Here is a 57671-nt window from a genome sequence, read left to right as displayed (position 1 = left end):
AGGTGCCGGTACGACGAGCTCCGGGCTGCGGAACGACCTCAACGGCGCGCGGCAGGCAGGGGCCTACGGGGGCGCGGCGCCGAAGGCCGCCGCGTGACTGAAGGGCCGCGTGTCGTTGGGGGCGAAGACTGGGCGGTTCCCGTGCCGGCCGGGTACAGGCTGGGACGCTGGGAAGTGGTCTCCCCTCTCGCGTCCGGCAATTGGGGCAGCGTCTATGCCGCACGCCGGGCCGCCGACGAGGATCCCGGCGGCGGGACGGCCGGTTCACCACCGGACGAGGTGGCCCTGAAATTCGTGATGACGAACGCCTTCGGGCCGCGCCGCTCCCGCGAGTGGCGGGAACTGGCCGAGCGTGAAGTCCAGTTCAGTCGGACCGCTGCCCACGACCGGCTCATCCAGGTCCTGGAGACCTTGGTGGTGAACGACGAGGAGCGGCCGGACCTGGACGGCGCCGTCGTCCTCGTCATGGAACGCGCCTCCGGCAGCCTGCAGGATCGGTTCGACACGGCAACCGACGGCGAGCCGCTCGCGGACGCCGACCGGGTCATCACCCAGATCTGCGAAGGGCTCGCCCACCTCCACGCGGAAGGCTGGGTCCACGGCGACCTCAAGCCCGCCAACGTGCTGATCATGCCGGACGGCTCGGTCCGGCTGGCCGACTTCGGACTGGTCTCGCGGGTGGACGGCACCCACGGTTACGCGCCGCCCCTCGGATCGCCGGACTACCTGCCGCCGGAACGCTGGCGGGCGGAGATCAGTGAGCGCGGGGTCCCGGTACGTCCCACGGCCGACATCTGGGCCCTGGGCGTCACCGTGCACCAGATCCTCACCGGAGGATCCCTCCCGTTTCCCGGCGCCACCGCTGGAGCGCGGGCGGCAGCGGTCCAGGAGTACGCGTGCGGCAGAGCCCCGCTGCGCCTGCATCCCGCTCTCGACGCCACCGGACGGGACTTCGTCACTCGTTGCCTTGCCCGTGACCACGCGAGCCGCGCCCCGGCCACCGCCGACCGCATGCTGGCTCTGGCCCGCCAATCCGCCCTCACGCTCACCCGGCGTCGGCGCACCGCGCCCGGGCGTCCGGGCATCTCCGCGGTGACGGGCGCCGCTGTCCTGGCCGTCGCCGCAACCACCGGGGGCTGGTGGTGGTTGACGGAACGGGCCACAGATGACGGAGCCAAGGCAGGACGCACGGCGCGGATCATCGTGTACAACGTCGAGACCCCGTGCCGGAATCAGACCGAGCGGCTGCGCGGCTGCAGCATGGGCCTGGCCTTGAACCCGTACAAGAAGTACAAGTCGGGCAATGTCTCCGAGCGTCGGATCTGGCACGGGGACGTGCTGGAAGCAGACTGCGTGGTATTCGAGGGGGACCGGGTGGCTGACGAGACCGGCGTCGGCACCACGCGCTGGTACCGGGTGAAGGTCCCCGAAGAGCCGTCCGGGCACGCCTGGTTCCCGGCCGTCCGCACCCGGCAAGAGCCCACCGCGCTGCCCACCTGCGAAAGCGTCGGCAGGCCGGGTGGCTAGAGCCGGGTGCCTGCGGCCCGCGCTGCCGGGGATTCCTTCGGATCCGCCGGGTGTCCGGTCCTTCCCGACCTGGTCTCTGACAACGCCGGGATCGCGTTCCCGTCGCCGGTGACCGAGCACCGCACGGAGCAGGCGCAGCAAGTACCTCGGCGTTGCGGGCCGAGTCCACTGTGGGCGCTCCCGGGGTGTCGCCTGCCTCAGGCCTGGAGGATCGCCGCTGGGGACGGATTACCCGGTGGCCTGCATCTCCTGTGCGGTGTCGGGGCGAAAGAGTATGGAGGACAGGGACCGCAGAGGAGTGAGCGTGACCGACATGGGCATGGGCCGGGGCGCAGTGCCGCCGAGAAGGGTGATGTCGACTGCACAGGCCGGTGATCAGCGATGACGAGATGGACGCCCCGGCCCGACGGCGGACGGCCCTCGGGGAAGCCCTGCTCCCACATCTGGACGGCGGACCCGCCCCCGCTGAGTGAGACGTGCGCGTCCTGCGCGGCGCGCGGACGCGTACCGGCCGACCTGCTGCTGTGCCTGACCTGCGGCCACGTGGGCTGCAGCGACAGCTCTCGCGGTGCTCACGCCACGGCCCACTTCGTCTCCAGCGCACACCCGGTGGCACGCGCCCTGGCACGCGAACGGGAATGGGCCTGGTGCTACGAGGACGAGGTGTATCTGGACCCGCTGGAAGAGCCCGGGCCGCGTTCCGCCCCGCGGACGCCCGAGTCGGTCTGGGACTATCCGCGGCCGCCCGTCATGCGGAAGGACGAACGTGACGTGCGGGTGGAGTGCGCAGGCCAGGCGGTGGCCGAGACCCGCAGGGCCGTCCGGGTACTGGAGACCAGCCATCCCCCCGTGTTCTACATCCCTCCGCAGGACGTCCGTACGGAGCTTCTGTTCCCGGCGGTCGCGGGCCGGACCCGGTGCGAATGGAAGGGGTCGGCTCGGTACTGGGACGTCATCGTGGGGGACGACGTACGCGCTCGCGCCGCCTGGAGCTATCCCCGTCCCGAGCCCGGCTACGCACCCCTGGCCGATTTCTTCGCCTTCTACCCGAGCCGCATGGACCGCTGCACGGTCGACGGAGAGGAGGTCACGGCTCAGGAGGGCGACTTCTACGGCGGCTGGATCACCGCGGAGGTGCGGGGTCCGTTCAAGGGTGCCCCGGGCACCCAGCTGTGGTGAGGCGGCGACGGTCAGAGCCGTCGCTGCGACGCCTTGCCGTCACGTGGTGCGAGGACACCCCCGCGGATGTCCTCGCCCCCCGATTCCGCCGCCCGCGCCTGCTCGTCAGCGGGTGCGCAGGGCGGTGTACTCCGAGGCCGGTTCGTCCGCCATGCGTGTCACGGAGAACGGCTCGGCGACCGGCTTCCTACCCGCGACTGGCGAGGACCTACAACACACACACCGTCCACCCCCACGGTCGGTGTCCCCACTTCTTCAGGACGAGCCCGGCGACCCAAGTACGTACACTCAAAGAGGCGTCACCACGACACCTCGCGGACGTCGGCCCGGCTCTGCGGCTGGACCGTGGCGGTGATCTCCGACCGGTGGCGGCTCGCCGAGAACGTCACCGTGAGCGTCTGCGCCTCTGTCCGGCTCGTACTCACCGTGAACCCCTGGTTCGGCACCGCCGAGATCAGGCACACCGCGTCGTCGCCGAACCGCACGGTGGCCTTGCCGCCCTCGGACGGCACCGTGTAGACGCCGGCGCCGCCTTCCTGGCACCCCGAGGCGTCCGCGCCGTTGGGCGCCTCCGGGGTACTGGTGCGGGCGGTGGGTGCCGGCGGTGGCGTCGGGCTGGGAACGGTCGCCGGCTCGCTGCTCCGGGGCGGCGGGCTCGGCCTGCCGCTGCTCGCCGACGGACTCGGGGAGGGCTTCGCGGTGGTGGGGCCCGGCCGCGGGGACTTCAGGGGCTCACTCGGCGCGGACTGCGCGACCGGCGCGGTCGGCCGGGTCGACCCCACCACGAAATGAATCGTGAGGATGACAGCGGTGACACTGGCGGCCGTGCAGGCCAGCCATATGATCAGGTAGCGCAGGAGGCGGGACACGGCACCATACTGACGGACCGGCTAACGTGCCTGCTCATGGCCTCTGTACTTGTCGTCGAGGACGACCCCGTCATCCGGGCCGCGCTGATCGAGGTCCTGACCGGTCACGGCTACGCGGTCAGGACCACCCACCAGGGTTTCGAGGCGCTGCGCGAGATCACCCAGAGCCCGCCGGACATCGTGGTGCTTGACCTGGGGCTGCCCGATCTCGACGGCCTCGACGTGCTGCGCATGATCCGGGGCATATCCCGCGTGCCGGTCCTGGTCGCCACCGCCCGTGACGACGAGAGCGAGATCATTCGGCTGCTCAACGCGGGGGCCGACGACTACCTGGTCAAGCCGTTCTCCGGCGGCCAGCTCGCCGCCCGGCTCGCCGCCGTGCTGCGCCGGTCCGTGCCCGCCGACGTACAGGCGGCCCGGCGGCCCGTTCTGCAGGTGGCAGACCTGCGCATCGACCCGGCCGCGCGCACCGCCCACCTGGCCGGCCGCGAACTGCCCCTGACCCGCCGCGAGTTCGATCTGCTCGCCTACCTCGCCGCCCACGCCGACCAGGTCGTCACCCGGCAGCGCATACTCGCCGAGGTGTGGCAGCAGCCGTACGTCGAGGATCAGACGGTCGACGTCCACCTCTCCGCGCTCCGCCGCAAGATGGGCGAGAAGGCGCGAAAACCCCGTTATCTGCGCACGGTTCGTGGCCTGGGTATCAAGTTGGTCAGCTCGCCATGAGACGTGCCCTCGCCGGAATCGCCCTGGCCGTCACCTCCATGGTGGCTCTGTCCTTCCTCATCCCCCTCGCCCTCCTCGTGCGCGAACAGGCACGGGACCGGGCCACCACGGCCGCCCAGCAGCGGGCGTCCGCCCTGTCTCCGGTACTCGCCCTCACCACCCGGCGCGCCGACGTGCAGCAGGCCGTCGCCGAGCTCGGCTCCTCCGACCAGCTCGTCGTGCGTCTGCCCGACGGCGGCTTCGTCGGCACCCCGCGCGCGCCCCGGGACGCGCTAGACCGGGCCGTGCGCGGGCGCGAGACGCTGGCCGTGGACACCGCCGGCGGCTGGGTCTACCTCCAGCCCGTCGTCCTGCAGGGCGACCGGGTCGCGGTCGTGGAAGCCTTCGTGCCGTCCGCGGATCTCACCCGGGGCGTGGCCGCGTCCTGGGGCGTCATGGCGCTGCTCGCGCTGGGTCTGGTCGGCGGTTCGGTACTCGTGGCCGACCGGCTCGGCGCACGCGTCGTCCGGTCGTCGCGCAGTCTCAAGCGCGCCTCACTGGCTCTCGGCTCCGGCGACCTCGACGTGCGTGTCGAACCCGACGGCCCGCCCGAACTGCAGGAGGCCGGGGCGGCGTTCAACACCATGGCCGACCGCGTCCTCGACCTGCTCGCCGTGGAACGCGAGCTGGTCGCCGACCTCTCGCACCGGCTGCGCACCCCGTTGACCGCCCTCTACCTGGAGGCCGACCGGATGGGGTCGACGCCCAGCGCCCGGCGGGTCGCGGAGGCGGCCGGCCAGCTGGAGAGCGAACTGGACTCGATCATCGCCGCGGCCCGTACACCGCTGGCGTCGGCACGGCCGGCCCGTGCGGCGGCCGGCCGGGCGAAGTCGTGCGACGTGGCCGAAGTGGTCGCCATGCGCCTGGACTTCTGGTCGGTCCTCGCCGCCAAGCAAGGACGGCCCTACGAGCGCTCCCTCACGCCCCGATTGGTGCCCGTCGCCTTCCCCGAGGACGACCTCGCGGCCGTCGTCGATGCCCTGATCGGCAACGTCTTCCGGCACACCCCGGAGGGCACCGCCTTCGCCGTGCGCGTGGAGCGGGCGGATCGGCACGTGTTCCTCACGGTCGACGACGCGGGACCGGGGGTGGCGGACCCCGGCGCAGCGCTCACGCGGGGTGTGAGCGTCGGCGGTTCGACGGGGCTGGGACTGGACATCGTGGCCCGGGCGTCCCGCGCGGCGGACGGCGAACTGACGATCACCCGGGCGCCCTTGGGCGGCGCCCGGGTGCGGGTGTCGTTCGTACTGGCTGACGCGGGCGGGGCCGGCGGCGGAGGGCGGTGACCGGGGTCAGCGACCGGCGCCGAAGTTCTGCGTCCACCAGGGGCCGCCGTCGCCGAAGTGGACGCCCACGCCCAGCTCCTTGAAGGAGCAGTTGAGTATGTTCGCGCGGTGTCCGGGGCTGTTCATCCAGGACTTCATCACCGAGGCTGCGTCCGCCTGGCCCTGGGCTATGTTCTCGCCCAGGGTCGACCACTGGTATCCCGCGGCTTCGACCCGGGTCCTCATCGTCGAGCCGTCGGGGCCGGTGTGGGACATCACGCCGCTGCTCGCCATGACGTCGCTGTAGTCGTCGGCGGCCCGGGTGAGCCGGTCGTTCGCCGTGACCGGCGAACACCCCGCCGTGGCACGCTCCTTGTTGACCAGCGCGAGCACCTGGGCCTCGGGCCCGCCACCGGACTCGGAGCCCGACCCGGAGTCCGATCCGCTGCCGCCCTGCCGCACACCGCCGGAACCGCTCGCCGCCCCGCCGCCGCTGCTCTTCGCCGCCGTCCCCGCGGGCGCCTTCGACGCGGGGACAGTGGTCTTCCGCGCACGGGTAGGGCTCGCCGACGGCTTCCGCTTCTCCTTCGGCTTCGCGATCGGTGAGCTGCTCGCCGTGGCGCTCGGGCTCGCCGAGGCAGAGGTGAGCGGTGCCGCACTGCCGGCGGCGTCCCCGGCGCCCGGCGTCCTGTCCGTGCTGTTCGCGACCACCCGGTCCGACGCGTCGCCGTCCTCGCCGCTGACGACGGCCACGGTGATCCCGACGCCCGCGATCGCAGCGACGGCTCCCATGGCCAGCGCGGGACCGCGCGTCTTCGGCCCACTGCGGGGGCGGGCGTGGAAGCGGGACGGGCGAGCGGCTCGGCGGGAACCCATGCAGGACACCTCGGTCTGTCGGTCGGCTGACTCGGCCCCGTGTCCGGTGGCCGCGATCGCGGCCACCGGACCTGTGGGGGGTGTTCGAGAGCCTAGGACCCGGCCGAGGCGGAGACCTCTGTTCGAAGGTCATCTTCAAGAACCCTTAAGAGAGCGGCCAAAGTCCCTTGAGGAACGGATGGAACGGTCTCGGCCTGCCTTCTCCGTAACGGAGCTGTCGCATCTCCCGCCTGGCCGGCGCCAGGATGCGGCCGACTTGCACCGGCCCAGATCGGAAGCCGCGGACCGCAGATGCATCCGAACGCCCGCATGACGGCTTCCTCGGCGCTTGCGTTCGTCGACTCCGGCCGCTCCCCAGACGAGTGAGTCCGATGTTCTCAGTGGTCGTAGGCGATCAGGGATCTTCGGTCTTGGCGTCGGTGGTCCAGGTGTGCCGGACGCCGGCTGCGAGGGCGAGGAGTCGTTGTCCGGTGCGGGCGAAGACTCCGGCAGGTGTTCTGCCACCGTCCTGTTCGAGGCTGAGCCGGCGCTTGAAGGTGTCGATGACGGCCTCGATCCACTGCCGGACACGGGCGATCTCGCCGTGGCGGGCCGGTTCGTCCTTGCGGTCCGGCCGCACCAGGTGAACACCGAGACGCTCGGCGAGGAACGCCTCCAACTCCTCGCCGGCGAGGCCTTTGTCGGTTGTCGGTCAGGATCACCTGCCCGGCGTGGACGAGGCGATGGTCGCGTTCCAGCAGGGCGGTCATCACTTCCCGCTTACCGAGTTTCGGGTTCGCCAGCCACCGGGTGACGGGCATGCCCTCCGCTGTGGTGACCAGGTAGAGCCGCAAGCCCCAGGACAAGCCGGAGTGGCGGCGGCAGTAGCCGTATCCGCAGCGCCCGGCGAGGTCGGAGCGTTCGACGGTCCCGCGGGAGGCCGCGCAGGGCAGCGGGGTGGAGTCGATCAGGCGCGACCTGCCGACCGAGTTCGGGCCCTGGCAGAGCGAATACGGCCGCTTCCGGAACTGGGCGGCACCACAGCGTTTTCCAGGACCGGCAGAGTCAGACCGGGGAACCGGCACCAGGCCACAGAGCCGGCCCCGCCCACCGTGACCTCGTTCCACAGCGGGCCGGGCCGGTGCGCTCACGGCGGACCGATCGCGGCACGCACCCTTCTCGGCTGCGCCGCCCGTCGGGCACGCGTGGTCCGGGTCGCCAGGGGCGAGTCCGCACGGCACCACGCGACTGGGCCGCCTGGCGGGCCAGGCGGCAGAGCCGTCCGGCAGCCGCGTCACCGGACCGCCAGCGCGGGATCAGTGGCGGTTGCCGTGTTCCTGTGCCAGGTAACCCCGCATGAGAAGTTGGTTGGCCATCACGCCGCCTACCGTGTGCTCCGTGAACGTCCAGTGGCGGATGTCGAACACGCTCTCCGCCCAAGGCCACTGCTCCCACGCCGGATGGATACGGGGAGCCAGCGCCGCCTTGGCGTGTTGCGCGCCCCAGGTCGACTGGTGCAGCGGTCCTGCCGCAGAGAGGCCCTTCGGGATGCGCTGTCCGGTGAAGTAGGCCTGGAGGTGGAACGACACCACCTGGCGGGATCCCAGACCGCCGGTGAAGCCGGCGTTGTGCGGATTGCGGCCGAGGCCGAACTGCGCCATCTGCGCCAGGGCGCGGACGTACTTGCCGTCGCCCGTCACTCGGTGGGCCAGCACCAAGGGGTACGGCTCGCCCAGACGATCTTCCCAGTCCCTGGGGGTGGCAATGAGCATGACCGGTGAGTTGTCGACGGTTGCCGCGGCTTGGTCACCGTGAGCCGCGATCGTCTCGATCGCCCGCGCCTGGAGGTCCTCGTCGACCATGGAGACCGGCAGGGTTGCGTAGACGCCCAGGCCCCACGGGCCGGAGTACGAGAAGCGGTCCAGCCGCAGGTCGCCGTCCGGGTGGATGCGCGCCAGGGACTCCTTGAACAGATCATGCCAACGCGACTCGCCCGTCAGACGGTACATCCACGCGGCGGCCAGGTTCTGCGTCTCGTCCCGCGGGAAGTGGCTGGTGTGGAAGATGTCGGGGACCTGCGCGTTGGCGACCGCCCACTCCATCGCCCGTGTCGCGCTGGCACGGTACGTCGCGCTCAGCCGCGGATCGTACCGGCGCAGCACCAGGGAGAGCTGTGCGGCGGCAGCCGCGTAGGCGTACGAGACCTGCGGCGTCGAAGGCGTCACCGCGGTCGGCATCCCGTGGGCGAAGCCCGGCTCGTCCGGGTGCTCGATCGACTCGACGCTGCTCGGAATGCCCCCGTCGGCGTACTGGATGCGGCGAAACAACTCCATGCACCACAGCGCTTCGTTGACGAGGTCCGGGATGTGGTTGCCGGACTCGGGAAGGTTGAGCCGCAACCGCTCGAAGTAGCGGGGGTTGCTCTCGTACAGGTCCAGCATCGCGTGGACCCCCCGGGTGTGGTTCTGCCCCCCGATGTTGCGGTCGTAGTCGCCCGCGTCGTGCCAGCCGCCCCAGGCGTCGGGGTTGTGTGTGTCCAGCAGGATGGACGCCTGGATCCGCTTGAACGGATTGCCCTCGCCCGACTTGGCCGGGAACCGGACTGGGTCGAAGAAGACCGCCGGGTCGGTGGAGTGCACCTTGAAGCCGTCGTCCGGGTGCAGCGCGCGGGCGACGCGGAAGTCGGTGTGGGGCGGGCCCAGCTTGATGCCCGAGCGCTGGTTCAGGTAGCCGTGCGCAGAGACCTTGGCGGCTTCCTCCCAGACCCGCCGGTCGATGCGGAACGGGAAGGAGCAGCCGAGGCCGGGCACCCAGACGCGGTAGGCACCAGGCCTGTCGAACGAGGAGAAGTCCAGAGCGTACGTGGTCACCGGCATCGCCGCGCTGTCGGAATCCTTGGCGGGATAGATCGGGGTGATCTTGCCCGGCACCGCGTCCTGCCGTACCCGCACCCTGCCGCTGAACACTGTCGCGCCGCTGCGCGCCTCCACCAGATGGAACCGCCGCAGCGACGACAGCGCGGCGTCGCCGCCGGTGCCCAGCCACATCGCCATCATGGCGATCTTGTCCTTCTCCTCCGGGTGGTATCCCACCTGGTTGACGTGGAGGGCCTCGGTGCGCAGGCGCCGGTCGTCGAAGGTGAACCGCAGCTCGGGCCCGAGGGGCGAGCCCGCAGCCAGCCGAAGGCGGTAGGTGGCGCCCGGCTTCAGTGCCCGCGGCAGCTTCAGGTAGATCTCGTGCCGCGCCGTGCTCACGTTCTCGACGAGACCGTTGTCCGTCATGGCCCATTCGGCCATCTGCGGCTTGCTCTTGCGGAACACCTCCAGGGGCTCGGTCGCGCTGCCGTAACCAGTGTCGTCCTCGGAATCGAGTGCGTAGCTCGCCTTCGCATCGGCCCGCGCGAGGTCCAACTCCTGGCCCATCAGCCGACGGTGGGGCCACAGGTACAGGTTGTTGTCCGGACCCGCCAGGTTGCCCAGGCTCTTGCCGTCGCGGAACAGCTCCCGCCCTCGCGCCCAGCTGTGTTCACCGTTCGGGCCGTACGGCACCAGCCGGCTGCGCTCCACCCTGTCGCCGGGTTGTGCCACGTACTTCTCGACGGGGAAAGCCACGATGAACTGCGCGTCCACCACGATGGCCAGAGTGTCGGGCGCCGCCGCGTAGATGTGCCGGAGCTTGGGCTCGGCCGTCGCCGGCCCACCGTCGGCCTGACGCACCAGGTCATGCTGAATGCCCTGGTAGGGCTCGAAGTTGAGCGGCAGATCGGTCCGCGGCCGGTGCCCGGCGGCGACCGCGGCTGCCTGGGACGCCGTCCCGGCGGCCCCGTTCGCCAGAGGGGACGACACGCCGACCGCGGCGGTGGCAACCCCCAGTGCCGTGAGAAACGTACGGCGCGATGCGCTGCCGCGCGGAGGCGTCGGCTCGTTCATGGTCAATCTCCTGTCTTCACTGACGTCGGAGTCGACGTGTCCCGGCCGGGCACCCTGGCCAGGACGCCGAGTCGGCGGTCGACCCCTCCGGATCGCCGTTCATCACTCCTGGGCGACGGCGCTCGGCCCACCGGACGGGCATCCGGTTCGGCTGCACGGTCTGGCGCGAGGCGACCGCATCCACCAGCTCCGGACCTGCGTGCCGCCTCACCGCAGAACGTCTGCTCGGCGCAAGGGCGTTGGGCATGGCTGCTGAATTCGAGGCCCCATCGTCACGGCGATTGAACGCAAAATCAAGGGTCTCGTCACACATCGGTTCCGAAACCGGAGCCGACGCTTCGGTGCGGCCCTCCGCGAGGCCGCCCTCAAGGCCGCCCTCAAGGGCTTCCTCTCGGGCGAAGCTCCTGGGCGCACCGGCCCGCGGCCGGAACCAGGGAGGTCTTCCCCGGGGCGCCGGGGCGCCGGGGCTCCAGGGGGCCCGCATCCGGGGCGAGCGGAGGGGTTGTGCCAGGTCACGGCGGGGGCACACGGGGTGGACGGAGGATGCGGTGCGGTAGATTCTGTACCCATGGTTACTCTCCGGACGGTGGCCGAGCACGCGGGCGTCTCAGCGGCTGTGGTGTCAGCCGCCATCTCAGGCAGCAGTACCGTTCGCATGAGCGAAGCCACTCGGCAGCGGGTTCTCGAGGCCATCCGTGAGCTCGGCTATGTGCCCAATCACGCCGCCAGGTCGCTGAAGACCTCCCGCACCGGCATCGTGGCCACCATCACGCCGAAGATCTCGAACCCGGTCTTCGACGAGGCGCTGCGCGGGGTGCAGGACGCTGCGGACGCCCATGAGGGCGTCGTGCTCATATCCGACTCCGACCGCATTTCCCCCGGAAGTAATCTGATGAGCCGCCTCGTGGGAACGGGTATGGCGGATGGTTTCCTCGTCCGGTTCATGGCGGTCGACAACGAGAACATCGCGGCGTTCACCGCGCGAGGGGTGCCTTGCGTGATCCTGAACGGCCCGTCCGACGGCACCCACGTCTGTGTGTGGGTCGACGACCGTCAAGGGATCTTTTTCGCGACAGATCACCTCCTGGAGCTGGGGCACCGGAGGATCGGGCTCATCGGCGGCCCACCGGTGCCCTTCACCGCGGACGCCCGCGGGAACGGCTTCCGCGCGGCCTTCAGGAGCCGAGGGCTGACGCCTCCCGGCCGGGAGTGGATCCTGCCCGGGTACGAGCCCCACGACGTGAAGACGCGCCTGTCCTCCCTCATGCGCCGGGGAGACCCTCCCACGGCCGTCGTGATCGACAACATCGTGCTTGCGCGAGGGCTCGTGGCGGCGGTCGCCGACCTCGGCCTGCGGGTGCCTGGCGATCTCTCCGTGATCGCCTATCACGACATCCCGCAGGCCGACTTCTACCGGCCGGCACTGTCGACGGTGAAGATGCCCCTCTACGAAGCGGGCGTCCGCGGCTACGAGACGCTGAAACGGATGATCGACGGCGGACAGGGCCGCAGCGCGACCGTCCGCAAGCCCGCTCCGACGATCATCGACCGGGGATCCACCGCTCCACCCGGACCGACGTAACGGGCCGGACCGGCCGGACCACGCACCGGCGGCGGTGCGGCGCGGCCCGGCGCATCAGCGGTCGCACGCTGGAGTGCTCGGCGTGCCCGGCCTGTGCAGAACGTCCTGTCCCCTGGTGCGGCGATACGCGGTCGGCGTCGATCCTGTCCCCGAGCGGAAGGCACGGTAGAAGCTGGAGCGGGTCTGGAAGCCGCTGGCGTGCGCGATCCGGTCGATCCCCCAGGACGTGCCGGCCAGAAGCGTCCGCGCATGGGCGACCCGCAGTTCGGTGACGTAGTGCCAGACGGACATGCCGAAGGCGTCCTTGAAAACCTGTGCCGCGTACGTCGGGTGGGTGTCCGCCCGTTCGGCGATCTCCGCCACGCTGAGCGGTTCTGTGTAGCTCCGGGCGACGACCGTCAGCATTCGCTCCGCAGCGGGTGAGTAGACCGTTCGCGGACGCACATCCATGCAACCGGTGGCGGAGAGGCGGGCGAGGCGGGCGAGCATTTCGAGCAGGCAGACCTGGTGACGAGCACGCGGGCCGCCACTCAGCTCACCGACCCAGCGGGACATCAGCAGACGGTCGTGCGCGGCCTCTCGCGGTGACCCGTGGAGTACGCCCCCGGCCAGAAGCGCACTCACCGCGGACTGTGTCGCCGGCTGACCGGTCAGCGCGCCCAGCGGCACGGTGGCCCAGATCAGTTCCACCGGCCCCTCGGTGTGCATCAGGTGGGGACAGCCGCCCCAGAAGACGGTGAGTCGATCGGCGCGCAGCTCGATGGTGCGCGCGCCGATCTCGTACCAGGCGGTGCCGGCCAGCAGGAGATTGAACTCGACTTCCGGGTGCAGGTGGCCCCGGGACATGGCAGCAGACGTCTGACGGTACGCGTCCAGCCCGATGGTGTGGACATCGGTCACCTCTCCAGCCATCGGCCACCTCCTCCGCCATCGGTCACTCCTCGGCAGCACCTTGAGGTTATGCGACAGCCTGGCCGGTTGAGGAAGATGCTCCGGGTCCACCCGCCCCGGCACAGTGGAGGCCGCAACCCCCCACCGACCCCCATCTCTCCCGGGAGACAGCATGGCTGTGCGCAGATCCAGTGCCCTCGATGACTTCCTCTTCGACCTGAACGGATACCTGGTCCTCGAGAACGCCGTGAACGAGGAGCTGCTGAGCAGGCTCAACGCCGAGTTCGACGCGTTCCCACAGCACATCGACCGAGGTGAGTGGTACCGCGGCGCGCAGCGCCGCGACTACACCCCCGAGACCGGATTCGAACTGCACCAGGCCGTCGCCGCGGGCCGGCCGTTCGAGGAACTGGTCGACCACCCCAGCTGGTTCGGCCTCGTCAGCCACTATGCCGGCGAGGAGGACAGCTACGTGGCAGGTGTCTGCATCGACGAGTCGATCGCCTCCATCCGTACCGCCGGAGGACACCATCCCGTCCACTCCGGCGGCTACCGGGGTGCGGTCCGTGGTCAGTACCGCCACACCCACGGCGTCTTCCGCTGCGGACAGGTCAACATCATCCTCGCGCTTACCGATATCGGACCGGGCGACGGGGCGACCATGGTCGTGCCCGGTTCGCACAAGTCGAACCTGCCGCACCCGCTGGCCGGCGGCTGTGACGGTGACCGGATCGACACGCTGCCCGGCGCGGTGGAGGTCCATCTGCGCCGCGGCGACGCGCTGTTGTTCGTCGACGGACTCATGCACGGCGGCTCCTCCCGCGTCAATCCCGGTGAACGCCGGGTGCTCATCTACCGGTACGGACCGATCTGGGCCGCCAGCCGCTTCGGTTACGCCTACGACCAGGCATGGCTGGACACGCTGACGCCGCTGCGAAGAGGTGTGCTGCAGCCGGTGCCGCCGGTACGCACGGGCGACCCGATCAGGAGCGAGACGGGCTCGACCCAGCGGGAGCTCCTGGAGAGCGGGACGTAACAGGCCTCCTGAGTCCACCGAAGCGGACCTGTCCGGCCCGCCGCCAGGCGCCCTCGTCCCTACAGCGCGCCGAAGGTCTTCATGCCGAGACGGCCGGCCTTCGCCGGGGTACGGGTGCAGGGAGAGCCCGAACCGACCTGATAGTCGTCCGGGTTCCGGCTGTCGGCGTTCCTGAAGCGGGGGTCGCCGACGGTCGCCCGGGCGTCGATCTGCCGGGGCGGACGGTTCGACCAGCAGTTGGTGTCGAAGCGGACCCCGGAGCGGCTCCCGATCTGGAGCAGGCCGTGCGACGGGGCCGCGAGGACATTGTTGACGAGGCTGAGGTTGTCGACCGTGCGCTCGTCGGGCGTTCCGCCGACGACGACGAGCGCTTCGGAGACCTTGGCGAGGCGTGGAGGCCGGGCGAAGGTGTTGTGCGCGACCGTGACATCGCGCATGCCGCACGCCTCGGCGGCGTTCTCGCGGGTGTCGCACTCATAGGGGTAGTAGCTCAGGGCGGCGGCGGAGCCGCTCACCACGTTGTGCGTGATCGACACGTTCTTCAGGGGCACGAAACTCCGATAGCTCTCCTGGGCGAGCTGGATACCCGCGGCGGGCCGGCTGTTGCGCTCGAAGGTCTTCTTGCCGGTGCTGGTGATGAAGTTGCGGTCGATGCTGACCTGCGACGCGTTGTCGACGTAGACGTTCACGCTCCAGTTGTCACGGACGGTGTTGCGCGAGACGGTGCAGTCGGTCGACAGCAGGCAGTCGATGCCCTCGCCGAAGTTCTCGTAGACCTCGTTGCCGGTGATCGTCACGCCATCGGTGTGGTGGGCCACGATCGCGGGGCTCCAGTCGGCTTCCTGGGGCCGGTGTGCGGGGCTGTGCCGTGTGCTGGTTCCGGTGACCTCGTTGCCGTCGAGCAGGATCTGTCGGTTGCGTCGCTTCGCGGTGCCCAGCGAGTTGATTCCCGCGTTCTTGACGTCGGAGACCTTGGTATTGCTGATCCGCACATGGCTGGACGCGTAGACGGTGATGCCCGCACCGCTGCGGTTGTTCCGGCAGGTGAGGTTGCGGACCACGACGTACTCGGCGTGGTTGACCGCGAGGCAGTTGAGGCCCTGGAAGCTCTTGAGCGGCACGGCGGGCGCCTTGCTCATGTCGATCCCGGAACCGGGACCAGCGCCTTCGACGATCAGCGGGCGGCCGTGCGTTCCGGACAGGTTGACCGCGGGTTCCTTCGTCGGCGTGTGCATACCGTGCACCCGGATGAGACGCCCGGCGGGCCCGCGCCGACCGGCGGCCTCCAGGGCCGCGTCGAGGGTGGCGAACTCGTTGCCGCCCTGTGCGCCGGCCCGTACGACCAGCACCTCGACGGGCGCGGCGTCGCCTTGCCAGGCGGGGGCCGGCACGCGGGCGGAGGCCGCGCCGATCTCGTCGCCGGTCTTCTCCTGAGGGACGCGGCTTGTCGCTGGAGAACTGGGCTCGCTGCTGCCGGGCGCCGCCGGCTTGTCCGGCGGCGCCGGACTCCTCTCGGCCTTCGGCGCGCCGCTGTTGCCGGATGCCGTCTGTGTGGGGGCCGGCCCCTGCGCGCCGTCCCCGTTGCCGGCGCCGCAGCCGGCCAGAAGCGTCAGCACGCTCAACGACACGGCGGTCCTGGCCAGGAGACGGGCGCGAGCCCGCTGATGGGATGGGCGTACGGGGGGCGGCTTCATCGTGACAAACACGTGCTCTCCTGCGTGAGGGAAGGTCGTTGGGGACGTGCGTGGGCTCGGCGATCCAGGCCGGTCGAGGGCGAGGCGCCTCCGGTACCCGGCCGCAGCTCAGGTGTGTCCGAGGAGGGCGGCGGGCTGCCCTGCCGCCGGCATCGTGGGAGTCGACGCGCGGGGGGCCCTGTCAGGGATGCCGTCGCCTGTATGGGACCAACACAGTTGTGGTCCGGGCGAGTTGGCGCGACGACCGTAACAGATGGCGAAGCCCCGGCTCCACGCCGCGCGCGGCGGCCCAGGGTGCCCGGAGGCTTCACGGGCGCGGCTCCTCCGGTGCTTCCGCACTCGCCCTCGAACTCACGCTGAACGAAGCGTTGATTTTTCGATTAATCACTGCCAGCCTTGGGGCGCGGCCGGTTCGAAGCCGAGCCCTGTACCTCGATGATGGAGTGGCATGATGCGCCCTGTTGACGGCGTCCGAGATCGTCCCCCGCGAATCCTGCTGGTCTCGTCCTGGCAGACGATCAACATCGGGGACGTCGCTCACAGCCCCGGCGCCCTGAGAGCTTTCCAGCGCTTCTGCGAGGGTGCGCAGGTGACCCTGTGGGCGTGGTCCTCCGGCGAGCGCGAACGGAAGATGTTCGCCGAGCACTTTCCCCAGGTCACCGTCGTGGAGGAGCGGCTGGTCGAAGGGGAATCACCCAGCGGGAGGATCCTGCGGCTCTTCGAGGAGTGCGACGTCCTCGTGCACGGTTCCGGCCCGTCCATCCTCGCCCGCGCGGAGCTGGAGGCCTGGCGGGCTCACACCGACAAGCCCTACGGGTTCTTCGGTGTGACCTTCGATCCGCTGGCGCAGGTGGCCGGGCCGGGATTCTTCGGCACCCTCGACGAGGTGACGGCGATGGTCGAGGCCATCTCACAGCCCATCCTCAGTGAGGGCGACCGGGACCTGCTGGCGGGAGCGGCCTTCCTCTACTGCCGGGACTCGCTGTCGGTGAAGTACCTCTGGAGCCAGGGCCTGGTGTCCGCCTCGTTCATGCCCGACGCCGCGGTCTGCTTCGACCTGCAGGACGCGGAGGAGGGCAGTGCGCTGCTCACCCGGCTCGGCTGCGGCGAGGACTTCGTCTGTGTCATCCCCCGGCTCCGGTTCACCCCGTATCACCAGATCTTCGACCTGGAACCCGAGCGCCGGCACGTGCTGCAGGACGCGGTGAACGCCACCTTCGAGCAATCCGACATGGACGCCCTCCGGGAGATCGTGGAGCATCACGTCCGCCGGACCGGACAGCACGTCCTGGTCGGGCCGGAGATGGAGTACGAGGTGCCGCTGGCACGGGCGCACTTCGGCCCGGGTGATCTCCCCTCCGACGTCGCACCGCGTGTCCACGTCGTTCCGCACTTCTGGTCCCTGACGGAGGCCGCCGCGGTCTACCGCCGAGCATCCGCGGTGATCAGCATGGAGTGTCACAGCCCGCTGATCGCACTGGCGGCCGGTGTGCCCGCGATCTACCTTCGCCAGCCCACCGACACCATCAAGGGCCACATGTACCGGGACCTCGGTATCGGCGGGCGGCTCGTCGAGGCGGGGCCGACAGCGGGCCGCGACGCCGACCAGGTGCTGCGCGAGATCATCTCCGACCGGGAGGAAGCCGGCCGAACGACGCTGGACGCGCGTGCCGCCGCGGAATCCCTGATCAGCGACGCCGTCGAGACGATCCGGATGACGGTCAGGAGGGCCGTCGCGACGAGCCGGTGACGGCTCTCCCGTACGGCCTCCCGGCCGCACCCCGTGCTCGCACACCCCGGCGCGACCGCGGTGGCCGCTCGATCCGAGCCGCCGCTGACCACCGTCACCTCGTGTAGAGGTTCGCCGGGCGGCGTCGTTGCACCCGCCGTACGCCCCCACACCTTCGTGGGAGCACATCGCACAGATCAGCAGGTCGCCCCCACGAGCGGAACTCGGGCCGACCGCTTGCCCAGGTGAAGAAAGTAGGATCCGGCGTTGTCGAATGATGTCTCGAACCCCGCCACCGGCGAAGGCGGCCGTACCCCGCAGATCGGCGACCGCGAGCTGTGCGACCGCTACGGCGACGTACCCACGGCAGCCATCAACGACGTACTCCGGGCGCACGGCCTGCTGCATCAGGTACTCCCGCCGGCTGTCACACCCCTGAATCCGACGTCACGCACCGCCGGCATCGCCTTCACGATCAAGGGCTCGAAGAACCTGGTTCTCGACGACGAGATGGAAGAACGCGCCGCGATGCTCGAAGCGATCACGAGCAACTCGGTGTGCGTCTGGGACACGTCGGCGGATGACGAGTCCGCTCAGTGGGGCGAGGTGATGACCCTGGCGGCGATGCGCCAAGGCGCCCGTGGAGCGGTCGTCGACGGGGGAGTGCGGGACACCGAGAAACTGCTCGAACTGGGCTTTCCCGTCTTCTGCCGGTACCGCACGTCCAACGGCATGCTCGGCAGGTTCCGGATGTCCGCCTGGCAGACGCCGGTCCGCATCGGCTCGGTGACCATCGAGCCGGGTGACGTGATCGTCGGCGACCTGGACGGCGTCATCGTGGTGCCCAGGGACCGCGCGGCCGAGGTCCTGCTGGCCGCCGAGGCCGTCAAGGAGCAGGAGAACGACATCAAGTCGCTGATCCACGACGGGCTGACCCCCAGAGAGGTGGTGGAGCGCGGTGGGTACTTCTGAACGGACCCCGCAGGGGCTCAGGTCGCCTGCCGCCGCCCGGCCGGCCTCACTCGCCGTGGACCTGTACGACCACTACGAGCGGACCGGCGAGGTGAAGGCCTACTACGGACTCCTGGCCCTCTACGCGCTGGCGCGCGTGGGTCGGGACACCGAGAACCCCGCGGTGCTGGACCACGTCGAGCGCGTGCTGCGCCGGTTCCCCGACGAGATCGCGCATCCCCCGTACAACTTCCCGAGCTATCGGATCGGCGGGATGGCCCAGAGCTTTCTCCTTGCCCAGGGCCGCATGCCGGAGCGTCGGGAGTGGGTGCGTGAGTACGCCGAGGAGATGAAGACGGCGCCCCGTGACGACAAGGGCATCCTCAAGCTCCCGCACACCTCCGGCGATCTCATCTGGATCGACGCGGCGATGGCGGCGACGCCCTTCCTCCTCTACGCAGGCCAGGCACTTCGGGAGCGCCGGTACCTCGACGAGGCCGTCGACCAGGCCGTGCTCCTGTACGACGCGCTGCTGGATCCCGCGAACGGTCTGCTGCACCAGTGCCGCGGATTCATCGCCCCGGGAGTCCTCTCCCAGGACCACTGGGGGCGCGGGAACGGCTGGGGGTACTTCGCCCTGGCCGAGCTGGTGCGCGGCCTGGCCCACGACGACCCCCGCAGGGGCGAGGTGGTCAGCCGGTTCCGGGCCCTGTCCCAGGCGCTGCTGCCGCATCAGAGCCCCCGGGGCCTGTGGCGGCAGGAGATACCGCTGCCCACGGCCTGGGAAGAGTCCTCCGGCACCGGCCTGATCCTCTACGGCATCGGGACCGGGATCGAGTGCGGCGTCCTCGAAGGGCCCGTGTGGCGCGACGCGCTGCGCCGGGGCCTGACCGGTCTCACCGCCACCTGCGTCAACCAGGACTTCTCGATCGAGAACAGCTGTCCGGGCACGCTGTGCCCGGGCACCGGCGCGGCCAAGGGCACCGTCGAGGCGTATCTGACCGCCCAGGCCCCGTACCGCGACGAGCCGCACGGCTGCGGGCCGCTGATCCTGGCGTTGAGCGTCGCGCCCGCTGCGGGCGTGGACTGCGTGGTCCTGCGCGCCGAACCGCAGCAGACCACGTTCCTGGAACCATGGAAGGGGCGCCACGCTCATGGCTGATCACATAGGAGCCGGCCGCACCGCGTCGGACGAGGGCAGGGCCGTCACAGCGACGCAGGCCCGTCCGCCCCAGGTCCCGGGCGCCGCGCACGGCACCGGACAGGGCGGACCGAACGACAGCAGGCGCAAAGGGGCCATGACCGGGCGTCACGACCGGCGCAAGCGGGCCGGGACATCGCGACGCAAGCGACTCGTCCGCGACCGGGCGCTGCTCCTGATGGTCCTGCCGGGCCTGCTGCTGTTCCTCGTCTTCCACTATCTGCCGTTGCTGGGCCATGTCATCGCGTTCCAGGACTACGTTCCGTTCATCGGCATCCCGGACTCCCCGTTCGTGGGCCTGCAGAACTTCGAGACACTGTTCGCGGACCCGGCGTTCTGGAACGCCGTCCGCAACACCCTGGTCATCACGCTCCTCAACCTGGTCCTGTTCTTCCCCGTCCCGATCGCGATCGCCCTGCTGCTCGACAGTCTGTTCCACGAGCGGATCAAGGGCCTCATCCGCAGCGCGATGTTCCTGCCCCACTTCATCTCCTGGGTCGTCATCGTCGCGCTCTTCCAGCAGATCCTCGGCGATGCCGGCGTCATCAACCAGTTCATGCTGGACCGGGGCTGGGACACCATCGACATCATCGGCGACGAGTCGCTGTTCAAGCTGCTCCTCGTCGCCGAGGTGACGTGGAAGGACGCGGGATGGGCGTCCATCATCCTGACCGCGGCGCTCGCCTCGATCGACTCCAGCCAGTACGAGTCGGCCGCCGTGGACGGGGCCGGCTACTGGCGGCGGCTGTGGCACGTCTCCCTGCCGGGCCTGCGGCCGGTGATCATCCTGCTGCTGATCCTCCGCCTCGGGGACGCCCTGACGGTGGGCTTCGAACAGGTCCTCCTGCAACGTTCGAGCGTGGGCCCCGAGGCCGCCGAAGTACTCGACACCTACATCTACTTCTTCGGTGTGGAGAACGGAAACTGGTCGGTCGCCGCAGCGGCCGGTCTGTTCAAGGGAATCGTGGCGCTGTTCCTGGTGCTCGGCGCGAACAAGCTTGCCCACAAGTTCGGCCAGGACGGGGTGTACACGAAGAAATGAGCCGATACTCAGCCAACCGCCCGGCGTGGATGGAGAAGCCCTCCCTGCTCGCCCGCACCGTCAAGTTCACCGTGCTGGCCGCTCTTCTGGTCGCGGTCGTCTTCCCCTTCCTGGTCGTCGTCTCGACCAGTGTGTCGAGTCAGGAGGCGATCTCCCGCGCGGGCGGCATGGTCGTCCTCCCGACGGACCTCTCGTTCGCCGCGTACACCGAGATCCTCGGCGGTGGCGTGGTCAGCCGGGCCGTCGTCATCAGCATCGTGATCACCGCCGTCGGCACCCTTCTGAGCGTGTCGTGCACGGTGCTGGCGGCCTACGGGCTGAGCCGGCGCGACTCGTTCGGCCACGGCCCCCTGCTGACCATCGTCCTGCTGACCCTCCTCTTCACCCCGGGCATCATCCCGAGCTACCTGGTGGTGAAGGAACTGGGGATGCTGGACAGCTACTGGGCGCTGATCCTGCCGACCGCGATCAACGCCTTCAACCTCGTGATCCTCAGGAACTTCTTCCTCGAGATCCCCGCGGAACTGCGGGAAGCCGCGCGCATCGACGGAGCGGGAGAGTTCATGATCCTGCGACGCGTCGTCCTCCCACTGTCCAAGGCGATCGTCGCGGTCATCGCGATGTTCTACGGAGTCGCGTACTGGAACTCGTTCTTCAGCGCGATGCTCTACATGACCACGGAGTCGAAGTGGCCGCTCCAGCTGGTCCTGCGGGTCTTCGTGCTCGAAGGCCAGGACATGGCCGTCTCCGGCGAAGCGCCCCCTCCCCAGCAGGCCCTGCAGATGGCGATCGTGGTCGTCGCCATCGTCCCGGTCCTGATCGCCTTCCCGTTCGTGCAGCGGCACTTCACGAAGGGAGTCATCACCGGCGCCATCAAGGGCTGACCGGTGAGGACCTCGCGATCCACCTGGTCGCACCCCCGACCGTCCCCTGGTCACCCCCGGGCCATTCCTGGGTCCGCAGGCCGTTCCGGCGCTCCCTCGCAGCGCCCCGGCTGCACAGCCGACGACATCCATGTCCGTCCTTCTCCGAAGGGTCAGTGAAGCAATGAGCCGCACCAGCAACATCCCGAACCCGTCGCTCGACAGACGACGGTTCCTGTCCCTGGCCGCGCTGGCCGGCGCCTCCGTGGGCACCGGGCTGCTCACCGGCTGCAGCTCCGGCGGCTCCGGGGGCAGCGGCGGCGGCGCCGCAGTCGACCTGCCGACGTACGTCGCGCCGAAGGGGCTGAAGCCCGACCTCCCCGGCACCTCGGCCGGTGTCGCACCCGGCTACTTCAACTACCCGGACCAGCTGATCCGGACGGTCGACAAGGCACCCGGCAGCGGGACCGGGCTCAAGTCGATGGTCATGACCTTCTCGCCGGCTCCTGCCCGCTCGAAGTACTTCGAGGCCGTCAACAAGGCCCTGAACGCCCCCGTCGACCTGGTCATGGTGCCCGCGGCCGACTACGCGCAGCGCTTCAGCACCGTCGTCGCCGGCGGCGACCTGCCCCACACGATGGAGATCGTGTGGTACCTCGGGCTCCCGCGGCTGACCGAGTTCCTGCGGGCCAAGTGCGTCGACCTGTCGGACCACCTGTCCGGCGACGCCGTGAAGAAGTACCCGAACCTCGCGGCGATCCCCACGCCGAGCTGGAGCGGTGTGAGGCTCAACGGCCGCATCTGGGGTATCCCCATCCCGCGCAACCCGTTCCAGCCCGCGCCGTTCTACCGCAAGGACATCGTCGAGGCACGGGGCGTCGCCCTTCCCACGAACGCCGACGAGTTCGTCGCGTTCTGCAAGGAGTTCACGAACCGCAGGCGCGGCGAGTACGCCATAGCCGGCACGAACCCGGCCAACCCCTTCGGCATCGACTACTACCGGGGCATGTTCGGCGTGCCCAACGGCTGGGCCGAGGACGGCGGGAAGCTGACCCACTTCATCGAGACCGACGCGTTCCGGGAGTCGGTCGCGTTCAGCAAGAAGCTGTGGGACGCGGGCGTCTACCACCCGGACAGCCCCTCGATGGACCAGAACAAGGGCGCGAACCTGTTCACCACGCGCAAGGCGCTGATCACCTTCCGCGGGAACCAGGGATGGGGAACGATCCAGCGGGACGGGCAGAGCGTCGACCCCGACCTGCTGGTGGGCGCGCTCCCGCAGATCGGTGCCGACGGCGGCCCCGGGCAGAACAACCTCGGTGCGGGCTCGTTCGGCATGACGGTGATCACGAAGGCGGCGGAGGACCGGGTCGAGGAGATCCTCGCGATCGCCGACTACCTCGCCGCTCCCTTCGGCAGCCAGGAGTACGACCTCGTCAACTTCGGGCAGCGGAAGGTGCACAGCACCGACTCCGAGACGGGTCCCGCCCTCACGAAGCTGGGGCAGAAGGAGATCATCCTCTCGTACCAGTACGTGGGCGCCGCCGAGCAAGTGCTGTTCGACGCGAAGTACGTCGACGAGTACGTCAAGCCGGCCCACGCATGGCAGAGCGACCTGTCGAAGAACGGCGTGAGAAGCGCGGTACACGGCCTGACGTCCGCGACGGAGTCGAGGGTCGCCTCGTCGCTGCAGACTCTGATCGACGACACCGTCACCTCGGTCACGGTCGGACGCAAACCGATGTCCGCACTCGACGACCTGGTGAAGCAGTGGAAGGCGCAGGGCGGCAAGCAGATCAGGACCGAGTACGAGAAGGCGCTCGCCAAGCAGTGAGGCGCCGTGGACCCGACGCCGCCGTCCGCACGGGGTGCGTCGCACGCGTTCGCGCGCGTACACCCGATCCCCGGAGGGGCGCCGCTCACTCCTGACGCCCCGCGCGGCGTCCCTCCGGCCCTTGCACACCAAGGAAGGAACACCATCCGATGCCCCTCCATGTCGCGGACGACCGCAGGGCATGGTTCCTGTGCACACCCCGCACGCTGTACGCCGTCGCCCTGTCCGAGTCCGGACTGCCCGTGCAACGCCACTGGGGAGCCGCCCTGCCGCGAGGCGACTGGGAGACGGTACGCCGTGGTGAGCAGCCACGGTGGCGGTCGGACAGCGCTCGCCCCGCCCAGCTCGAGCAGGAGATCGTCCCGGACGGCGGTCTCGGCTGGGGGCTGCCGGGGCTGCAGGTCGAGTTCCCCGGGAACGTCCGGGCTCCGGAGCTCGAGTACGACGGGTACGAGATCACCGAGGGCCCGCACCAGCAGGATGTGCACCTGCGGCTGCGGGACCGGTTGTTCCCCCTGACCGTGACGCTGCACTACGCGGTGCGGGACGACACCGACGTCATCCGCCGGTGGCTGACGCTCGACTGGGCCGAGAGCGCCACCGGAGACCTGACCGTGCTGCGAGCGGACTCCGCCTCCTGGCGCGTCGAGGAGGAGGGCGACCCGTGGTTCAGCACCGTGCACGGCCACTGGGGGGCGGAGAACCGGCTACGCCGGTCCCCGGTCCCCGACGGTGAACTCACCCTGACGGCCCGCACGGGAACGACGAGCCACCACAACAACCCCTGGGTCATGCTGCATGCCCCCGGAGTGTCGGAGGACCAGGGCGAGGTGCGCACCGTGGCCCTCGCCTGGAGCGGGAGCTGGCACCTCACCGTGCAGCGGCGGGCCGAGGGAGATGTCGCCGTCGGCGCGGGATTCGGGCACGAGGGAGTACACCTCCGGCTCGCCCCCGGTGACTCCTACGAAGGTCCCGCCTCGCTCGGCAGCTACACGGTCGGCGGGTTCGGCGCGGCGTCCCGCGCGTGGCACGACTACCTGAACGCCCACGTGAAGCCCTCGCCCGACGAGGTGCGACCGGTGCTGTACAACGCGTGGGAGGCGACCGGGTTCGATGTCCGCGAGGCGGACCAGATGGCTCTCGCCGAGCGTGCGGCTCGGCTGGGAGCGGAGCTGTTCGTGCTGGACGACGGCTGGTTCGGCAGTCGCGTCGACGACACCCGCGGTTTGGGTGACTGGCACCCCAACCCCGAGCGCTTCCCGAAGGGCCTGCACCCGCTCGCCGCTCACGTGCGGAGCCTCGGCATGGGCTTCGGGCTCTGGGTGGAGCCCGAGATGGTCAACCCGAACAGCGACCTCTACCGTGATCACCCCGACTGGGTGCTGCACTTCCCCGACCGGGTCCGGCACGAGGCGCGCAACCAGCTCGTCCTCAACTTCGCCCGGCCCGACGTCCAGGAGTGGGCACTTCGCTGGCTGGACGACCTCGTGGGGGAGTACCGGCTGGACTTCCTGAAGTGGGACATGAACCGCCCGTTCTCCCAGGTGGGCTGGCCGGACCGCCCTGCCGATCAGGGGTGGATCTGGTACCGCCACTGCGAGGCCGTCTACCGTGTCATGGACGTGCTGCGGTCGCGTCATCCGTACCTGCGCATCGAGTCCTGCTCGGGTGGCGGCGGCCGGGTCGACGCCGGCGTCCTGCAGCGGGTCGACCAGTTCTGGACCTCCGACAACACCGACGCGCTGGACCGGCAGACCATCCAGCACGGCTTCTCGCAGCTGTACCCCGCCTCGGTCATGTGCAACTGGGTGACCGACTCGCCGAACCCCATGTCGGGACGTGCCGTGCCGCTCGGGTATCGCTTCCACGTCGCGATGGCCGGGGTGCTCGGGGTGGGGGGAGACCTCAACCGGTGGAGCGACGCCGAGCTGGCCGAGGCGGCCGACCTCGTCGCGCAGTACAAGCAGATCCGCGCGACCGTCCAGTACGGACGCCATTACCGGGTGGGCGGACGACCGGGGCACGAGCCGAGCGGCGTCCTCCACGTCGGAGACGAGGAAGCCGTGCTGTTCGCCTACGATCCTCGCCGCTCGCTGTACGCCGGACCCCGCCGGCTCCGGCTGACCGGCCTGGACCCGGACACCCGCTACCGGGTCGAGGACATGAGCGGCAGGGGTGACGCGACCGAGGTCAGCGGCGCGTTCCTCATGGAGCGCGGCCTGGCCGTGCACCCCGATCGTCTGACGCACCCGACCAACGGCACCCAGCGGTTCTCCGCCGAGGACTTCGTGAGTTCCTGCACTCGCCTCATCGCACGTCCCCGGCGTCGTGATGCCGGTGACCCGGCCGGAAAGTGAACGACCGAGATCATGCCTGACTCCCTTCGCACCCTGATCGCAGCGAGCCGATCAGCGTACGAGCAGCAGTTCGACGACGCGCACCTGGCGAGGCTGCGGCAGGTCGGCGAGCTGTGCGATCCCCCGTTCGTCGCCGACCTGCACCACCCGCGCCACGACCGGCTCCTGCGCGAGGTCCAGGTCCTCCTCACCTCCTGGGGGACCCCGGCCCTCGACCGGGAGACCCTGGACCGGATGCCCCTGCTGCGGGCGGTGTTCCACTGCGCCGGGACGGTCAAGCAGCTGGTCGGGGAGACGTTCTGGGAGCGGGGGATCCTGCTCACCAACACGTCCGACGTCAACGCCGTACCGGTCGCCGAGTTCACCTTCGCGTCGATCCTGCTCGCCGGGAAGAAGGCACAGTTCCTCGCCCGCGCCCACACCGCGCGGCGCGTGGTGTGGAAGGACGCACCGCACGGACCCTTCGGCCCGCTGACCAACTACCGCCCCGAGATCGGGATCGTCGGCTTCTCCCGCATCGGGCGCCTCGTCGTCGAGCGGATCAGCCGCGGCATGGACGGGGCGACCTGCTGGGTCGTGGACCCCTACGCCGACGCCTCGGCCATCGCCGCTGCCGGCGGGCGGCTCACCACGCTGGAACACATGCTCCCCAGGGTGTCGATCCTGTCGCTGCACGCCCCGGAGCTGCCGGAGACCCGGCACCTGATCGGCGCTGAGCGGCTGGCCCTCCTCCCGGACCACGCGACCGTGATCAACACCGCCCGGGGAAGCCTCATCGACACCGCCGCGCTCGAGGCCGAGTGCTCCTCCGGCCGGCTGAACGCGGTCCTCGACGTCACCGACCCCGAGCCGCTGCCGGCGACGAGTGTCCTGCACACGCTGCAGAACGTGTCCCTCACGCCTCACATCGCCGGGTCGCTGCACACCGAGACACACCGCCTCACGGACCGCGCGATCGACGAACTCGAACGACTCGCCTGCGGGCGGCCTCCCCTCAGCCCTGTCCGGCGAACAGACCTGGAGAGATCGGCTTGAGCACCATCCGAACGACCACCGTCCGGCAAAGACTGCGCGAGGTCCCCGAGGACCGGCACCTCGCGCCCCACACCGGATGGACGCGGCAGCACCTCGCCGTCCTCGCTGACGAACTGCTGCTGGCCGTGCGTCCGTACGCCACTGCGGACCGTTCCCACATCCTGATCCCGGCAGGCGACGACCGCGACGTGCGACCGATCGACGGCCTCGAGGGGTTCGCGAGAACCTTCATGCTCGCGGCGTTCCGCCTGGCCGGAGAACAGGGTGAGGACCCGCTCGGCCTCGCCCAGTGGTACGCGTCGGGCCTGGCCGCCGGCGTCGACCCCGCGCACCCCGGCCGCTGGCCGCGCCCCGACGAGCATGCCCAGGCGAAGGTCGAGGCCGCGGCCCTGGCCATCGGCCTCCACTTCAGCCGGAAGTGGGTGTGGGACCGCCTCACCGAAGAACAACAGGGCGACGTGGTCGCGTACCTGGCCACTGTGATCGGTACCGAGGGACCGCACACCAACTGGGTCTGGTTCCGCCTGGTCGTCGAGCAGTTCCTCGACACGGTCGGAGGGGCCGGTGCCCCGGACGACGTGCGCGCCGACCTCCGAGCACACGAGTCCTTCGCCCGTGAAGGAGGCTGGTACTCGGACGGCGTCACGCGGGCCTTCGACCACTACAACGGCTGGGCTCTGCAGCTGTACCCCTTCCTGTGGCGGGCCATGGGAGGAGGCACGCAGGCCGCGGAGGCGGCCTGCCGGGCGCGGTTCGACCGGTTCCTCGCCGACGCGGCACGGCTCGTCGGAGCCGACGGCGCCCCGCTGATACAGGGCCGGAGCCTGATCTACCGCTTCGCCGCCGCCGCACCTTTCTGGACGGCGGCGTTCATCGGCAGCGACGTGCTCCCGCTCGGACAGCTCCGGCGCGCGGCCATGGGCGTCGTCAGGCACTTCGTCGACCACGCAGTGCCCGACGAGCGTGGCCTCCTGTCGCTGGGATGGTTTCGCGAATGGCCGGACCTCGCCCAGGCGTACTCGGGCACCGGCTCTCCGTACTGGGCGGCGAAGGGCCTGATGGGGCTGGCGCTGCTGGCCGACCATCCCCTGTGGAACGCCGTCGAGGAGCCGCTGCCGAGCGAGCGGTCGTCCATGGTGTCCGTGATCGAGGCTCCCGGGTGGCTGGTCAGCTCGACGGCCGCTGACGGACTCGTCCGCGTCTACAACCACGGCACCGACCACGCCCTGCCCGGCGACGAGGTGAGCGAGGAGCCGGTCTACGCGCGCCTGGCGTATTCGACGGCGACGTTCCCGCTGTTGCGAGCGGAGGCGGGCCACCTTCCCGATTCTGCGGTCGTGGTCCGGGATGTCCGCGGCCGTGCCAGCCATCGTGCGGGGTTCGAACGGCTTGCCACCGGACGCGACGCCGACGGGACGGCGTTCGGGTTCTCCCGCTGGACGAGCCGCTGGATGGATCTTCACGAGGGCCAGCCGGACATCGCCCACGGCCGGTATGGGTCGAACCGGTACGGGCCCGTCCTCACGGTCGGGTCCGTCGTGCGTGACGAATGGGAAGTGCGCCTGATCAGGCTCGACTCCCACCCCGGGGAGACCGGCCGTGCCACGTCCCTCGCCGTCACCGGATGGCCGGTCACCGGTGGCCGCTTGCTGGCCCTCGGTGGCGCCGCCGTCATCACCGACGGACTGCGCTCCAGCGTCCGACCGGTCAGCGGCGATCCCCGCAGCGGCGTCCAGACCGACTCCGACGCCACGCCGCTGCCCGGTGGGACCGCCACACCTTGGCTCGTCTTCGGCGAACCCCGGCGCGGGGCTTGGCAGGCGGTGATCGTCGAACTGAGCGGCGCGGACCCGACGCCGCCGCCGCGCGTCGCACTCGAAACCGACCTGTGCACCGTCACCTGGGGCGACGGCTCCACCCACCGCGTACGCCTTCCCGAGGCCAGCGCAGTCACCACGTGACGACCCAGCCGAACAGCCGTGCAGGCGGATCCACTGCCTATGGCCGCTGTTCCAGCCCAGCCCTCGTCTCGTCAGCCCGAAAATGCTGGACCACCTGAGGAGCCTTCTCGACCGTGCCGGCGACGCCGGACTGGACGTCGTCGCCGTGTTCGACGGCTGGCTCAGCGGCTTCGACGGACGCCGGCCCGCGATCGTCCTGAGGTCGCAGACCACCGCCGGTGCTCTCGCGCGGCGCGGCATCACAGCCCATCACAACCCCTCCTGAACCCGTCCCGCCGTGGAGCTGACGCGGCGGGACCCGATCCGAAGGCTGCATCATGAGTGAACCGACCGAGACGCAGGTGGCGTTGAGCGCACCGCGTTCCTTCCCGACCGATTTCGTGTGGGGCACCGCGACCGCGGCCTATCAGATCGAGGGCGCCGCCCGCGAGGGAGGCCGGGGCCCGTCGATCTGGGACACGTTCTCGCACACCCCCGGCCGCACACAGAACGGCGACACAGGTGATGTCGCCTGCGACCACTACCACCGCTGGGCCGAGGACGTCGAGCATCTCGTACGTCTCGGTGTCGGCGCCTACCGGCTGTCGATCTCCTGGCCGCGGGTCCAGCCCGGCGGCCGCGGACCGCTCAACACCGAGGGCGTCGACTTCTACCGGCGGCTGCTCGACTCCCTGCGGGAACGCGGTATCCGTCCCTGGGTGACGCTGTACCACTGGGACCTGCCCCAGGAACTGGAGGACGCCGGCGGCTGGGCCAACCGTGACACCGCGCTGGCGTTCGCGGACTACGCCCGGCACATGGCCCGGGAGCTGGGCGACCGTGTCGAGGTGTGGACCACGCTGAACGAGCCGTTCTGCAGCTCCTACCTCGGCTACGCCTCCATGATCCACGCCCCCGGCCGCACCGAACCGGAAGCGGCGCTCGCAGCCGTGCACCATCTCAACCTGGCGCACGGCCTCGCCGTCCGGGCGATCCGCGAGGAGATTCCCGGCGCACAGACATCGGTCACCCTCAACCTGCACCTCATCCGTGCCGCGGATCCGTCCTCACCTGCCGACGCGGACGCCGTCCGGCAGATCGATGCGCTGGCCAACCGGGCGTTCACCGGGCCCATGCTCGACGGCGCCTATCCGGAAGACCTCCTCGCCGACACCGCCCACGTGAGCGATTGGTCCTTCGTGCACGAGGGCGACCTGGAGGTCATCCGCCAGCCGCTGAGCGTGCTGGGTGTCAACTACTACTTCACGACACTCGTGCGCAAGCTCGTCGACGGGGGCACTCCCGAGCGGGCCGACGGGCACAGGAGCGGGGACGTGTCCCCCTGGGTCGGGGCGGACGACGTCGAGTTCCCGGCCCGCTCCGGCCCGCTGACCGAGATGGGCTGGAACATCGAGCCTTCGGGCATGACCGAGTTGCTGGTCGACCTGCATCGCCGCTACCCCGACCTGCCGCTCGCCGTGACTGAGAACGGAGCCGCGTTCGCGGACGAGGTCACCGTCGACCCCGCCGGCCGGCGCCGCGTACACGACGACCGGCGCGTGCGCTACCTGCGGGATCACATAGACGCTGCCGGGGCGGCCATCGACGCCGGGGCGGACGTGCGCGCGTACTTCGCGTGGTCCCTCATGGACAACTTCGAGTGGTCGTACGGCTACACCAAGCGCTTCGGCATCATCCGCGTCGACTACGCGACGGGGCAACGCACCTGGAAGGACTCCGCGCACTGGTACGCCCGGCTCGCGTCGACGGGCCTGCTGCCCGACGCCACCGATGTGGAGCCGCTCGGCGTCTGACCGGTCGTCTTGTGGCCCGGCGCCCCGCATGCCGGGCGTCGGGCCCGCCTCAGGGCCGGAACCTCCGAAGCGGGCGCCGTGCCCCAGGATGCTCCCCGGACCGGTGGCCGGCGCGAACGTTGCTGTCGGGCGACCGGCCGGTTGCCCAGCCTCTCGACCTCTCTCGACGCGGTAAGGATCCGATGTCAGCTCATCCCCCGGAGCCGCTCGGCGCGCGCACCTCGTACGACGTGCTCGTCACAAGGATCGAGTACGTGATCGAGCGGAAGCCCAACCCGAACTGGCGCATCCGCGACTTCGCCAACCACACTTCCACGATCCTCGCCTACTGCGTCTCGGGCCGCGCCCACTACCTCATGGACGGCACGGCCTACGAGATCACGGCCGGCGACGTGCTGTTCATGCCCACAGCCGCCTCGCACACCGCGTCGAGCGACCCCGATGATCCGTGGCGCTTCGTGTCCACCGCGTTCACTCTCACCGACCCGGCACTCAAGCCGCTGCCGGAGCCGGACGCGATCCCTGTCCTGACGAAGGGGATGCAGGCGGACGTGGCGCCCTACTTCCAGGAGATGTACACGGCCTGGGCGGGTAAGGACGCGGGCCACCTGCTCCGCATCCGTGGCGCGATCGCGCTCACGCTCAACAAGATCATCTCTGCGGGTGACGCGCCGGAGCGCATACCGCCCTACCGGAGAAGGATCGGCAAGGTGACACAGCTGCTCGCCGACAACTACGACCGGAGCTACTCCGTCGAGGAACTCGCCGGGCTGTGCAACCTCAGCCCGTCACACTTCCGGACGCTGTTCAAGCGCGCCACCGGGATGACCGCGACCCAGTACCAGCAGCACCTCAAGATCACCAAGGCGACGGAGTTCCTCGCCAGCGGTGAGTACAACGTCACCGAGGCGGCCCGTGCGAGCGGATTCCGTGACGTGTACTACTTCAGCTACCTGTACAAGAAGCTCACCGGGGTCAACCCGTCGGCGGTCGTGCGCTCCTGAGGCCTGATCAGCGCCCGTGCCCCGCTCAGCGGGCCAGCCACCCGCCGTCCACGGGCAGCGTGATGCCGTGGACGTAGGCGGCGGCGTCGGAGGCCAGGAAGACGGTCGCGCCGGCGAGGTCCTCCGCCCGCCCCCAGCGGCCGGCCGGAATGCGGTCCAGGATCTCCTCGCTGCGGGCGGGGTCGCTGCGCAGGGCCTCGGTGTTGTCGGTGGCGATGTAGCCCGGAGCGATGGCGTTGACGTTGACTCCGTGCGGCGCCCACTCGTTGGCCAGGGCCTTGGTCAGACCGGTGATGCCGTGCTTCGCGGCGGCATAGCCGGGAACGGTGACGCCGCCCTGGAAGCCGAGCAGCGACGCGGTGAAGATGATCTTCCCTTGTCCGCGTGCCACCATGGCCGCCCCCACCGCACGGGTGAGCGTGAACTGCGCATGCAGGTCGACCTGGAGCACGTACTCCCAGTCGGCGTCGCTGTGGACGGCAGCCGGGGCGCGCCGGATGGCGCCCGCGTTGTTGACGAGGATGTCGACCGGCCTCGGTTGCCCGGTCAGTCGCGCACCCAACCGCCGTACGGCCGCCGGATCGGAGAAGTCGGCGCGGATCGTCTCGAATGCGCGGCCCGCGCCGGTGACGTCCTTCTCCACGGCGCTGCCCGACGGCTCCAGGTTCGCGCTGACGCCGATGACGTCCGCGCCGGCTTCGGCGAGCGCACGGGCCATCGCCCGCCCGATGCCGCGCCGCGCACCGGTCACCACGGCGAGCTTTCCGTTGAGATCGAAGGCGGTCACAAGGCGGCTCCCTGAACGTCGTCCTCGCAGCGCACGAGGATCTTCATCACGTCGCCGCCGCTCTCCAGCGCCTCGAAGGCCGCGGGCGCCTGGCGCAGCGTCACGACCTGACTGATCAGCCGGTCGGCGGGGACCGTGCCGTCCGCGACGAGCCCGACCGCCCGCTCGAAGTCGGAGCGGTCGTACAACCGGGCGCCCACCAGGGTGAGTTCCCGCCAGAAGAAGCGGTGCAGGTCGATCTCGCGAGGGCGCGGATGGATGGCAACCATGCAGAGCCGGCCGCGCACCCCCAGCACGTCGACCGCCGTGGCCACACCGCCTGCGGCCCCCGACACCTCGAACGCCACGTCCGCGCCCGCGTGCGCGGTCCACCGCCGCACCCGTTCCGGCACGTCGTCAGCGGCGTCCCAGGACGTCAGCCCAAGACCGTCAGCGATACGCCGCCGGTGAGGGCTCACCTCCACGATCCGGACATCGGCGCCCGCGGCCCGGGCCACCAGCGCGATGAGGACGCCGACGGGGCCGCCGCCGACCACGACGACCGTCTCTCCCGCACCCACCGCGGCCCGGCGCACGTCATGCACGGCGACGGCCGTCGGCTCGACCAGTGCGGCCCGGTCCAGGGCGAGCGATGCGGGGAGCCGGACGAGCGTCGAGGCGGGCACGATCCAGCGCTGTTGCATGGCCCCGGGGGAGTCGATGCCGATGAAGTCGAGGCGCCGGCAGATGTGGTGGTGGCCGGCCCGGCACGCGGGGCACCTGCCGTCCCAGCGCAGCGGCATCACGGTCACCGCATCGCCGGGCTTCCAGCCCTCGGCCTCCGGGCCGGTGCGCACGACCCGGCCGGACACCTCGTGCCCGAGGACGGCGGGCCGGTGGACCCGCTGGTCCATGTCACCGTGGTAGATGTGCAGGTCTGTACCGCAGATCCCCACATAGGCCGGGGCCAGTTCCACCTCCCCTGGGCCGGGCGCAACGGTCCCGGTGGGTGCCAAGTCCAGCGTGCGCGGGGCGGTATAGCGGACGGCGAGAGTCATGACGGGGCGGAGATCCCTTCGGTGGGGCACCGATGCTCGGTGGCGGACGAAGACAGGGCGAGAGCGGTCCCGCGCCGGCCGGCCGGGCCGCTGACTGGGTCCGCTCGACTCGTATGTCCCAGCGGAGGGGATGCCTGCGACGGCCCGTTTCAGGCGTCACGCGCGTGCGCGGCCCGTCGACTCGAACTGGAGGTCGTGGACGACGACGTGAGCCGGCCGCGACAGGACGAACATGATGGTGTCGACGACGTCGTCGCTCGACATGAGGGCGGCGCGGTTCACGGCGCGGTCTCCCCAGAACGGAGTGTCGGTGCCGCCCGGGGTGAGGTTGGTGACGCGCAGGCGCCTGTCCTCGACCTGCGTCGCGAACGCGCGGGTGAACATGGCGACGGCGGCCTTGGCCGTGCAGTACAGCGGCGCCGCCGCATTGGGGCGGAGACCGGCGAGCGAGCCGACGTTGACGATCAGACCGTCCTGGTCGCGAAGGTGCGGCAGCGCGTGCTTGCAGGACAGGAACGTGCTGCGCACGTTGACCGCCATCACCCGGTCGAACGTCTCCATGCTCGTCTTTTCGACATCGCCGGGAATGGAGGTCCCGGCGAGGTTGACGACGGCGTCGAGCCGGCCCAGTGAGCCGGTGGCCTCGGCGTAGAAGGCCTCCGCATCGCCCTCGGTGGTGAAGTCCGCGGCGGAGACGAACAGCGCCGGATGCGCGGCACTCAGCTCCTCCAGCCGCTCGCGGGAGGTCCCCGCCGCCGCCACCCGGGCTCCCTGTCCCACCAGACGGTGAACGAGCGCCCTGCCGATTCCGCCGGTGGCACCCACGACGGCGATACGCCGCCCGGCCACCACCGCGTCGCCATGCCGGGGAACGTCAGGGATGCGGGAAGCCGGCCCCTGCGCGCAGCCGGCGTCAAATGGGTCATTCGCATGTGCCATGGTGCCAGCATGGTGATGCCCGGCAGTGCGGACCATCGGTGAGATGCCGGAGGTTTGCTCGATCCGACCACCCCGGGCCGGGCCCGTGGCCCGGGGGAACTCGTGCGCCCCGCGGCGACCGTCGGTTCGTGTAAAGACACCCCCGTGGCACCAGGGTGTTCGCGGACCGTGCCCCGGGATCATGGGGGCATCTCGAAGCCGCGAGCACCAGGAGAGTTGCGTGTACGAGCTGTCGGCAGACCGAAGAGTGAGTGCGCGGTTGGACGTGGCCGCCGTCCGGCGACGCATGGCGCAGGACCCGCGTGTGGCCGACCTCGTACGCGTGATCGCCGAGCGGGCGGCGCGATGGGTGCGCAACCCGACGCTGACCGTTCCCGGTGAGCTGCCCGAGTGGTGGCACGTCGCCTGGGAGCGTCTCGGGGACGTGGCGTTCGCCCACGCGTTGCAGCCGAGTCCGGCGGCGGCAGGCTGGCTTCGCGCGGAGACGCTGCGCCTGTGCGCCCTCCCGGTCGATGCGTGGGTGGGACCGTCCTTCCGGCCCAGGCTGGATCCGCCGATCGGCATGCTCGAGACCGCCCACGTCGGACTGGGCGTGGCCGAGGTGCTCGAACTCGCGCCGGAAATCTTCACACCCGACGAGCGGAGCGTCGTGACGGACGCGCTCGTCGACCACTGCCTGCTCCCGTGCGAGCGCGCCCTGCTGGGTATGGAGCGGGGAGCCGATCAGTACGCGGTGAGCGGCGGCGAGGAAGGCACACCGCTCAACAACTGGTACATGGTGCTCCTCGACGCCTTCGGCGCCGTGTCCTTGCTGATCGGCGACACGGATCGGACCGCCACTCTCACCGAGCGCTGTGCGCGGGCGACCGCCCTGTACAACAGCGACAGCTACGGGGAGAGCCTCCAGTACTTCGGCTACGCCTCCTTGCACCACAGCAACCTGCGCGAACTGCTTCTGGCCTACGGACAGACACCGCTGCCGGACCTCGCGGTCCCCTACGCGGCGATGATGCCGTGGCTCGCCCACTCGACGATGTTCCAGGGCCCGAACGCCGAACTCGGGCCCGGCACTTACACCACGATGGTCAACTTCGGCGACTCCGCCCTGACGGCACGCCCTCCGGCCGACCTTCTGACCGGCATCGCCCGGCGTGACGGCGGTGCCCAGCCCGCGGACGCGGCACTCGCCCGGTGGCTGTTCGACCACACCTACAGCGACCTCCAGCTGGAGCCGTCGGGCCTGTCGACCTTCGGATTCTTCTCCCAGATCGGCTGGCGATCGGTCGTCAACCTGTCCGACCCGGTGGCGCCGCGTGCTCCGCACGAGCTCTCGCTCCCCGTGGCGCAGTCCTTCGAGACCGGGACGGTCGCCGTCCGCGACCGGTGGGAGGACACCAGGACGGTCCTCGCCGCGCAGGCCGGTAACACGGCACTGAACGTGGACGGTCATCGCCACGACGACCACGGCAGCTTCGTACTCAGCCACGGCGACGAGCTCTTCTTCACCGATCCCGGCCACTGCTCCTACCGGCTGCGCGCCCAGCAGGAGGCTAAGCAGGCCGCGCAGCACAGCACATGGGTGATCACGGATCCGGTCACCGGCGCGACGATCGAGCGAAGCCACGTCCACGGCGCTCCCGTGGGCGACCGGAGCGGCCCCGAACACCGGGCGGGCTGCACGGTGTTCGGCGTGGACCTCGCGGACCGTTATCCGGCCACCGTCATCCGCGCCCGGCGGACCTGGATCGCCCTGCTCCCGCACATCGTGCTCGTCGTCGACGACATCGCCGCCACGGAGCCGGTCACCATCGACACCCGTTTCCTGCTCAACGACCGTGACCGCGCGCTGCGGCTGAACCAGGCCACGGACCAGCGACTCGTGCTGCGACGGGGGGCGGCCGCCGCGAAGTTCTTCCTCCTGCGGGCGGAGGACGACGGCGGGCGGGTGTCGCCGGCGTTCCAGCGGAGCTGGACCGCCGTGCACGACATCTACCAGCCTCAGCCCAACGCCCCCACACAGGGCCGTGAGGGCAGCGGCGTCGTGTACAGCCTGGTCACCCCGCAACCCACGACGCGTCACCGGGCGGTGTACTCGATCGTGCTGGACGCCGACCGTGAAATCCGCGGCTGGCACGTCTCCATCACCGAGTCCGGCATCGTCGACATCGAGCGTCCAGACGGAACGCGCACACAGATCGACACGCGCCCCGTCGCCGCTCGCGGCCGTGCCGGGAACCGGGGCCCGCTCTCGAGGAGCACGGGCTGATGGCTGCACGCGTCCCACTCGGATGAGGCGGCTGGCCGGTCGCTCCCGGCCAGATCGAGTGAATTCGGCTTGCGAACCGTCCGCCATGACACGGTCTTTCGCTCGCTGATGCGGGCCCTGCCGTCTGGTAAGTGGCAGGGTCAGGAGCAGAGCTGGGGCTTGCTGGGCCGGCTGGGGGGTGGCGCCTTTCCGGCGAGACGGCGGGTCGTGAGGCGATGGCGGCCCAGGTGATCAGGGCCTTGGAGTGCTGAACCACGAGGCGCCAGTCGGCGCCCGCGGCCTGCATCTCGGCGGTGAATGTGTCCCGGCCCACACCGGGCGGTGAATGCGTGCGGCCGGGCTCGACCGCGGCGGGGACGTGGACACGTACGGTCAGCGGCTCCGGGCAGCCGTCCGCGTTTCCGCCGTTCGTGACGCGGGCGGTGCGTCCGGCCCAGCAGAGCCCTGGCTTCCTCTGCCACCGGCCGTCTTCGTGCTGTTCATGTGTCTCCCGCGTCGGAGCACAGGATCAGATGAGGGCTGTGTTCACGTCCCCGGAATCCCCGTACGGGCCGTCGCGATCGTTCGAGGCCAGACCAGGTACAAGCTCAGCGGGTGCGTTCGTAGTGGCGGCGTGCTTTTTCGCGGTTGCCGCAGACGGCCATGGAGCACCAGCGGGCGCGGTTGGCGCGGCTGCGGTCGAGCAGGAACAACCGGCACTCGTCGTTGGCGCAGGGGCGTAGCCGGCCGGGCATCTGCTTCTCGGTGGCGGCCCAGGCGAGAACCGCCTCGACGGCCAGCCGGGCGTGCGGGGGAGTCCTGACCGTCCACTGAAGACCATCCGAGGTGATCTCCGGGATCTGGTGGACCCCTTCGAGCAGCGGGCTCAACGCGGCGGGCGAGCGTTCTCCGCGCACTATGTCCCGCAGGACGTCCCGTGTCTCGCGCAGCAGCGCCAGTTCCGCGAGGCTGCCTTCGCCGCCGTGCTCCCGCGCCCAGCGTCTGCCTCCGTCCGGGTCGCCGAGCGCGTCCTGTTCCTCGCCGTTGACCAGTGGCCTGCTGTTGAGCAGGTCCAGCAGCGTATCCATCGAGCGCCGCTCCCCATCTAACCAGTTCGAGTCCTTTGACAGGTTAGCTCACGCCGTGCTTGTATGACGAGGAACTAACCAGATTAAAGACTTGAAGGGGTTAGACATGAGCTCGGTGCACCACCGGACCGCCACTGTCGACGGTCATGAGATCTTCTACCGCGAAGCCGGCCCCGCCGACGCCCCCGCGATCGTCCTGCTGCACGGCTACCCGACCAGCTCGTTCATGTTCCGCGAACTCATCCCGCTGCTGGCCGACGACTACCACGTCATCGCGCCGGACCACCTGGGCTTCGGCCTCTCCGACGCCCCCCTCGTCGGAGAGTTCACCTACACCTTCGACGCCCTCGCCGAACTCACCTCCGGACTGCTCGACCAACTGGGCCTGGACCGCTACGCCCTCTACGTCCAGGACTACGGCGCCCCCATCGGATGGCGCCTCGCGCTCCAGCACCCCGAACGGATCTCCGCCCTCGTCACCCAGAACGGCAACGGCTACGAGGACGGCTTCGTCGAGTCGTTCTGGACCGACGTCTGGGCCTACGGGGCGAACCCCGGCCCCGACACCGAACCCGCCGTCCGCGCCGCGCTGGGCGTCGACGCGATCCGCTGGCAGTACCTCCACGGTGTGCCGGACCCGAGCCTGGTCAGCCCGGACACCTGGGAACACGACTTCGCCCTCGTCTCTCGCGAGGGCAACGACGAGGTCCAGCTGGCGCTGTTCCGCGACTACCAGAACAACCGCCCGCTCTACCCGCTGCTGCACGAATTCCTGCGCACCAGCGAGGTCCCGGTGCTCGCCGTGTGGGGCCGCAACGACGAGATCTTCGGCCCGGCCGGCGCGCAGGCCTTCGCCCGCGACGCCAAGGACGCGGAGGTGCACCTGGTCAACGGCGGTCACTTCCTGCTGGAGAGCCACTTGGACGTCGTCGCGGGTTACCTGCGCGGCTTCCTCGGGCGGGTGCTGGCTTGAGCGGGTGGCTCCCACGTACCGCCCAACGCCAACGCCTCGGCCCGGCGTAAGCCTCCCCTGAGAGACAGACGTACTACTCAGTGCAGCTGAGCAACAAATGATCAGTCACGATCGTCCAGCGGGTGGGGAGGCGTCGCAAGAGCAGGTCGTGGTCGGCGGGTGCGGGGCGGGGCAGTTGGAGGCGATCGGCCAGGTGGTGGAGCAAAGGGATGCCGAGAGTCGTCGTGTGGTGCGGTGGTTCATGTCGGTGCGCTGGTGAGGCGCCCGACCTCGCCCCGCGGATCGTCGCCCGCGGCCACCCGGCTGGCGTCCGGGGCGGCGGAGGCGCAACGGACCAGCGTTTGGAGGGGACATCGTCCGTAGCCGTACGCCTTGTCAGGTCGCCGAACCCGCAAGCCACTGCGCGAAGGGCGTGCGCACGTCAGGGACGTGCAGTGGCGTGGTGTCCGTGCCTGCGCCGCGTGCTGCCTTCAGAACCGCCGCGAGGTCCCCGGTCGCGAGCGTATCCACGGGGCACACCTGGCATTCCCCTTCCTTTGCGTGTCCCGCCACGGCGTCTGCGAGGGCCCGGAGGTGGGCGAGAACGTCGGGGCCGCGGTCGACGCGCAACGCGTGCCCGGTACCGCGCTGTTCGGCTGCTGGGAGTCCGGCCGCGACGCCCGGATAGACGGGCAGGCCGATGTGGCCGTCATGAACTCGGACGAGGACAGCCTGGTCGAGGTAGTCGCACAGATCGGACTCGGGCTGATGGTGGGCCAGCCAGACGAGGGCTTCCTCACGAGACCCGGGGCCCCACAGGTACTGCGCGGGGAAGGCGGTGGTCGCGCTGCGTGCGTCGAACTCCAGCAGATTGGGGTCGGTGACTCCGCCCGGGCAGAACACGGCGCGCACCAGGATGTAGGTGAACGACTCTTCGTCGCGGGTCTCGGCCAGCTGGTCGGCGTAGCCGGCCGTGGTCTTCTCACCATGGTCGTTCCAGCCGATGGCGACCACGCTTCGACTGAGCGGCGCGGGATACAGCCGGCCTCCTGGTGTCGGTCGTCCCCACAGGTGGTTGATGATCTCCGCGAGGTCGGACAGCGCTCTGGCCGCTTCCACCGGGGTGTCCAGGTGATACGTCCCGTGCGCGACGATGTTCCGCAGCGCTCTGTGGACCGGCTCCGAATTCCGGTTGCGCTGCCCGCGCAGCAGTCCCTCTCGGCGTGCCCAGGTCAGCAGGCCGGTGAGCATGCCGTTGAACGGTTTCCATTCGCGGGCGGAGCCCATGCGGATCTCCGGGCCGCGGATGTTCCTGAGCTCGTCGAAGAAGTCGGTAGGGCTGGTCATGGTGATCCGGTGTTCGTGTCCCCTGCGGTCCCGGACAGCGAGGGCCTGCCCGCGGTGGTGGGCGCAGAACCGGTCACGGAGCGCCTGCTCGAGTGCGAGCTGCGCCGCGTCCGCGACGAGCGTGAACAGTTCGTAGCACAGCACGCCGTGGCTGAAGGCGACACGCAGCTGCTCGAACTTTTGCCGCGTCGTTTCTGCGACGTCGTCGGCCAGTTGCAGCCTGGCGATCACCCGCTGTTGGAAGTCGGCTGCGTCCTCGGGCGTCATCCGGCCGAGCCCGAGGGGGGTGAAGAGCAGGGCGCGCTCGTCGGCGGCCTGTAGCTCCTCAAGTGGCTTGATGTCCATGCGGGTTCGTGCCTGCCTTCCCGGCGCTCATTCTGGCGAACTTGCCAGAATGCGGCCCATACCCCGTGTGGTGCAAGCCGATTGGGCGTATCGACAGGGGGACGCTGCCCATGGCCCGCACGGGCCGTGGGGCGGCCTACGGTGCGCTCGTGCCACGCGCGGGCTGTGTCAGCCCGCCCGGTCAGGTCATGGTGCCTCGGCCATACCAGGGTCTTCTATCCGCTGTTTCCATACGGCCCGCCCCGGTCCAGGTGGCGATGGCTTCGGACATCACCGCGCCGCTGAGTGGCCGGACCGCCGGTGCGGGCCCACGGCGCTGCGCCGCGGGCGCAGGCGGCCCAGGGCGCCCAGCTGGGCGGGGACAACCGCACTCTGCTGCCGGCACCCGCCGGCGCCGGTGCTGCGCTGTGGCTGCTGCGCCAGAACAGGGGATGAGCCGGCTGCGGGGTTGAATGGTTGTGCGGGGGCGGGCAGACAACCTGGGGGTCCCTGTCCGCCCCCGCGGCGAGCACCCGCTCACGGGGGAAAGCGGGCCTCACGGGGGTCGATCTTGCGACCCGCTGCGTACAGCGCATCCTCGCCCCCAGGTGTCACACCCATGCTGTGTGGCTGGGTCCAGCGGGTGCGCCCCCAGCGGGAGCGCCGCCTGGTGCCGGGCGCACTCGGCGGGCCGCTGAGCCTCTGGCCACAACATCTCCCCGCTGGCGCACCAGGTCGTCGTAGACCGGCGGGTGCCCTGCTTCACGCGGACTGCCTGTCACAGAGCCCTCTTGCCGCTGACTCGCGCCGTGCGTGATCATGGCTCGGGTGCCACACAGGACTGCCACCCGCCGCCATGAAAGCGCCACATTTCCCGCACGTCATGCTCGGTTGATTCGTGCGGCAATACCGTGCCCGATCAGCAGATAAACGACCGCCGGAAGTCCGTGGTTGAGGACGACGCGCAACCCCTCTGTGTCCATGGTGAAAATGTCCTGTGCCCAACCAGAGAGCCAGTTTGCCGCACCGTGCACGAATTCCACGAACGCGTTGGCCTGGTTGGCGTCGAGCAGATAGAGCACGATCCACAGGCACAGCAGACCGGCCGCGACGTCGGCGACCGTGCAGACGACGAGGGCCGTACGGCGCGCGGCGGCCTGCCTGTCGGCCGAGTGGCCGCCCGTCGGGGGCTGGTCATAGGGCGGGTATCCGGGCGTCGGATCAATGTTACTCACGTGAAAATCCAAATCTCAGGCCGTCATTACGCCTTCTACAGCGCCCCGTATCCGGCTTGGTGTTACACCCGGCGCCCGCACAACGATGCAAATCGCAGATATTGCGGTACGTGCCCTGAAGGTCACCCCACGAGGGATATTCCAGGCATCCGATCCGCCTGCAGACCCTCAGAGCTGGTCCCAGACCGCAAAGGCCGGAAGGGAAGGACGGGCGTGGTGACGGCCGGCCGGGGGATGGGTCGCTCGCGTCCAGATGCGCGTCGGCGATGCCTGGCCGTTGCGCGCGGCCGGGGCGAGGCGTCAACAGCCGCACGCCCGGCTTGCACACAAGTCGGACGGTGACATGGCCGAGGCGCCCGGGGAGGGCGCGCCGATGGCTCCGGCTCCGATGATTCCGATGGACCTGCCGATACTGGGTAGTTGTCCGGGCCCGGCTCTGCATACGTTCAGCCGCATGGCTGACGACTGTTTCACACGTACACGGCTCGCCGCGATCTACGATCCGCTCAACCCCGACCGCAGCGACCTCGATGCATACCTGCAGATGGCAGACGAGTTCGAGGCTGATCGAGTACTGGACATCCGCTGTGGCGGAGGGGTGTTCGCACTCCTCTTGGTCGACCGCGGCATCGAGATCGTAGGTGTGGATCCCGCCCAGGCAACCATCGACGTCGCCGGCACCAAACCGGGAAGCGAGCGAGTTCGCTGGATCTGCGGGGACGCGACAGACTTTCCGCCGCTGCGGGTTGACCTTGCGACGGTGACAGCGAACGTCGCCCAGGAAATTGTCGACCCGCAGGTGGCAGAAGACCCTACGAGCCACCCGGAAGCACTGCGGCCTGGCGGGCGTCTGACCTTCGAGACGCGCGATCCGTCCAGACACGCCTGGGAAGAGTGGACCCGCGAGAAGTCCTGCCGCGTGACCGGGATTCCAGGCGTCGGCTCCGTCGAGAACTGGGTTCAACTGCTGGAGGTGAGCAAGCCCTTGGTGACATTCCGCTGGACCTGCAAGTTCGCAGCGGACGGACTGGTCCTGACATCGGATTCGAGGCGCAGCCGCTGGTCAGTACGTACACCACTGCGGTGAACACGGCCCGCTCGTCACGTGGAGCGGTCCCGGCACCTTGCGGTCGAGCCGCGAACGGCGGCAGTAACGGGGCGACCAGCGCCCAGAGTCCCTCAGGAACCAGACGCTTCGACAGATCAGCACTCAGGCCGGCATCATGCCGTCCGAACATCAAGCATCAAGTCGCGGGGGACAGCCTTCTATTCCTTGACTGATGCGGCCGCTCTGGCGGCCTGCTCGATCTTCGCGCAGTAGGCGGTGCGGGCGTCCTCATCGATCTGCATCTCGTGTTCGGGGCGCATCCCGGTTCGGCCGTCGACGCCTTCGCGCAGGATGTCGGCGTGCCCGGCATGCCGGTTGGTCTCGCCGAGGACGTGGATCAGGATGGCGAACAGGTTCGTGTCGGAATAGGGCTCCGGCCACCACGGCACGTGGCCGGGGGCATCGAGTGCAAGCTCGTCGATCGTCGCGTCGGCGTGTTCCCACGTGCGTCGGTAGGACTCGATGATCTGGTCGCGCGCCTCGTCCTCAGCCGCCCACAGATCGCTGCCGTCGTGGTCCTGCCACCGGGGCAGCGGTTGCGGGGACGGCCGGTCGAAGACCTCGCCGAAGTACCTGGCCTCGACGCTGGCCACGTGTTTGACCAGGCCGAGGAGGTTGGTCCCGGTCACTGTCAAAGGTCGGCGGGCGTCGTATTCGGACAGGCCGTCGAGCTTCCAGAGCAGCGCCTCGCGGTCCCGCCGCAGTCGTCCGTGCAGGGTGTCCTTGGCGAAGTCATCGATCATGCGGCATGAGCCTGCCATGGGCTACTCGTGGCCTCAAGATCCCAACTCGGGCCATTCCGGTCTGCTCAACGAGACCGGATTCACCGACATCGGCGTGGAGCTGCTGCCGGCCACCACCGGCGGGCCACGCACCGTCGACACCCTGCTGGTGAGCGCGTGCCGCCCGGCCTGGAACAGGGACCGGCTCCACCGTCGGCCTGTGGAAACTGCGTACCGCACGGCCGGTGAGTCATGTGGACGAAGCGCTGAACGAGGCGTACTCGAGCATGTTGGGCGAGGTGTCGGACGGCCAGGTCCCCGTTGTCGCCGCTTGGCCGGTGGCCGCCTGCCTGAAGGAGAGTGGGTCGTCGCCCTTGTCCGGCTGCGTGGGCGGACTGGAGGGATGGCCGCACGGTGCCCAGCGCGCGCAGTGGTAGCGGGCCCTTCGCGTGTGGGGGTGGACACCCCTGACATCTGTCAGGAGCGGCGGTGCACCTGGCTCCTTACGATACCGGTGCTTGGCCAGTGGGGCCGGATTGCACTGGCACGTGTGCGCCGGTGAGATCGTGAGCGAGGTGCCGGCGCACCGGGAGCACAGTGAGCCGGTCACTGGCGAGGTACACGGCACATGTTGTTGAACAGGGAGAAAACCATTATGGGGCGCAGCACTTCACGCTCGTTGACCAAGCTCATGACCGCGGCAGCGGCAGCCATCGTGGTGGCGGGAGGCGCGGCCGCTCCGGCCGCCGCGGCGCCGGTCCCGTCGGCGGAGCGATCCGCGGCCCAGACGGTGAGCATTCAGGCGCAGACCGTCACGACCTGGATCAACGGCAATGTCCGCATCGGACCTTCGACGGGCTACAGGATCGCCTACACCGTCGCGGCCAACCAGAACCTGAGCGCCGAGTGCTGGCTCGAGGGTGGCTATGTCAACGCCAACGGTGTCTACCACAACAAGTGGGTGCTCCTGTCGGACGACAACTACATCTGGGGCGGCCTGCTCAAGGGCAACGAGGTGGGCAACGTCTCCAGGCCCTGCTTCTGACGCGACGTCAGGCGTGCCCCGGTACCACAGCGGGTGCCGGGGCGCGTGCTGCACAGGCTCGCGAAGCGGGCCCGCATCAGCCGCTGAAGGCCGGCCGGGAAGGGCTGGGGTGGGAGCGAAGCGGAAAGCGATGGTGTCGCTTCCGGGTCCCGACTGACCCACGACCCCGGCGCAGCCCCGCCCGCCCACGTGTGGTGACCGGCCCTTGTCCGATGGCCGACTCACCCCCCACCCCGGCCCACGCCGACAGCCCGACACTCCCCGCTCTCGAGGTGTGAAGGCAGGCGCGTCCTCTCCTGGACTGGATGACCTCTACAGAGCGTCGGACACGGGAGCCGCGTCCCAGCCGCGTACGCGATGGACACGAGCGGTCTTCGGGTAGCGCGTGGGGGAGTCCCATCGGGGGCCGATCTCGAAGAGGTCGATCTGCAGGAAGAGCGGATACGCCGGAGCCTGTGCCGACCGTTTCACGACGACGCCCTCACATCCGATGAGCGTCCCGGACGGCCCCCACAGGACGGTCCAGGTGTGTGGCTTGGACGCGTTCAGGGGCAGGACGACTTCCGTCATGTCGGTCTCAGCCGCCGGTCAGAGTGCGCCTTCACCCCGCAACGGGCGCGGCTTTCCTGCTCACCGACGGTGTTGGCGTCGATCTCGAAGATGCACACTTCTCCGGTGTCCTGTCCGGAGAGGTGTTCGGTCCCCACGAGCCAGCGTCGTGACGGCCTGGGTCTGCCCGGGCCGGCCCCGGCGTCCTGGCGGCGCGAGGTCCGGGGCGTCATTCCCGTCGCCGGGCAGGAGGCCGGGGCCGGCTCGGGGGCTTTCTGCGCCTCGGGGGGTTCGGAGCCGGCGGGGCGGGAGTCTGGCTCTGTGGCGAACTGGACCGGGAAGTGCATCAGCAGGCAGTGGCCGAGGAGGGTGAGGAGTGTGCTGGGCAGGTTCTCGTTGTCGGGGGAGGCCATCTCGGCATCGACGTCGAGCAGTGCCAGCCGCTGGTCGGCGATGGCTGCGTCGATCAGCTCGGTACCGCACCGCGGACCGGACTTGTCGAGCAGGTACTCGTGCCCTCCTTGCCCGCGCGCGGGCGCATCCTCAAGAAGGTCTACGAGGCGTTCACCGCCGCCCAGTGACGGACAGGGTGAGGGCCAGTTGCGGGAGGCAGCCGAACGCCGCCGGGTGGTGGTGTGGCAGCAGAGCGTCGACGACCTTGCGTATGCGTGCGACGGCCTGCTTGTGATTGCTCCAGATGTCGAGGCGGGCGAACCGGGCCGCGTACAGCCGCAGCCGCCCGGCATCCATCTGGTATTGCGGGGCGAGTGCATGCTCCCCGGCCGCCTTCATGCACCAGGCCGCCTGAGCCGTGGCCCCGGCCGCCTTGTCCAGGGTGTCGGGTTCCTTGGAGCGGTGGAAGACCGCCTCGTGCCGGTCGGCGTTCTTCACGGCATGCTCCGTCCGGCGGCGCAGATCGCGGGCCGCTGCCGTTTTCGGTGGTGCGGCGAACGCGCTGGGCGGCGGGACCGAGGGCGGGGTCTCCTCGCGCGGCGCGGGAGCCGGGGGAGGGGTCTCGCCAGCGACCGCAGGAGGTCGTCGATGTCGGCCTTCGGGTACGGGTCACGCAAACCGGCGGCCAGCGCGTGCATCACGTAGCACGTCCTCGCCCACCGCACCGCTCCGCAGCCGGATGAGGTCACGCTTGGCGAACAGATACTGGGTGAACGGCCGCCGGTCGCCGGGGCGCCTGCGCGCCGACGGGCGGTGGCGTCCGCTGAGCAGGACGTTCGCCTCGGCCGGCGGGCCCAGGGGCTCGGGCGCGTACCGGGTGTGCGGAAACGGCAGGCCCGCGTCGTGCAGGGCGTCAGCCGCAGCTCCAGCGCTTTCCCGGGCGCGTTCACGGTTCAGCACCGCCATCGACTCGAACGTCATGGCGCACAGCGAACGATGTCGCCGGGCCCGGCGTACCGCTCGGACGAACGCCTTGTCGAGCTTGCGGTCGTACAGGTCGTCGGGGTCACCGCTCGACAGGGCCGCCCTCACCTGTTCGACGAAAGCAGCCACTGCCTCGGGCTCGGTCCGCCGCATCAACCGCCCTCAGAGTTCCGCGTGTTTTCTGGCTGACCTGTCGACCGTGGAAGTCGTTCCGCTCGGACAAGGTGACGAGGCCCTGTGCAATCACCGGCCACGGTGGCCCAGTTGATTGTGCTGGCGGTGGCACTGCTGCCCGGCGTCGTCTATCAGTTCGTCCGGGAGAACCGGCGTGGCCTCGTGCCGGGGGAGAGCGATCTCGGGCACCGCCTGCTGCGCGCGCTGACCGTGTCGGTCGTGCTCGACAGCTTGTACTTCGCGGTGCTGGGCGGCCGGCCGGCGGAACTGGTCCGGCCCGCCAGCTTCCCCGATCACGCCCGCGAAGCCGCTCTCTACGCGCTGGTCCTGCTGTTCGCGCTGCCCGCGCTGGCCGCGCTCACGGTGTCGTGGCTCGAACAGCGACGCCTGCGAGCGCGGTACCGGGGGACGCCGAGCGGGTGGGACCACTTGTTCCGCGACCGGGACGCTTGTTACCTCAGGGCACGCCTGAAGGACGGGACCTGGGTGGGCGGTTGGTATGGGAAGCATTCGTACGCCAGCTCCTTCCCGCAGGCGCCTGAGCTGTACCTGGAGCGGTCGCACCGGAGGGCGGCCGACGGCACCTTCGGCGGCCAGGTCCACAACACGCGTGGGCTGTACGTGCGGGGGGAGGACATCGACATACTGGAACTCGTCGACCGGTGGACGCCCCCGCAGGGCCCCGGCCCCGGCCCCCGCAGGGCCCCGGCCTCGGCCCCGGCCTCGGCCCCGGGGCCGGGGCCGGTGACGACGTGAGGAGCAGCGCAGGATGACCCAGCAGGGACACCGCCCCCGACGACGGTCTCACGCCTGAGGAGCGGGCCTTCCTCTCCGCGCCCGGCATGCCTCGCGGGTACGCGCCGGTCAACGCCGCTTCCGAGCCCGGAGCGCCGCCCCCGGGGCCGGCTGGTGCCTCCGGCCCACTGCCCGCGGCCGGTTCCGAGGAAGGGGACGGCGAGTCCGGCGGCTGACGCCGATCCCGCGGGCGGCCTGAGAGAACACCTCCAGGGCCGGCCTGGCGTCCCACAGGCCGGCGGGTCCCCGTGCGCGGCGATCAGCCGGTTTCCCGAAGTCCGAACTCGATGTCCGGACGATGCGGAAGTCGGACGGACGCCCGCCGAGCCGGACAGGTCATGGACCGCCTCCCTCCCGGCGGCGACGGCGAGGCCGCCGGGGATCCCGAGAGGCCGCCGCGGATCCTGACCGGGTGTCCGACGGGACCAACTGACGTTCACCGGCCGGTGGATCGTCCGCTTCGCGGGAGACCGACCGGGTCATGCGATGGCCGACACCATCACGCGTCCATGACCCGGAAGGCGGGCGTCCGCTCATGCACGGTGGCGGGTTCGTCTTCGGCGTCCCTTCCCTGTGGGGCACCGGGCAGGTCATGACGACCGCGCCACCCGGCTCTGTGGAAGTGTCACCGCGCAAGTCTGGGACCGGCTCCTTCCCCGGCTCATCCGCCGTGGAGCCTGGCTCGACCGGGCGGAGACGGCCCTCACGCGTGGGACGGCGAGGCCCGGACCGCGGGGGAGCTCGCGGCGCGGCGTGTGCGTGCGGTCGCGGAGACGGTGGGTGTCCGACGGGGCGTACGGTCTGGCGCTGGCTGGAGCAGGCGAAGGCTTCCGGGCGGGTGGGGGAGCCGGTCCGGCAGGGATACGCGGTGCCTGACGAGATGTGGGAGCTGCTGGGTGGGGCAATGTCTCGGAGGTGGGGCAATGTCTCGGAGCTGAGGCGTCGGCTGGTGGCTGCCGGAGGCGAGGTGCCAGTTGCGTCGATGTCGTCGTTGTGCCGGGTGATCTGCAGGGACCGCCGGGCGGGCCGGGCGTTGATGGTTGAGCGGGAGCCTGAGGTTGCCGGGTCGCGCCGGCCGGATCCCCTCAGCGAGCCGGGCCTGAGCGTGGTGGCCGAGAAAGGCGTCGGTGGGCAGGTGCTTCTGCGGGAGCACAAGCGCCTGGCGCAGGTCCCGGTCCTGGTCCCGGATGCCCAGGTGGTGCACACACCTGCCGTTCGGTCGGTGCTGCGGACGGTCGCGCGCGCGGCCGCGGTGGGGGCGGTGGTGTGTTTGCGCGGCGACGCCGGTCAGGGGCCGGCGTCGTTGCCTCCGACAAGACCGTCGCGTTGCAGTACGCCCTGTCCCGGCTGCGCACCCGGCCCGGGTCCGTCGGGTCCGCGTCGGTGTGCGCCCGGCGGTTCCCGAACTGGGCCGGGTGCTCGCGGACGCCCTCGAGCTGGGCAGGCGTGCGGTTGCCGCGCGGGGGCGGGGGAGGCCGACCTGATGCTGGTGAACGCGCTGCGGCAGCCTCGCGTGCTGGTGCTGGTGCTGGACGAGGCGCAGCGCCTTCCGGGGCCCGCTGCCGACCGGTCAGCTCCGAACTGGCATCGGCATCGGCATCGGCATCGGCACCGGCACGGGTGCCTCCTCCTCACATCAGGGGATCCCCGAACTGTTCGAGGAGGACGTCGACCGGCGTGTGGTCCGCGGGACCGGGTGGGCCGTCGTGCAGGATCTGCTCCGCCCAGATGACCTTGCCGCGGGAGGTGTACCGCGTCCCCCACCGCAGTGCGAACTGCGCCACGAGGAACAGTCCCCGCCCGCCCTCGTCGGTGGTCTCCGCCCGCCGCAGTCGCGGAGAGGTGCTGGAGCCGTCGGACACCTCACAGATCAGAGTGCGTCCGCGCAGCAGGCGCACCTTCACGGGTGGTGATCCGTACCGGATCGCGTTCGTGACCAGCTCGCTGAGGATCAGCTCCGTGGTGAACGCGGTCTCCTCCAGCCCCCACCCGCTCAGAACCGTCCTGCACTCGGCCCGCACCGAGGGCACCACCGCCGTGTCCGAGGGCACATCCCACTCGGCCACCGACGAGGACGCCACCCGCCGGGTCCGCGCCGCCAGCAGGGCGATGTCGTCCGAGAGCCGGGCCGGCTTCAACGCCCCGATCACCACCCGGCAGGTCTCCTCCGGAGTGCGCTCCCCGGCCCCGGCTCCGCCCAGGGCCCGGCGCAGCCCGTCGAGACCGGTGTCGATGTCGCGGGCGGCGTTCTTGACCAGCCCGTCGGTGTACAGGATCAGCTGGGAGCCCTCCGCCAGGTGCACGTCGGCCGTTTCGAAGGGGTAGCCCCCGAGACCGAACGGGGGCGAGGCCGGCACCTCGGGGCAGACGACCGTCCCGTCCGGCTTCACCACCACGGGGCCGGGATGCCCCGCACGGGCCATCGTGCAGACCCCCGCCACCGGGTCGTAGATCGCGTACAGGCACGTCGCTCCGGTCAACCCCGCCCCCTCCTCGTCGTCGGGGGCAGCGCCGGAGTCGTCCTCCTCGTCCAGGCGGACGACCAGATCGTCCAGCTTCCCGAGGACCTCGTCGACGGGGAGGTCCAGCGTGGCGAAGTTGTGCACAGCGATGCGCAGCCGCCCCATCGTCGCCGAGGCGTGCAGCCCGTGGCCGACGACATCGCCCATCACCAGCGCCACACGTCCGCCCGGCAGCGGAATGACGTCGAACCAGTCCCCGCCCACACCCGCCTCCGACGGCAGATACCGCCAGGCCACTTCCAGGGCGTCCTGCTCCGGCTGGCCCCGCGGCAGCAGACTGCGCTGCAGCGTCACCGTCATCGCGTGCTCGCGGGTGAACCTCCGGGCGTTGTCGATGGCCAGCGCCGCCCGCGCGCCCAGCTCTTCCGCGAAGGCCACGTCCTCCGGCTCGAACGCGGGTGAGCCCTTCGTCCGGTAGAAGTGCGCGAGGCCCAGGGGCACCCCCCGCGCCCGCAGCGGCATGGTCACCAGGGAGTGCACCCCGAGCTCCAGCGCCCTTCGAGCGCGTTCCGGATCCTGTTCCTGCCAGCCGCGGGCCTGTCGCAGGTCCGCCTCCAGGACACCCCGGCCCTGTTCCAGGGCCAGCATCTGCGGAGTCCTCGGCGAGAACGTGATCACTTCACCCAGCCGGTACACCGGCAGCATGCGCTGATCTCCGCTGATCGCGGACCGCAGCAGGTGGCGCCAGCCCCCCGTCGTCGGCTCATCGCCGCGCACCACCGAGTCCAGCAGATCCACCGCGACGACGTCGGCGAACCGGGGCACCGCCACGTCGGCCAGTTCCTGGGCCGTACGCTCCACATCCAGCGTCGTCCCGATCCGCATCCCCGCCTCGTACAGCAGTTTCAGCTGCCCCAGCGCCCCCTCGGCCCGCCCCGACACCACCGCCAGCTCTGTGGTGTCCCGCAACGTCACCACGCTGCCCGCATGGTCGGCCTCCGGGAACGTGGGCCGCTTGTTCACCGCCAGCAACCGGTCGTGAGTGAGGTACACCTGGTCGGTGACCTTCTCCGGGGATGCGAGCACGCGCGCCATCCGCTCGGGAAGCCCCAGCTCCTGCACGTGCCGCCCCTGTACGTCCGCCGGCAGACCCAGCAGCCGCTTCGCCTCTTCGTTGGCCAGCAGCAGCCGCCCGTCCTCGCCGGTGATCAGCACCCCCTCCCGCACCGCGTGGAGCACGGCCTGGTGGTGCTCGTACAGGCGCGCCAGCTCCGTGGGGGCCAGCCCATGGGTCTGCCGCAGCAGTCGCCTAGACACCGCGGTCGTCCCCGCCGCGGCCAGCACCAGCGTGACCGCGCCGACGCCCAGGACGATCGGCAGCTGCGGCATCCACAGCCGCGACACGTTCGTGACGGTGATCCCCGCGGAGACCAGGCCGACGATCCGGCCGCGCGCGTCGGTCACCGGGACAACCGCCTGGACGGCCGTCCCCTTGCCCGCCGGCAGAGGCGGACCGCCCGCCTGCTCGACGACGGTACGGCCTTCGAGCGCCGGCTCGATGGTCCCGACGAACTTCTTCCCGATCTCCGCGGGGTAGGGATACGTGTACCGGATTCCGTCCGTGTTCATGACGACGATGAAGTCCACACCCGCCCGCCTGCGCGCCTCCTCGGCCCGCGGTTGCAGCACGGCGGTCGGGTCCGGGCTGCGCAGCGCCAGGCTCACACCGGGGGAGCTGGCGAACGACTGGGCCGCCACCACCGACTCACGACGTCCCTGTCGCACCGCGTCGCGCGCCGCCTGCAGCATGATGCTCGCCACCGCGGCCAGCACCAGCAGCACCACGATCACGCTCTGGAGAAGGAACACCTGCCCCGCCGCGGTGCGCGGGCTCAGTACGGACAGGCGCCGGGTCCGCCGGCCACTGGCGGCCGGAGGACGTGAGGCCCGCAATCGGCCGAGATGTCCCTCCATACACCCTTGATAACACCGCTGTGCAAACCTGGATGACTCACGACGCCTGTCCGCAGAGGACGAACCCGCGGCGGGACGAGCAGGCCCGTGAGCCGTACCGGGGGACAGCCCGAGCGGCACACCGGATGAGGGGCCCCAGCCAGAGCGCGCCGGGCCCGGCATGCGCCTTCCACCGACCGGATGGCGACGCATCCTGCCGCGCACCTCTGACCATCAACCACAGGCCGCCTCGTCCATCGGAGCCCGACGCCTGGTTCCTGTCGTTATGATGCACTTTGTGATCGGGATCGGGCGGCCGTGGCGTCGACATCCTCTCCGCGGCGGCTGGTGGGAAGCGGCCACGCTGTCACCGGTGATCCTCACCGCCCTCATCGCCGCTCTGGCCTTCTCCACCCCACGGGAAATCGCCTTCAGCCGCCTCCTCCCCACCGCACCCGCCCTCGCCGCCGCCATGTGGCCCGTGCTTCCCACGCTCCTGCTCGGACTGTTCTGCCTCCTGGTCATGATCGGTCTCAGCTTCGTCTACACCGACCTGGGAACGCCCTACACGGCGGCAGCCATCCTCGCGGTCACCCTGGCAGCCGCCTACGCCAGCCATGTCCGGCTGCAACGCGAGGAAACGCTGTTCCACGTCCGGCTCGTCGCCGAGGCCGCCCAAGAAGTGCTGATGCGCCCCCTGCCGCGCCGCATGAACAACATCGAGATCGAAGCCCTGTACCTGGCGGCCCAAGAGGAAGCCCGCATCGGTGGCGACTTCTACGAGGCGGCCGACACGCCGTACGGGATCCGGCTGCTCATCGGCGACGTGCGCGGCAAAGGCCTGTCCGCGGTCGGCGCGGCCTCCGCGCTGATCAGCTGCTTCAGGGAGGCCGCGTACGACGAACCCGATCTCAGCGGCATCATGCATCGCCTGGAGGTCACCATCACTCGTCACAGCACCGCCTTCCCCGTCCCCGACCGGCCGGAGCACTTCGCCACCGCCCTCATCAGCGAGATCCCCCAGGACGGCGACCACGTCAGAATCCTCAGCAGCGGACACCCTCCACCCCTGCTCGTCCACCAGGGCAAACCCCGACTGCTGGAGGCCACCACCCCCTCGCCGCCGCTCAACCTCACGACGCTCGCCGGCGAGCACCACCGCGTGGACACCTTCGACTTCACCCCCGGCGACCAACTGCTCCTCTACACCGACGGGGTCACGGAGGCCCGAGACCGCACCGGCACATTCTTCCCACTGCCGGACTGGACCCAGCAGCAGGGCCACACGCCACCCCGCGAGCTGCTCGACCGGCTTCACACAGCCCTGCTCCACTACAGCGGCGGAAAGCTCGACGACGACGTCGCCGCCCTTGTCGTACACCGCCCGGACACCTGCGCCGGCCAGTACCGCCCGTAGCCATGGCCGAAGCGGCGAACCGGCCTGGACAAGGGCGACGGGTGACACGTTCCCGCGAGGAACGACAGCTGCCCTGCTCGGTGAAACGCAGACCCGGCAACGGGGCCGATCCGCAGAGGAGAACCAGCGCAGTACCGGCGGCCACTTCGGCTCGCTGCACGGCGAGCGCCTCCAACGCGCCGCCGCAGGCACGCCGCCCGGCTCGGAACCCCCCCGCCCCCGGCTGTATCACACCCCCCCCCCCCCGAGCATCGCGGTCGGCGCATCACATAGCAGCCGTGGGAAGCCCAGCCGTACGCCTCACACCTGACGGCTGCGCCGCCTACCCCGTACCGCCCTGGGCGGGCGCGTTCCTGCGGGCCGCGGCCTGCTTCGCCCAGCTCGTTTCCGGCGAGGACCAGGAATAGTTCGCCACGCCAGGCAACCGAGCCCTCCTGCAACGCGTGGCGGAGACAGCCAGGCTGCACCCACCCCAGCCACCTGCGGCCCGTCGCCAAGACCCGGCCGGCCGCATGGAGTGGAACTGGCGCGAGCGGCAGCAGGCCAAGAGGCACGAAGCGACGCAGGCCGTACGCGCCAGCCCCCCGCGGCGCGGAAGTAGGCATGCCCCAGCGCGCGGGCGAGGATCACTAACTGCTGCTGCTGCTGCTGCTGCTGCTCGCCCGCACCGGCGTCGCGGGCGGCGAACAGCTCCCGGGCAACCTCTCCCGGCAAGTACTGGGTGACCCACCGTACCCGCGGATCGTCCGAGGAGCCGGCCGCAGCAGCGAACCCGAATCGCGCCCTGATGTGGAAGACGAAGCCCTCAGCTTCGGCCTGGGCACGTCGGCGGGCCCGTATCCGGGGCTGCCACCGAGCCAGGACCGCTTCCTCGATCGCCCGGAGATGCCGCGGACCTGGCGGACGACGCGCTCCGGGTTCCTTTGTCACCCACCTCTGTACGGTGCGCTGTGACACCCCAAGGACTGCGGCCACCCTCCGGGTGGAATGCCGATGTGCTGCCAGCAGCAACCGCAGGCGAGCATCGGTGCTCGACGGAACGGGCCGGGTGCGCAACGCCTGCTCCAGCCCGACATCCTGCAGCCCAGGGCATCAGTCCTCTCACGCCCTGACCGCCGTTTCCGGCATTCCCGTGACAGCACCAACTGGCCTCGGCTAGGAGAGCCCCACGAGAACGCTGATGACAGAACGGGTCATGTCCAGCGCATGCCGATGGCGGAGAGCTGTTCGAGCCGTTCCGGCGACAGTGTCGCGGCCCGCGAGCGCTGGTTGCTGATCCACGCCCCGAGCCGGAGCTGCCGTTGCTCCTGGTCCTGGCCGTCCCTCTCGGCGACGACGATCGTCTCGATGTGTTTGCGGGGCACCTGGAGGTGTCCTTCGCGTCGGTAGTACTGCTTGGCGGCGGTGTAGTTGAAGGCCCACTTGTCGGCCTGGCTGGTCCGCGGTCCGGGTTTCTCGTTCTCGGCCGCGGGTTGGACGCTGAGGACGTGTTCGCACATCCACTGCTGCACGGTGGTGAGCCTGTCCCAGCCGAAACGAACCGACTTCACCCACCGTCCGAGGTCCTCGCCCTGGTGCACGATGTCACCCGGTTCGGTGGGCAGTTCACCGCCGGCTTCGAGATGCTGTCGAGTGAGGTGGAAGGCGCGTTGCCATTCCACGGGCCAGGCCGGGCACCAGGAGGGGGCGATCTCCTCGAGCTGTTCGCGCCGCTCGTCCGACAGTGCCCCGGCCGCCGACTTTACGGGCAGTCCTTCGGCACGCCGCTGCTCGATCTCCTGCGCCTTCCGGGCGGCGGCCCGGGCGTTCTTCAGCCAGATGCCCACCCGGTACCCCTGGTAGGTGGCGTCCAGGGGGGCCAAGAGGTGGCCCGCCTCAGCCGCCCACCCGCGCGCGGCGGCCAAGCCCTCTTCCCAGGCGACGTCGAAGTGCGACCACACCATGCCCAACTTCTCCAACTGCTGGACGCGGTCTTCGCCCAGCCCCCCGCGGGCATAGAACCTCCGAGCGTCGGCGATCCACTGCCCAAGTGGAAACCCCGCGAGCGAGGCCGGCCACCCCTCCGGTTCCGCCTCCTGGTCCCCACTCTCGGGCACGCGGTACGTGAACGGCACCTTCAGATCTCCGTGAATCCGGTGGTACAGGGTGGCGGCTTCGATGCCGCACCGCCAGCGCCGGTGTTCGGGATTGAGGACGCGCAGGTTGATGAACGCTGCCAGCTGCGCGGGGTCGCGGGGGCTGCTGAATCTCAGCAGCTCACGCGCCGATTCCGAGAGTCGGTCGCTCGCGGCTCCCTCGCCCCCCTCGCTGCTCGAGCGGCTCTGCACGCCCCGTACACGGCTTGGCGCCTGCTGCTGCGCCAGAGCCTCCACCACACGGGCGTCATGCGCTCGGAGCGCCTCCAGCAGCTTCGCCAGTCCGCCGAACGCCCGCGAGGTGAGCATGTTGTCCGCCGTCTCACCCGGCCCGAGCAGGACCGGCACCACGAGCGAGGCGACCTTTCCCTCGCCGGGCTGCATGCGCAGCGCCCGGCCGACGGCTTGGACGAGGTCGGGCATGGAGCCGCGTACATCAGCGAAGTACACCGAGTCACAGTTCTTTGTGTCGACACCTTCACCCAGGACCTTCACGGACCCCAGGTACCCCTTCTCGACGACCGTGCCGTCCGTGGCGATCCCATCGGCGAACTCCGTCAGAACCCGGCGCCGATGCCCCGGCTTGTGATCGCCGCACAGCCAGTCCGCCCAGACCGTGCGCGGATACAGCTCCGGGTCGACGGCGTGCAGCTGCGCGGCAACGGCGGGAAGGCCGGCCGCGAAAGCCTCCGCCTCGCGGACGACATGGTGGAAGACGAGCGTACGCCGAAAGCCTTCCTCGGCCGACGCCTTCACCAGCGCGGTCTGCAGCGCCGCGAGCCGCGCCCCGCGCACCTGCTCGGAGCGCGCGTCCTCGCCCAGAAGCTGGGCGGCCTGGAGCTGAGTGTCGGTGATATCCACGCACACCACCTGGTAGGGGGCACAGATTCCCCTATCGATCGCCTCCGACAACGTCAGGGTGAAACACCTGCTACCGAAGGGGCCACTCGGGTCGTCCTCCATCGAAGCCACCAGCTCGCCCGGCGCACCCTGGTCGGAGTCCTCGTCCAGCTGCCACAGCCGGGGCGTGGCGGTCATGTAGAGGCGGCGCAGGGCGGGGATGCGGGTGTTGTCGTGGACACCCGCCCAAGGTTTGCCGATCCGGCCCGAGGTCCGGTGGGCCTCATCGACCACGATCAGGTCCCACCCCGGCAGGCCGACGTTGTGCGCCCGCTCCAGCGTGCCGAGACCGAGCGAGGCGTAGGTGGCGAACACGGTGACCTTGTCGAACGGCCGCACCCAGCCGACCAGCTCTGCCACGTCCGTGGTGTTAGGGAAGGACACCTCCTCACCCCGCAGGGAGGAAACCCCGATCATCGGGCCCGTACGGCCTCCCTCGCGCCAGGCGGCCTCGGTCTGGGCAAGCAGATCAAGGGAGGGAACGAGCACCAGTACGCGTCCTGCACGGAGCTCCTCCGCGCTGCGCACGGCGACGAGGGTCTTACCCGACCCGGTCGCCATGACTACCTGAGTCCGCAGCCCCTGCTCGGTCACAGTAGATCTTGCAGGCAATTCGAGTGCTCGGAGAACCGCGTCCACGGCTTCACGTTGATGAGGACGAAGTTCTTTCACAGCCATCCGACACACTCTCCCCGACGATCTGAACAACAGCTCTCACGACCCACACACGACCAACCACCCTGCCAACCAAGAGAGTTGCTTTGCAGGCCCCTACCGCAACACCGGCTACACACCTCCGATCTGGAACACAGACAACCGTCTCCAGCGGAGCACACGCCTCACAGCACTGCAGCCAGCTAAGTCCAGAGTCTATCGCAGACAAAAAATGAAGCAGATACATCAGAGAATCGACTCGGAAGCTACGGGTACTCCGAAGTCATCACTGCCCACAATCCGGGAGAGATCATGGAACAGAAGACCGAGAACCATCAAGGCAACCGGTTCTGCAAGGCCTGCGGCACGCCCGCCGAAGACGGGAAACTGTGCAACCACTGCGGCGCCGCCCTGGATCTCCCGGACAGTGCAGGGCTGGTGGAAGACCAAGGCGCAGCCATACGGCGTGACTTCGAAGGGCGCACCCAGCAGCAAGAGCACAGGTGAACGAAACAGCAACGACCCCGGCCTGCTGAACGACAGGCACGGGGGTACACCGCCGGCACGGCATCCAAGACTGATCGCATCACGAACGTCATGCTTATAGGGCTGACGGCTCTGGCTATGCACATGGCCGGAGTTGGCGCCGACTGGGCCTGCAGACGCTCACCTCACGCCGCGGCCTGTGGTGACAGAACGTCACCACAGGCCGCCGAGCCGCGAGACCCGCCACAGCTTTCTGTAGCCAGCCCGACCCGCGTCAGCGGGTCGTAACGGTCCTGCAGGCGCAGCCGGAAGGACCACAAGGCGGGGAGCGCAGCGGACCGCCGACCCGGCTGAAGCGCAGCGGAAGCCGGGGGACGTAAGTCCCGCAGCTTCGGGAGCGAAGCGGACGAAGCGTCATCCTGCTTGCGCAGCAAGCAGGATGAGCGGGATGCGCAGCATCCCGCCAGCGCTCCCGCGGAGCGGGAGCGCAACCACCGCGCGCAGCGCGGTGGTTCGCTTGCATCGCGCGCAGCGCGATGGGACCCGCTCCGCTCCCGAAGCTGCGGGACTTACGTCCC

Annotated in this window: 44 protein-coding genes and 3 pseudogenes; 27 read left to right on the top strand and 20 right to left on the bottom strand. The window is 70.1% G+C overall.

The window, feature by feature from the left end; all coding sequences use genetic code 11:
- Positions 1-174: 174 nt before the first annotated feature.
- The gene (locus ABZY20_RS34625; RefSeq protein WP_356447078.1) at positions 175-1527 is read left to right on the top strand and encodes a serine/threonine-protein kinase; all 1353 of its coding nucleotides are present in this window, start codon (positions 175-177) and stop codon (positions 1525-1527) included.
- A 381-nt stretch (positions 1528-1908) separates the two neighbouring features.
- The gene (locus ABZY20_RS34620) at positions 1909-2706 is read left to right on the top strand and encodes a DUF427 domain-containing protein (RefSeq protein WP_356447076.1); all 798 of its coding nucleotides are present in this window, start codon (positions 1909-1911) and stop codon (positions 2704-2706) included.
- Between the two features lie 299 nt (positions 2707-3005).
- Here ABZY20_RS34620 and ABZY20_RS34615 read toward each other — a convergent pair whose 3' ends face one another.
- Positions 3006-3575, bottom strand: a complete 570-nt coding sequence (locus ABZY20_RS34615; RefSeq protein ID WP_356447075.1) for a hypothetical protein — start codon at positions 3573-3575, stop codon at positions 3006-3008.
- Between the two features lie 36 nt (positions 3576-3611).
- Between ABZY20_RS34615 and ABZY20_RS34610 the strand changes: the two genes are divergently transcribed.
- Both ABZY20_RS34610 and ABZY20_RS34605 read left to right on the top strand, forming a co-directional pair.
- Positions 3612-4301 carry a response regulator transcription factor gene (locus ABZY20_RS34610; protein WP_356447073.1) on the top strand — a complete coding sequence of 230 codons (690 nt, stop codon included), beginning with the start codon at positions 3612-3614 and terminating at the stop codon, positions 4299-4301.
- Positions 4298-5626 (top strand): HAMP domain-containing sensor histidine kinase, encoded by a 1329-nt coding sequence (locus ABZY20_RS34605; protein ID WP_356447071.1) that lies wholly within the window; start codon positions 4298-4300, stop codon positions 5624-5626. Before ABZY20_RS34610 ends, ABZY20_RS34605 begins: the two co-directional genes overlap by 4 nt.
- Positions 5627-5632: 6 nt before the next feature.
- On the opposite strand, the gene ABZY20_RS34600 is transcribed toward ABZY20_RS34605, so the two are convergent.
- The 3 genes and pseudogenes from ABZY20_RS34600 to ABZY20_RS34590 form a co-directional block, all read right to left on the bottom strand.
- Positions 5633-6481, bottom strand: coding sequence for a CAP domain-containing protein (locus ABZY20_RS34600; RefSeq protein ID WP_356447069.1), 849 nt, complete (start codon positions 6479-6481; stop codon positions 5633-5635).
- Positions 6482-6858: 377 nt separating this feature from the next.
- Positions 6859-7434: pseudogene (locus ABZY20_RS34595) on the bottom strand (IS982 family transposase); the annotation flags it as partial.
- A gap of 342 nt (positions 7435-7776) precedes the next feature.
- On the bottom strand, positions 7777-10389 hold the full coding sequence (locus ABZY20_RS34590) for a glycoside hydrolase family 9 protein (RefSeq protein ID WP_356447067.1): 2613 nt from the start codon (positions 10387-10389) through the stop codon (positions 7777-7779).
- 586 nt (positions 10390-10975) lie between these two features.
- Here ABZY20_RS34590 and ABZY20_RS34585 point away from each other — a divergent pair.
- Positions 10976-11971, top strand: coding sequence for a LacI family DNA-binding transcriptional regulator (locus tag ABZY20_RS34585; RefSeq protein ID WP_356447065.1), 996 nt, complete (start codon positions 10976-10978; stop codon positions 11969-11971).
- Positions 11972-12025: 54 nt separating this feature from the next.
- Here the strand turns inward: ABZY20_RS34585 and ABZY20_RS34580 are convergent, their stop codons facing one another.
- Positions 12026-12883, bottom strand: a complete 858-nt coding sequence (locus ABZY20_RS34580) for a helix-turn-helix domain-containing protein (protein WP_356447063.1) — start codon at positions 12881-12883, stop codon at positions 12026-12028.
- A gap of 151 nt (positions 12884-13034) precedes the next feature.
- Here ABZY20_RS34580 and ABZY20_RS34575 point away from each other — a divergent pair, with 151 nt between their 5' ends.
- Entirely contained in the window at positions 13035-13898 is an 864-nt protein-coding gene (locus tag ABZY20_RS34575; protein ID WP_356447061.1) for a phytanoyl-CoA dioxygenase family protein, read from the top strand.
- Positions 13899-13957: 59 nt separating this feature from the next.
- On the opposite strand, the gene ABZY20_RS34570 is transcribed toward ABZY20_RS34575, so the two are convergent.
- Positions 13958-15514 carry a right-handed parallel beta-helix repeat-containing protein gene (locus ABZY20_RS34570; RefSeq protein WP_356447087.1) on the bottom strand — a complete coding sequence of 519 codons (1557 nt, stop codon included), beginning with the start codon at positions 15512-15514 and terminating at the stop codon, positions 13958-13960.
- 526 nt (positions 15515-16040) lie between these two features.
- On the opposite strand from ABZY20_RS34570, the gene ABZY20_RS34565 reads away from it, so the two are divergent.
- The 12 genes from ABZY20_RS34565 (at position 16041) to ABZY20_RS34510 (ending at position 31362) form a co-directional block, all read left to right on the top strand.
- On the top strand, positions 16041-17342 hold the full coding sequence (locus tag ABZY20_RS34565) for a polysaccharide pyruvyl transferase family protein (protein WP_356447059.1): 1302 nt from the start codon (positions 16041-16043) through the stop codon (positions 17340-17342).
- A gap of 246 nt (positions 17343-17588) precedes the next feature.
- Positions 17589-18293, top strand: coding sequence for an RraA family protein (locus ABZY20_RS34560; RefSeq protein ID WP_356447057.1), 705 nt, complete (start codon positions 17589-17591; stop codon positions 18291-18293).
- Positions 18280-19434, top strand: coding sequence for a glycoside hydrolase family 88 protein (locus ABZY20_RS34555; protein WP_356447055.1), 1155 nt, complete (start codon positions 18280-18282; stop codon positions 19432-19434). Before ABZY20_RS34560 ends, ABZY20_RS34555 begins: the two co-directional genes overlap by 14 nt.
- Entirely contained in the window at positions 19427-20515 is a 1089-nt protein-coding gene (locus tag ABZY20_RS34550; protein ID WP_356447053.1) for an ABC transporter permease subunit, read from the top strand. Before ABZY20_RS34555 ends, ABZY20_RS34550 begins: the two co-directional genes overlap by 8 nt.
- Positions 20512-21399, top strand: a complete 888-nt coding sequence (locus ABZY20_RS34545; protein ID WP_356447051.1) for a carbohydrate ABC transporter permease — start codon at positions 20512-20514, stop codon at positions 21397-21399. The genes ABZY20_RS34550 and ABZY20_RS34545 overlap by 4 nt, the downstream gene beginning before the upstream one ends.
- Positions 21400-21562: 163 nt before the next feature.
- Complete coding sequence (locus tag ABZY20_RS34540; protein ID WP_356447049.1) at positions 21563-23212, top strand: extracellular solute-binding protein; 1650 nt, start codon at positions 21563-21565, stop codon at positions 23210-23212.
- A 149-nt stretch (positions 23213-23361) separates the two neighbouring features.
- The gene (locus tag ABZY20_RS34535; protein WP_356447047.1) at positions 23362-25569 is read left to right on the top strand and encodes an alpha-galactosidase; all 2208 of its coding nucleotides are present in this window, start codon (positions 23362-23364) and stop codon (positions 25567-25569) included.
- 12 nt (positions 25570-25581) lie between these two features.
- Positions 25582-26604 carry a hydroxyacid dehydrogenase gene (locus tag ABZY20_RS34530; RefSeq protein WP_356447045.1) on the top strand — a complete coding sequence of 341 codons (1023 nt, stop codon included), beginning with the start codon at positions 25582-25584 and terminating at the stop codon, positions 26602-26604.
- Positions 26601-28565, top strand: coding sequence for a DUF2264 domain-containing protein (locus ABZY20_RS34525; protein WP_356447043.1), 1965 nt, complete (start codon positions 26601-26603; stop codon positions 28563-28565). Before ABZY20_RS34530 ends, ABZY20_RS34525 begins: the two co-directional genes overlap by 4 nt.
- A gap of 82 nt (positions 28566-28647) precedes the next feature.
- Complete coding sequence (locus tag ABZY20_RS34520) at positions 28648-28830, top strand: hypothetical protein (protein ID WP_356447041.1); 183 nt, start codon at positions 28648-28650, stop codon at positions 28828-28830.
- A 52-nt stretch (positions 28831-28882) separates the two neighbouring features.
- Positions 28883-30358 (top strand): GH1 family beta-glucosidase, encoded by a 1476-nt coding sequence (locus ABZY20_RS34515; RefSeq protein ID WP_356447039.1) that lies wholly within the window; start codon positions 28883-28885, stop codon positions 30356-30358.
- Between the two features lie 182 nt (positions 30359-30540).
- Positions 30541-31362 carry an AraC family transcriptional regulator gene (locus ABZY20_RS34510; protein WP_356447037.1) on the top strand — a complete coding sequence of 274 codons (822 nt, stop codon included), beginning with the start codon at positions 30541-30543 and terminating at the stop codon, positions 31360-31362.
- Positions 31363-31387: 25 nt separating this feature from the next.
- Here the strand turns inward: ABZY20_RS34510 and ABZY20_RS34505 are convergent, their stop codons facing one another.
- From ABZY20_RS34505 to ABZY20_RS34495, 3 genes are all read right to left on the bottom strand, one after another.
- A complete protein-coding gene (locus ABZY20_RS34505) occupies positions 31388-32149 on the bottom strand; it encodes an SDR family oxidoreductase (RefSeq protein ID WP_356447036.1) in 762 nt (253 codons plus the stop codon).
- On the bottom strand, positions 32146-33186 hold the full coding sequence (locus ABZY20_RS34500; RefSeq protein ID WP_356447034.1) for an alcohol dehydrogenase catalytic domain-containing protein: 1041 nt from the start codon (positions 33184-33186) through the stop codon (positions 32146-32148). The genes ABZY20_RS34505 and ABZY20_RS34500 overlap by 4 nt, the downstream gene beginning before the upstream one ends.
- A 156-nt stretch (positions 33187-33342) precedes the next feature.
- Positions 33343-34161, bottom strand: coding sequence for an SDR family oxidoreductase (locus ABZY20_RS34495; RefSeq protein WP_356447032.1), 819 nt, complete (start codon positions 34159-34161; stop codon positions 33343-33345).
- Positions 34162-34429: 268 nt separating this feature from the next.
- On the opposite strand from ABZY20_RS34495, the gene ABZY20_RS34490 reads away from it, so the two are divergent.
- Positions 34430-36391, top strand: coding sequence for a heparinase II/III family protein (locus ABZY20_RS34490; protein ID WP_356447030.1), 1962 nt, complete (start codon positions 34430-34432; stop codon positions 36389-36391).
- 587 nt (positions 36392-36978) lie between these two features.
- Here the strand turns inward: ABZY20_RS34490 and ABZY20_RS34485 are convergent.
- Positions 36979-37458, bottom strand: coding sequence for a CGNR zinc finger domain-containing protein (locus tag ABZY20_RS34485; protein WP_356447028.1), 480 nt, complete (start codon positions 37456-37458; stop codon positions 36979-36981).
- A 106-nt stretch (positions 37459-37564) separates the two neighbouring features.
- Between ABZY20_RS34485 and ABZY20_RS34480 the strand changes: the two genes are divergently transcribed.
- Positions 37565-38431: an alpha/beta hydrolase gene (locus ABZY20_RS34480; RefSeq protein ID WP_356447026.1), complete on the top strand. Its 867-nt coding sequence runs from the start codon at positions 37565-37567 to the stop codon at positions 38429-38431.
- Positions 38432-38806: 375 nt separating this feature from the next.
- Here the strand turns inward: ABZY20_RS34480 and ABZY20_RS34475 are convergent, their stop codons facing one another.
- Both ABZY20_RS34475 and ABZY20_RS34470 read right to left on the bottom strand, forming a co-directional pair.
- Complete coding sequence (locus ABZY20_RS34475) at positions 38807-40102, bottom strand: hypothetical protein (RefSeq protein ID WP_356447024.1); 1296 nt, start codon at positions 40100-40102, stop codon at positions 38807-38809.
- Between the two features lie 860 nt (positions 40103-40962).
- Positions 40963-41316: a hypothetical protein gene (locus ABZY20_RS34470; protein ID WP_356447022.1), complete on the bottom strand. Its 354-nt coding sequence runs from the start codon at positions 41314-41316 to the stop codon at positions 40963-40965.
- Between the two features lie 454 nt (positions 41317-41770).
- Between ABZY20_RS34470 and ABZY20_RS34465 the strand changes: the two genes are divergently transcribed.
- Complete coding sequence (locus ABZY20_RS34465) at positions 41771-42403, top strand: methyltransferase domain-containing protein (protein ID WP_356447020.1); 633 nt, start codon at positions 41771-41773, stop codon at positions 42401-42403.
- Between the two features lie 13 nt (positions 42404-42416).
- Here ABZY20_RS34465 and ABZY20_RS34460 read toward each other — a convergent pair.
- A pseudogene (locus tag ABZY20_RS34460) lies at positions 42417-42554 on the bottom strand (hypothetical protein); the annotation flags it as partial.
- 28 nt (positions 42555-42582) lie between these two features.
- Positions 42583-43167: a DinB family protein gene (locus ABZY20_RS34455; protein ID WP_356447018.1), complete on the bottom strand. Its 585-nt coding sequence runs from the start codon at positions 43165-43167 to the stop codon at positions 42583-42585.
- Between the two features lie 607 nt (positions 43168-43774).
- Between ABZY20_RS34455 and ABZY20_RS34450 the strand changes: the two genes are divergently transcribed.
- Positions 43775-44191, top strand: a complete 417-nt coding sequence (locus ABZY20_RS34450) for a hypothetical protein (RefSeq protein ID WP_356447016.1) — start codon at positions 43775-43777, stop codon at positions 44189-44191.
- Positions 44192-44503: 312 nt separating this feature from the next.
- Here ABZY20_RS34450 and ABZY20_RS34445 read toward each other — a convergent pair whose 3' ends face one another.
- Positions 44504-44761 carry a hypothetical protein gene (locus tag ABZY20_RS34445; RefSeq protein WP_356447014.1) on the bottom strand — a complete coding sequence of 86 codons (258 nt, stop codon included), beginning with the start codon at positions 44759-44761 and terminating at the stop codon, positions 44504-44506.
- 320 nt (positions 44762-45081) lie between these two features.
- Here ABZY20_RS34445 and ABZY20_RS34440 point away from each other — a divergent pair, with 320 nt between their 5' ends.
- Positions 45082-45321, top strand: coding sequence for a hypothetical protein (locus tag ABZY20_RS34440; protein WP_356447012.1), 240 nt, complete (start codon positions 45082-45084; stop codon positions 45319-45321).
- Here ABZY20_RS34440 and ABZY20_RS34435 read toward each other — a convergent pair.
- Positions 45305-45631 (bottom strand): hypothetical protein, encoded by a 327-nt coding sequence (locus ABZY20_RS34435; RefSeq protein ID WP_356447010.1) that lies wholly within the window; start codon positions 45629-45631, stop codon positions 45305-45307. The two genes, ABZY20_RS34440 and ABZY20_RS34435, sit on opposite strands and share 17 nt — an antisense overlap.
- Positions 45632-45802: 171 nt before the next feature.
- Positions 45803-46270, bottom strand: a complete 468-nt coding sequence (locus ABZY20_RS34430) for a hypothetical protein (RefSeq protein WP_356447008.1) — start codon at positions 46268-46270, stop codon at positions 45803-45805.
- 102 nt (positions 46271-46372) lie between these two features.
- On the opposite strand from ABZY20_RS34430, the gene ABZY20_RS34425 reads away from it, so the two are divergent.
- Positions 46373-47047, top strand: a complete 675-nt coding sequence (locus ABZY20_RS34425) for a DUF6338 family protein (RefSeq protein WP_356447006.1) — start codon at positions 46373-46375, stop codon at positions 47045-47047.
- A gap of 1670 nt (positions 47048-48717) precedes the next feature.
- On the opposite strand, the gene ABZY20_RS34420 is transcribed toward ABZY20_RS34425, so the two are convergent.
- Positions 48718-51417, bottom strand: coding sequence for a SpoIIE family protein phosphatase (locus tag ABZY20_RS34420; RefSeq protein WP_356447004.1), 2700 nt, complete (start codon positions 51415-51417; stop codon positions 48718-48720).
- A 457-nt stretch (positions 51418-51874) separates the two neighbouring features.
- On the opposite strand from ABZY20_RS34420, the gene ABZY20_RS34415 reads away from it, so the two are divergent.
- Positions 51875-52918: a PP2C family protein-serine/threonine phosphatase gene (locus ABZY20_RS34415; protein ID WP_356447002.1), complete on the top strand. Its 1044-nt coding sequence runs from the start codon at positions 51875-51877 to the stop codon at positions 52916-52918.
- A 278-nt stretch (positions 52919-53196) separates the two neighbouring features.
- Positions 53197-53325 (top strand): hypothetical protein, encoded by a 129-nt coding sequence (locus tag ABZY20_RS34410; protein WP_356447091.1) that lies wholly within the window; start codon positions 53197-53199, stop codon positions 53323-53325.
- Positions 53326-53854: 529 nt separating this feature from the next.
- Here ABZY20_RS34410 and ABZY20_RS34405 read toward each other — a convergent pair.
- Together ABZY20_RS34405 and ABZY20_RS34400 are read right to left on the bottom strand one after the other, a co-directional pair.
- Positions 53855-53974 (bottom strand): annotated as a pseudogene (locus ABZY20_RS34405) (helix-turn-helix domain-containing protein); the annotation flags it as partial.
- Between the two features lie 137 nt (positions 53975-54111).
- Positions 54112-56631: a Helicase associated domain protein gene (locus ABZY20_RS34400; RefSeq protein WP_356447000.1), complete on the bottom strand. Its 2520-nt coding sequence runs from the start codon at positions 56629-56631 to the stop codon at positions 54112-54114.
- Between the two features lie 288 nt (positions 56632-56919).
- Here ABZY20_RS34400 and ABZY20_RS34395 point away from each other — a divergent pair, with 288 nt between their 5' ends.
- A complete protein-coding gene (locus tag ABZY20_RS34395) occupies positions 56920-57114 on the top strand; it encodes a zinc ribbon domain-containing protein (RefSeq protein ID WP_356446998.1) in 195 nt (64 codons plus the stop codon).
- Positions 57115-57671 lie beyond the last annotated feature (557 nt).

The organism is Streptomyces sp. NPDC006624, from assembly GCF_040611555.1.
In the GTDB taxonomy this organism is placed as follows: domain Bacteria; phylum Actinomycetota; class Actinomycetes; order Streptomycetales; family Streptomycetaceae; genus Streptomyces.
Note: the sequence above shows the minus strand (reverse complement) of the source record. Positions and strands in the feature narration are given on the sequence as shown.

Coding starts and splice junctions, on each gene's coding strand:
- ABZY20_RS34550 (WP_356447053.1), top strand. CDS start 19,427: ATGGCTGATCACATAGGAGCCGGCCGCACCGCGTCGGACGAGGGCAGG.
- ABZY20_RS34455 (WP_356447018.1), bottom strand. CDS start 43,167: ATGATCGATGACTTCGCCAAGGACACCCTGCACGGACGACTGCGGCGG.
- ABZY20_RS34495 (WP_356447032.1), bottom strand. CDS start 34,161: ATGGTCCGCACTGCCGGGCATCACCATGCTGGCACCATGGCACATGCG.
- ABZY20_RS34450 (WP_356447016.1), top strand. CDS start 43,775: ATGTTGTTGAACAGGGAGAAAACCATTATGGGGCGCAGCACTTCACGC.
- ABZY20_RS34520 (WP_356447041.1), top strand. CDS start 28,648: ATGCTGGACCACCTGAGGAGCCTTCTCGACCGTGCCGGCGACGCCGGA.
- ABZY20_RS34605 (WP_356447071.1), top strand. CDS start 4,298: ATGAGACGTGCCCTCGCCGGAATCGCCCTGGCCGTCACCTCCATGGTG.
- ABZY20_RS34395 (WP_356446998.1), top strand. CDS start 56,920: ATGGAACAGAAGACCGAGAACCATCAAGGCAACCGGTTCTGCAAGGCC.
- ABZY20_RS34480 (WP_356447026.1), top strand. CDS start 37,565: ATGAGCTCGGTGCACCACCGGACCGCCACTGTCGACGGTCATGAGATC.
- ABZY20_RS34500 (WP_356447034.1), bottom strand. CDS start 33,186: ATGACTCTCGCCGTCCGCTATACCGCCCCGCGCACGCTGGACTTGGCA.
- ABZY20_RS34540 (WP_356447049.1), top strand. CDS start 21,563: ATGAGCCGCACCAGCAACATCCCGAACCCGTCGCTCGACAGACGACGG.
- ABZY20_RS34485 (WP_356447028.1), bottom strand. CDS start 37,458: ATGGATACGCTGCTGGACCTGCTCAACAGCAGGCCACTGGTCAACGGC.
- ABZY20_RS34430 (WP_356447008.1), bottom strand. CDS start 46,270: ATGCGGCGGACCGAGCCCGAGGCAGTGGCTGCTTTCGTCGAACAGGTG.
- ABZY20_RS34620 (WP_356447076.1), top strand. CDS start 1,909: ATGACGAGATGGACGCCCCGGCCCGACGGCGGACGGCCCTCGGGGAAG.
- ABZY20_RS34590 (WP_356447067.1), bottom strand. CDS start 10,389: ATGAACGAGCCGACGCCTCCGCGCGGCAGCGCATCGCGCCGTACGTTT.
- ABZY20_RS34535 (WP_356447047.1), top strand. CDS start 23,362: ATGCCCCTCCATGTCGCGGACGACCGCAGGGCATGGTTCCTGTGCACA.
- ABZY20_RS34575 (WP_356447061.1), top strand. CDS start 13,035: ATGGCTGTGCGCAGATCCAGTGCCCTCGATGACTTCCTCTTCGACCTG.
- ABZY20_RS34510 (WP_356447037.1), top strand. CDS start 30,541: ATGTCAGCTCATCCCCCGGAGCCGCTCGGCGCGCGCACCTCGTACGAC.
- ABZY20_RS34400 (WP_356447000.1), bottom strand. CDS start 56,631: ATGGCTGTGAAAGAACTTCGTCCTCATCAACGTGAAGCCGTGGACGCG.
- ABZY20_RS34465 (WP_356447020.1), top strand. CDS start 41,771: ATGGCTGACGACTGTTTCACACGTACACGGCTCGCCGCGATCTACGAT.
- ABZY20_RS34600 (WP_356447069.1), bottom strand. CDS start 6,481: ATGGGTTCCCGCCGAGCCGCTCGCCCGTCCCGCTTCCACGCCCGCCCC.
- ABZY20_RS34530 (WP_356447045.1), top strand. CDS start 25,582: ATGCCTGACTCCCTTCGCACCCTGATCGCAGCGAGCCGATCAGCGTAC.
- ABZY20_RS34610 (WP_356447073.1), top strand. CDS start 3,612: ATGGCCTCTGTACTTGTCGTCGAGGACGACCCCGTCATCCGGGCCGCG.
- ABZY20_RS34580 (WP_356447063.1), bottom strand. CDS start 12,883: ATGGCTGGAGAGGTGACCGATGTCCACACCATCGGGCTGGACGCGTAC.
- ABZY20_RS34515 (WP_356447039.1), top strand. CDS start 28,883: ATGAGTGAACCGACCGAGACGCAGGTGGCGTTGAGCGCACCGCGTTCC.
- ABZY20_RS34565 (WP_356447059.1), top strand. CDS start 16,041: ATGATGCGCCCTGTTGACGGCGTCCGAGATCGTCCCCCGCGAATCCTG.
- ABZY20_RS34475 (WP_356447024.1), bottom strand. CDS start 40,102: ATGGACATCAAGCCACTTGAGGAGCTACAGGCCGCCGACGAGCGCGCC.
- ABZY20_RS34545 (WP_356447051.1), top strand. CDS start 20,512: ATGAGCCGATACTCAGCCAACCGCCCGGCGTGGATGGAGAAGCCCTCC.
- ABZY20_RS34445 (WP_356447014.1), bottom strand. CDS start 44,761: ATGACGGAAGTCGTCCTGCCCCTGAACGCGTCCAAGCCACACACCTGG.